Annotated in this window: 51 protein-coding genes (2 of these 51 only partly in view); 38 read left to right on the forward strand and 13 right to left on the reverse strand. The window is 46.4% G+C overall.

Annotated elements, in window-relative coordinates:
• The 14 genes from DN92_RS04585 to DN92_RS04650 all read left to right on the forward strand — a co-directional run.
• Window positions 1-599, forward strand: the 3' portion of a protein-coding gene (locus tag DN92_RS04585; protein ID WP_173960143.1) for an NADH-quinone oxidoreductase subunit C. The gene continues 1 nt to the left of window position 1, outside the view; 599 of the gene's 600 nt are visible here — the last part of the coding sequence; only part of the start codon is in view: it crosses the left edge, with 2 bases visible at window positions 1-2; its stop codon occupies window positions 597-599.
• Window positions 600-602: 3 nt separating this feature from the next.
• Window positions 603-1856: an NADH-quinone oxidoreductase subunit D gene (locus DN92_RS04590; RefSeq protein ID WP_173960144.1), complete on the forward strand. Its 1254-nt coding sequence runs from the start codon at window positions 603-605 to the stop codon at window positions 1854-1856.
• A 24-nt stretch (window positions 1857-1880) separates the two neighbouring features.
• On the forward strand, window positions 1881-2387 hold the full coding sequence (gene nuoE, locus DN92_RS04595) for an NADH-quinone oxidoreductase subunit NuoE (RefSeq protein ID WP_173960145.1): 507 nt from the start codon (window positions 1881-1883) through the stop codon (window positions 2385-2387).
• Entirely contained in the window at window positions 2384-3682 is a 1299-nt protein-coding gene (nuoF, locus tag DN92_RS04600) for an NADH-quinone oxidoreductase subunit NuoF (protein WP_173960146.1), read from the forward strand. The genes nuoE and nuoF overlap by 4 nt, the downstream gene beginning before the upstream one ends.
• 31 nt (window positions 3683-3713) lie before the next feature.
• Window positions 3714-6029, forward strand: coding sequence for an NADH-quinone oxidoreductase subunit NuoG (gene nuoG / locus DN92_RS04605; protein ID WP_173960147.1), 2316 nt, complete (start codon window positions 3714-3716; stop codon window positions 6027-6029).
• A gap of 8 nt (window positions 6030-6037) precedes the next feature.
• Complete coding sequence (gene nuoH / locus DN92_RS04610) at window positions 6038-7111, forward strand: NADH-quinone oxidoreductase subunit NuoH (RefSeq protein ID WP_173960148.1); 1074 nt, start codon at window positions 6038-6040, stop codon at window positions 7109-7111.
• Window positions 7112-7122: 11 nt separating this feature from the next.
• Window positions 7123-7614, forward strand: coding sequence for an NADH-quinone oxidoreductase subunit NuoI (gene nuoI / locus DN92_RS04615; protein ID WP_015420928.1), 492 nt, complete (start codon window positions 7123-7125; stop codon window positions 7612-7614).
• A gap of 21 nt (window positions 7615-7635) precedes the next feature.
• Window positions 7636-8283: an NADH-quinone oxidoreductase subunit J gene (locus tag DN92_RS04620; protein ID WP_173960149.1), complete on the forward strand. Its 648-nt coding sequence runs from the start codon at window positions 7636-7638 to the stop codon at window positions 8281-8283.
• Window positions 8280-8588 carry an NADH-quinone oxidoreductase subunit NuoK gene (gene nuoK / locus DN92_RS04625; protein ID WP_173960150.1) on the forward strand — a complete coding sequence of 103 codons (309 nt, stop codon included), beginning with the start codon at window positions 8280-8282 and terminating at the stop codon, window positions 8586-8588. Before DN92_RS04620 ends, nuoK begins: the two co-directional genes overlap by 4 nt.
• Before the next feature lie 2 nt (window positions 8589-8590).
• Window positions 8591-10651: an NADH-quinone oxidoreductase subunit L gene (gene nuoL / locus DN92_RS04630; protein ID WP_173960151.1), complete on the forward strand. Its 2061-nt coding sequence runs from the start codon at window positions 8591-8593 to the stop codon at window positions 10649-10651.
• A gap of 24 nt (window positions 10652-10675) precedes the next feature.
• Complete coding sequence (locus tag DN92_RS04635; protein ID WP_173960152.1) at window positions 10676-12142, forward strand: NADH-quinone oxidoreductase subunit M; 1467 nt, start codon at window positions 10676-10678, stop codon at window positions 12140-12142.
• Between the two features lie 10 nt (window positions 12143-12152).
• A complete protein-coding gene (nuoN, locus tag DN92_RS04640) occupies window positions 12153-13658 on the forward strand; it encodes an NADH-quinone oxidoreductase subunit NuoN (protein WP_173960153.1) in 1506 nt (501 codons plus the stop codon).
• Window positions 13659-13759: 101 nt separating this feature from the next.
• Window positions 13760-14362: an NUDIX domain-containing protein gene (locus DN92_RS04645; RefSeq protein WP_173960154.1), complete on the forward strand. Its 603-nt coding sequence runs from the start codon at window positions 13760-13762 to the stop codon at window positions 14360-14362.
• Window positions 14363-14423: 61 nt separating this feature from the next.
• Window positions 14424-14963: a DUF1178 family protein gene (locus tag DN92_RS04650; protein ID WP_173960155.1), complete on the forward strand. Its 540-nt coding sequence runs from the start codon at window positions 14424-14426 to the stop codon at window positions 14961-14963.
• Window positions 14964-15077: 114 nt separating this feature from the next.
• On the opposite strand, the gene DN92_RS04655 is transcribed toward DN92_RS04650, so the two are convergent.
• Window positions 15078-16598, reverse strand: a complete 1521-nt coding sequence (locus DN92_RS04655) for a CoA-acylating methylmalonate-semialdehyde dehydrogenase (RefSeq protein WP_173960156.1) — start codon at window positions 16596-16598, stop codon at window positions 15078-15080.
• A 151-nt stretch (window positions 16599-16749) separates the two neighbouring features.
• On the opposite strand from DN92_RS04655, the gene DN92_RS04660 reads away from it, so the two are divergent.
• From DN92_RS04660 to DN92_RS04675, 4 genes are read left to right on the forward strand one after another with little or no spacing between them, the layout of a single operon-like run.
• Window positions 16750-17871, forward strand: a complete 1122-nt coding sequence (locus DN92_RS04660) for an NADH:flavin oxidoreductase/NADH oxidase (protein ID WP_173960157.1) — start codon at window positions 16750-16752, stop codon at window positions 17869-17871.
• Window positions 17872-17928: 57 nt separating this feature from the next.
• Window positions 17929-18588: a SprT family zinc-dependent metalloprotease gene (locus tag DN92_RS04665; RefSeq protein ID WP_173960158.1), complete on the forward strand. Its 660-nt coding sequence runs from the start codon at window positions 17929-17931 to the stop codon at window positions 18586-18588.
• A gap of 44 nt (window positions 18589-18632) precedes the next feature.
• Window positions 18633-19718, forward strand: coding sequence for a tartrate dehydrogenase (locus tag DN92_RS04670; protein WP_173960159.1), 1086 nt, complete (start codon window positions 18633-18635; stop codon window positions 19716-19718).
• Window positions 19719-19732: 14 nt separating this feature from the next.
• Entirely contained in the window at window positions 19733-21799 is a 2067-nt protein-coding gene (locus DN92_RS04675) for an O-linked N-acetylglucosamine transferase, SPINDLY family protein (protein ID WP_173960160.1), read from the forward strand.
• Here the strand turns inward: DN92_RS04675 and dnaQ are convergent.
• The 5 genes from dnaQ to DN92_RS04700 form a co-directional block, all read right to left on the reverse strand.
• Window positions 21796-22500, reverse strand: a complete 705-nt coding sequence (dnaQ, locus tag DN92_RS04680) for a DNA polymerase III subunit epsilon (protein WP_173960161.1) — start codon at window positions 22498-22500, stop codon at window positions 21796-21798. The genes DN92_RS04675 and dnaQ overlap by 4 nt on opposite strands.
• Complete coding sequence (locus DN92_RS04685; protein WP_173960162.1) at window positions 22500-25598, reverse strand: efflux RND transporter permease subunit; 3099 nt, start codon at window positions 25596-25598, stop codon at window positions 22500-22502. The genes dnaQ and DN92_RS04685 overlap by 1 nt, the downstream gene beginning before the upstream one ends.
• Entirely contained in the window at window positions 25595-26989 is a 1395-nt protein-coding gene (locus DN92_RS04690) for an efflux RND transporter periplasmic adaptor subunit (protein WP_173960163.1), read from the reverse strand. The genes DN92_RS04685 and DN92_RS04690 overlap by 4 nt, the downstream gene beginning before the upstream one ends.
• A 115-nt stretch (window positions 26990-27104) precedes the next feature.
• Complete coding sequence (gene rnhA, locus DN92_RS04695) at window positions 27105-27560, reverse strand: ribonuclease HI (protein WP_173960164.1); 456 nt, start codon at window positions 27558-27560, stop codon at window positions 27105-27107.
• A 4-nt stretch (window positions 27561-27564) separates the two neighbouring features.
• Window positions 27565-28380, reverse strand: coding sequence for a class I SAM-dependent methyltransferase (locus tag DN92_RS04700; protein ID WP_173960165.1), 816 nt, complete (start codon window positions 28378-28380; stop codon window positions 27565-27567).
• 6 nt (window positions 28381-28386) lie between these two features.
• On the opposite strand from DN92_RS04700, the gene gloB reads away from it, so the two are divergent.
• The 7 genes from gloB to DN92_RS04735 all read left to right on the forward strand — a co-directional run bounded on the left by gloB (window position 28387) and on the right by DN92_RS04735 (window position 38258).
• The gene (gene gloB, locus DN92_RS04705; protein ID WP_173960166.1) at window positions 28387-29196 is read left to right on the forward strand and encodes a hydroxyacylglutathione hydrolase; all 810 of its coding nucleotides are present in this window, start codon (window positions 28387-28389) and stop codon (window positions 29194-29196) included.
• Entirely contained in the window at window positions 29196-30626 is a 1431-nt protein-coding gene (locus DN92_RS04710; RefSeq protein WP_254598346.1) for a transglycosylase SLT domain-containing protein, read from the forward strand. Before gloB ends, DN92_RS04710 begins: the two co-directional genes overlap by 1 nt.
• Before the next feature lie 36 nt (window positions 30627-30662).
• Window positions 30663-32546, forward strand: a complete 1884-nt coding sequence (locus tag DN92_RS04715) for a propionate--CoA ligase (RefSeq protein ID WP_173960167.1) — start codon at window positions 30663-30665, stop codon at window positions 32544-32546.
• A gap of 243 nt (window positions 32547-32789) precedes the next feature.
• Window positions 32790-33983, forward strand: a complete 1194-nt coding sequence (carA, locus tag DN92_RS04720; protein ID WP_173961255.1) for a glutamine-hydrolyzing carbamoyl-phosphate synthase small subunit — start codon at window positions 32790-32792, stop codon at window positions 33981-33983.
• Complete coding sequence (gene carB / locus DN92_RS04725; protein ID WP_173960168.1) at window positions 33983-37246, forward strand: carbamoyl-phosphate synthase large subunit; 3264 nt, start codon at window positions 33983-33985, stop codon at window positions 37244-37246. Before carA ends, carB begins: the two co-directional genes overlap by 1 nt.
• An 18-nt stretch (window positions 37247-37264) precedes the next feature.
• Complete coding sequence (gene greA / locus DN92_RS04730; protein WP_173960169.1) at window positions 37265-37741, forward strand: transcription elongation factor GreA; 477 nt, start codon at window positions 37265-37267, stop codon at window positions 37739-37741.
• 25 nt (window positions 37742-37766) lie between these two features.
• Window positions 37767-38258 carry a DUF4149 domain-containing protein gene (locus DN92_RS04735; RefSeq protein ID WP_217426053.1) on the forward strand — a complete coding sequence of 164 codons (492 nt, stop codon included), beginning with the start codon at window positions 37767-37769 and terminating at the stop codon, window positions 38256-38258.
• A gap of 93 nt (window positions 38259-38351) precedes the next feature.
• Here the strand turns inward: DN92_RS04735 and DN92_RS04740 are convergent, their stop codons facing one another.
• Window positions 38352-38978 (reverse strand): YhbY family RNA-binding protein, encoded by a 627-nt coding sequence (locus tag DN92_RS04740; protein ID WP_173960170.1) that lies wholly within the window; start codon window positions 38976-38978, stop codon window positions 38352-38354.
• 138 nt (window positions 38979-39116) lie between these two features.
• On the opposite strand from DN92_RS04740, the gene DN92_RS04745 reads away from it, so the two are divergent.
• The 11 genes from DN92_RS04745 to phoR all read left to right on the forward strand — a co-directional run bounded on the left by DN92_RS04745 (window position 39117) and on the right by phoR (window position 50839).
• Window positions 39117-39791: an RlmE family RNA methyltransferase gene (locus DN92_RS04745; RefSeq protein ID WP_173960171.1), complete on the forward strand. Its 675-nt coding sequence runs from the start codon at window positions 39117-39119 to the stop codon at window positions 39789-39791.
• 127 nt (window positions 39792-39918) lie between these two features.
• Window positions 39919-41796, forward strand: coding sequence for an ATP-dependent zinc metalloprotease FtsH (ftsH, locus tag DN92_RS04750; protein ID WP_173960172.1), 1878 nt, complete (start codon window positions 39919-39921; stop codon window positions 41794-41796).
• A 35-nt stretch (window positions 41797-41831) separates the two neighbouring features.
• Window positions 41832-42704, forward strand: coding sequence for a dihydropteroate synthase (gene folP / locus DN92_RS04755; protein WP_173960173.1), 873 nt, complete (start codon window positions 41832-41834; stop codon window positions 42702-42704).
• Between the two features lie 48 nt (window positions 42705-42752).
• A complete protein-coding gene (glmM, locus tag DN92_RS04760) occupies window positions 42753-44096 on the forward strand; it encodes a phosphoglucosamine mutase (protein WP_173960174.1) in 1344 nt (447 codons plus the stop codon).
• A gap of 115 nt (window positions 44097-44211) precedes the next feature.
• On the forward strand, window positions 44212-45234 hold the full coding sequence (gene pstS / locus DN92_RS04765; RefSeq protein ID WP_173960175.1) for a phosphate ABC transporter substrate-binding protein PstS: 1023 nt from the start codon (window positions 44212-44214) through the stop codon (window positions 45232-45234).
• An 87-nt stretch (window positions 45235-45321) separates the two neighbouring features.
• On the forward strand, window positions 45322-46311 hold the full coding sequence (gene pstC, locus DN92_RS04770; protein ID WP_173960176.1) for a phosphate ABC transporter permease subunit PstC: 990 nt from the start codon (window positions 45322-45324) through the stop codon (window positions 46309-46311).
• Window positions 46308-47174 (forward strand): phosphate ABC transporter permease PstA, encoded by an 867-nt coding sequence (gene pstA, locus DN92_RS04775; RefSeq protein WP_173960177.1) that lies wholly within the window; start codon window positions 46308-46310, stop codon window positions 47172-47174. The genes pstC and pstA overlap by 4 nt, the downstream gene beginning before the upstream one ends.
• A 56-nt stretch (window positions 47175-47230) precedes the next feature.
• Entirely contained in the window at window positions 47231-48022 is a 792-nt protein-coding gene (pstB, locus tag DN92_RS04780; protein WP_173961257.1) for a phosphate ABC transporter ATP-binding protein PstB, read from the forward strand.
• A gap of 12 nt (window positions 48023-48034) precedes the next feature.
• Window positions 48035-48742, forward strand: a complete 708-nt coding sequence (phoU, locus tag DN92_RS04785) for a phosphate signaling complex protein PhoU (RefSeq protein ID WP_173960178.1) — start codon at window positions 48035-48037, stop codon at window positions 48740-48742.
• Window positions 48743-48765: 23 nt separating this feature from the next.
• A complete protein-coding gene (gene phoB, locus DN92_RS04790; RefSeq protein ID WP_173960179.1) occupies window positions 48766-49479 on the forward strand; it encodes a phosphate regulon transcriptional regulator PhoB in 714 nt (237 codons plus the stop codon).
• 61 nt (window positions 49480-49540) lie between these two features.
• The gene (phoR, locus tag DN92_RS04795) at window positions 49541-50839 is read left to right on the forward strand and encodes a phosphate regulon sensor histidine kinase PhoR (protein ID WP_173960180.1); all 1299 of its coding nucleotides are present in this window, start codon (window positions 49541-49543) and stop codon (window positions 50837-50839) included.
• A gap of 15 nt (window positions 50840-50854) precedes the next feature.
• On the opposite strand, the gene DN92_RS04800 is transcribed toward phoR, so the two are convergent.
• From DN92_RS04800 to DN92_RS04820, 5 genes are all read right to left on the reverse strand, one after another.
• A complete protein-coding gene (locus tag DN92_RS04800; RefSeq protein WP_173960181.1) occupies window positions 50855-51088 on the reverse strand; it encodes a hypothetical protein in 234 nt (77 codons plus the stop codon).
• Between the two features lie 87 nt (window positions 51089-51175).
• Window positions 51176-51652: an MgtC/SapB family protein gene (locus tag DN92_RS04805; protein ID WP_173960182.1), complete on the reverse strand. Its 477-nt coding sequence runs from the start codon at window positions 51650-51652 to the stop codon at window positions 51176-51178.
• Window positions 51653-51688: 36 nt separating this feature from the next.
• The gene (locus DN92_RS04810) at window positions 51689-52699 is read right to left on the reverse strand and encodes a CorA family divalent cation transporter (RefSeq protein WP_173960183.1); all 1011 of its coding nucleotides are present in this window, start codon (window positions 52697-52699) and stop codon (window positions 51689-51691) included.
• Between the two features lie 291 nt (window positions 52700-52990).
• Window positions 52991-53974, reverse strand: a complete 984-nt coding sequence (locus DN92_RS04815; protein ID WP_173960184.1) for a hypothetical protein — start codon at window positions 53972-53974, stop codon at window positions 52991-52993.
• Window positions 53974-54831 (reverse strand): hypothetical protein, encoded by an 858-nt coding sequence (locus DN92_RS04820; RefSeq protein ID WP_217426054.1) that lies wholly within the window; start codon window positions 54829-54831, stop codon window positions 53974-53976. Before DN92_RS04820 ends, DN92_RS04815 begins: the two co-directional genes overlap by 1 nt.
• A gap of 148 nt (window positions 54832-54979) precedes the next feature.
• Here DN92_RS04820 and DN92_RS04825 point away from each other — a divergent pair, with 148 nt between their 5' ends.
• Together DN92_RS04825 and DN92_RS04830 are read left to right on the forward strand one after the other, a co-directional pair.
• On the forward strand, window positions 54980-55162 hold the full coding sequence (locus DN92_RS04825) for a hypothetical protein (protein WP_173960185.1): 183 nt from the start codon (window positions 54980-54982) through the stop codon (window positions 55160-55162).
• Window positions 55163-55174: 12 nt separating this feature from the next.
• Window positions 55175-55681 (forward strand): arsenate reductase ArsC, encoded by a 507-nt coding sequence (locus DN92_RS04830; protein WP_173960186.1) that lies wholly within the window; start codon window positions 55175-55177, stop codon window positions 55679-55681.
• A gap of 38 nt (window positions 55682-55719) precedes the next feature.
• On the opposite strand, the gene DN92_RS04835 is transcribed toward DN92_RS04830, so the two are convergent.
• A protein-coding gene (locus DN92_RS04835; protein ID WP_173960187.1) for a PhoX family protein crosses the window boundary here: on the reverse strand, window positions 55720-57671 show its 3' portion. Its footprint extends 4 nt past the window's final position; only the last 1952 of its 1956 coding nucleotides appear in the window; its start codon lies off the right edge, out of view — the gene reads right to left on this strand; the stop codon is at window positions 55720-55722.

Genomic DNA, 57671 nt, shown 5'->3' on the forward strand with positions numbered 1-57671 from the left:
TGTCAGATCGTTTAGCGCAGCTCGTCGCCAATTTAGAAAAAGTACTCGGTAAGCGCGCAAACTCTATTCATTCCGCATTAGGTGAGGTTACTGTGGTTTTAAATGCAGATACTTATCTTGAGTCAGCCATGCTCTTGCGCGATGAGCCTTCATTGGCTTTTGAGCAATTGATTGACTTATGCGGCGTGGATTATCAAGATTTCCGAGACGGTGCTTGGACTGGACAGCGCTTTGCTGCTGTTACTCATCTCTTGTCTTTGGCGCATAACTGGCGTTTGCGTGTCCGCGTGTTTGCTCCAGAGGATGCCTATCCAGTTGTTGCTTCACTGACTCCAGTTTGGGCGGCAGCGAATTGGTTTGAGCGTGAAGCATTTGACCTCTACGGTATTTTGTTTGATGGCCACGAAGATTTGCGTCGTATTTTGACTGACTACGGTTTTATTGGTCATCCATTTAGAAAAGATTTCCCCATCACTGGAAACGTAGAAATGCGTTTCGACCCAGAGTTAAAGCGTGTGGTGTATCAGCCCGTGACGATCGAGGCCCGTGAAATCACACCACGCATCGTCCGCGAAGAGCAGTATGGAGGCCCGGTTTAAGTCATGGCACAAATTAAGAACTACACCCTCAATTTTGGTCCTCAGCATCCTGCGGCGCATGGCGTGTTACGTCTGGTGCTGGAGTTGGATGGCGAGGTCATTCAGCGCGCAGATCCCCATATTGGTTTATTGCATCGCGCGACAGAGAAATTAGCAGAGACACGTACTTGGATTCAGAACGTTCCTTATATGGATCGTTTGGACTATGTATCGATGATGGTAAATGAGCATGCTTATGTGATGGCAATTGAAAAATTGCTGCAAGTAGACGTGCCTTTGCGTGCCCAGTACATCCGCGTAATGTACGATGAGTTAACGCGTTTGCTCAACCACCTCTTATGGATCGGTTGTCACGGTCTTGACGTTGGCGCAATGGCTGTGTTTTTGTATGCTTTCCGCGATCGTGAAGATATCTTTGATATGTATGAAGCGGTGTCTGGCGCGCGTATGCATGCAGCCTACTACCGTCCAGGTGGTGTCTATCGCGACCTACCAACGCAAATGGCACAGTACTCTCAGTCGAAGATTCGTAGCACTTCTTCAGTCAAGCGTTTAAATGAGGTCCGTAGCGGTACATTGCTGGATTTCATTGAAGAGTTTTCTGGGCGCTTTGATGGAAACGTCGACGAATATTGCAATCTCTTAACAGATAATCGTATTTGGAAACAGCGCTTAGTGGGTATCGGTGTTGTGACGCCTGAGCGCGCTTTGCAGCTCGGCTTTACTGGCCCCATGTTGCGCGGTTCTGGTATCGAGTGGGACTTGCGTAAGAAGCAGCCATACGAAACTTACGACAAATTGGATTTTGATATTCCAGTCGGCGTCAATGGCGACTCTTACGATCGTTACTTGGTCCGTATGGAGGAGATGCGTCAATCGAATCGCATCATTAAGCAGTGCGTTGCGTGGCTCAAAGCAAATGACGGTCCTGTCATGAGTGATAACCATAAAGTGTCCCCACCAAATCGGGTAGACATGAAGACCAATATGGAAGAGTTGATTCACCACTTCAAACTCTTTACTGAGGGTATACACGTTCCTGATGGTGAGGCTTATTCGGCTGTTGAGCATCCAAAAGGGGAGTTCGGTGTTTACTTAATCTCGGATGGCGCCAACAAGCCATACCGCATGAAGATTCGTGCAGCAGGATTTGTGCACCTTTCTGCTATGGATGAGATGTCACGCGGCCATATGTTGGCTGATGCGGTAACGATTATTGGTACCCAAGATATTGTGTTCGGGGAGATTGACCGCTAATACAGCGCGCCAAGGGATAAATTCATGACAACAACGTTACAACTATCTGACAACACGCTCGCAGACATTGCGCGCAATGTCGCGAAATACCCTCCAGAGCAAAAACAGTCTGCTGTGATGGCTGCTCTTATTGCCGCTCAAACCGAAGTAGGTTGGGTTTCACCAGAAGTGATTGCCACGGTTGCTCAAATTTTAGAAATGCCGACGATTGCTGTTGATGAAGTAGCGACTTTTTACAATATGTACGACACCAAGCCAATTGGTAAATACAAGTTAGTAATTTGTACAAATTTACCTTGCCAGCTCAATCATGGTGAAACTGCTGCAAGTCATTTAAAAGCAACGCTAGGCATTGGTTATAACGAGACAACCCCTTGCGGCACATTCACCTTAAAAGAGGGTGAGTGCATGGGTGCTTGCGGAGATTCTCCCGTGTTGCTGGTCAATAACAAGCGTATGTGCAGCTTCATGAGCAATGAAAAAATTGATGCTCTATTGAATGAGCTACGTGCAGAAGGGAAAGCAGCATGACCAGTTTGCACGATAGACATATTAAGCCCCTCATTCTTGCCGGATTGAATGGTGAGAACTGGCGCTTAAAAGATTACGAAAGCCGTGGCGGTTATCAACAGTTGCGTCGCATTATCAATGACAACATTGCACCAGATGCCATCATTGCTGAATTAAAAGCATCATCTTTGCGGGGCCGCGGAGGCGCAGGCTTCCCAACCGGATTGAAGTGGAGCTTCATGCCCCGCCAATTCCCGGGTCAAAAGTATTTAATTTGTAATAGCGATGAAGGTGAGCCTGGTACTTTTAAAGATCGCGACATCATGCGCTATAACCCGCATGCCTTGATTGAGGGCATGATCATTGGTGCCTACACTATGGGCATTAGCGTGGGTTACAACTATATTCACGGCGAAATTTGGGATGTCTATTCCCGTTTCGAGGAGGCGCTTGAAGAGGCTCGTGCTGTTGGATACCTTGGCGACAAGATTTTGGGCAGCGAGTTCAATTTCCAATTGCATGCCTCTCCAGGTTGGGGTGCTTATATTTGCGGTGAAGAAACTGCGCTCTTGGAATCCCTTGAAGGTAAGAAGGGTCAGCCTCGCTTTAAGCCACCATTCCCAGCGAGTTTCGGTTTGTATGGCAAGCCAACCACGATTAACAATACCGAAACCTTTGCAGCTGTGCCATTCATTATGGCTATCGGTGGCCCGGCATATTTAGAGTTGGGCAAGCCTAACAATGGTGGTACAAAGATTTTCTCCGTCTCTGGCGATGTGAACTATCCGGGTAACTATGAAATTCCATTGGGCACACCTTTTGCAGAGTTGCTAAAGCTGGCCGGTGGTATGCGTGATGGTATTTCCCTGAAGGCCGTGATTCCTGGTGGATCTTCAGCCCCAGTGATTCCCGGTGCTGAAATGATGACTCTGACAATGGATTACGACAGTATTGCAAAAGCAGGCTCGATGTTGGGATCTGGCGCAGTGATCGTGATGAATGAAACGCGTTGCATGGTGCGTGCATTAGAGCGCCTGTCTTATTTCTATCATGAAGAGTCATGTGGACAGTGCACGCCGTGTCGCGAAGGAACTGGCTGGTTGTGGCGCATCGTTAGCCGCATTGAGCGCGGCGAGGGGCGTCCAGAAGATTTAGATTTATTGAACGACGTTGCAGTGAATATCCAAGGCCGCACCATTTGCGCTTTAGGTGATGCTGCTGCACTACCAGTTCGTGGCATGTTGAAGCATTACATGGATGAATTTGTGTATCACGTAGAACATAAGCGCTGCTTAGATTCTGCTAAACCTTTATAAGACATTGAGCACGGGACATCTTAAAGTGAGCATGGTTGAAATCGAATTAGATGGCAAGGCAGTAGAAGTTCCGCAAGGTTCGATGGTGATGCACGCCGCGACCAAGTTGGGCACTTACATCCCGCACTTCTGCTATCACAAGAAATTATCTATTGCTGCCAACTGCCGCATGTGTTTAGTAGAAGTGGAGAAGGCACCGAAACCATTGCCAGCTTGTGCAACGCCAGTAACGCAAGGCATGAAGGTGTTCACGCATTCCGCTAAAGCAGTGGAAGCACAGCGTTCCGTGATGGAGTTTCTTCTGATCAACCATCCTTTGGATTGCCCAATTTGCGATCAAGGTGGTGAGTGCCAGTTACAAGATTTAGCGGTAGGTTATGGAAAATCGAATTCTCGCTATGAAGAAGATAAGCGGGTGGTTTTCCATAAGAATGTAGGCCCATTGATCTCTATGCAAGAGATGAGCCGTTGTATTCACTGTACCCGTTGTGTTCGCTTTGGCCAAGAAGTGGCTGGCGTCATGGAATTGGGTATGGTTAACCGCGGTGAGCATTCTGAGATCACGACATTTACTGGTCAAACGATTGATTCCGAGTTGTCTGGAAATATGATTGACTTATGTCCAGTGGGCGCTTTGACTAGTAAGCCATTTCGCTATGCTGCGCGTACTTGGGAGTTAGGGCGTAAGCGTTCAGTAAGTCCGCACGATAGCTTGGGTGCTAATGCCACTGTTCAAACTAAAGCAAACAAAGTCATGCGTGTCGTTGCCTTGGATAACGAGGAAATTAATGAGTGTTGGATCAGTGATCGTGATCGCTTTTCCTATGAAGGCTTGAATAGTACCGATCGTGTCACCACGCCAATGGTCAAGCAGGGTGGTCAGTGGCTTGAGACTGATTGGGAGTCAGCCATGAATTATGTGGCCCACTCATTAAAGACAATCTCTGCTGAAAATGGCCCGGAAGCCATCGGAGCATTAGCGCATCCAATCTCCAGTACTGAAGAATTACATCTACTGCAAAAGCTAGTTCGTGGTTTAGGCTCCAATCAAGTTGAAACCCGTTTACGTCAAACCGATGTAACAGGCTCCGCATCTGCTCCTTGGCTAGGCATGCCGATTGCTCAAGTGAGTGGGTTAGATCGTGCATTGGTAATCGGAAGTTTCTTGCGCAAGGATCAGCCTCTCATAGCTCTGCGTATGCGTGCAGCAGCTAAACGTAATCTACAAGTTCTTCGTATTGATGCAGGTGGTGATGACTGGTTGATGCCTAGTGTGGGTATTGCAGCTTCTCCAGGTGCATGGCTTAACGCATTAAGCGAAGTTGCCCAAGCTGTAGCCAAAGCAAAATCCACTTCTGTGCCATCAGGCACTATTAGTTTGCCGGTGACAGCTTCTGCGCAAAAGATTGCAGATAGCTTGCTTTCGGGTACAACTTCATCCGTATTACTTGGCTCTGCTACAGTCGCGCATCCCCATGCATCTGATTTGCATGTACTAGCTCAATTTATTGCAGAGCAAACTGGTGCTACCTTAGGCTTCTTGCCAGTCGGCGGCAATGCAGTTGGCGCTAGTTTGGTCAATGCCAATGGTGCGGGCGTTAATTCCATTCTCTCCGGCGATCGTCGTGCTGTGCTCTTGATGAATATCGAGCCTGATGCTGATTTGCCGAATGCGCTACAAGCACGCGCTGCATTGGCTAAGGCTAATACAGTGATCGCTTTAAGTGCTTTTAAGAGCCCTGATCTCTTGGAAGTGGCGGATGTCATTTTGCCGATTTCTACCTATACCGAAACCGTATCTACATTTGTAAACGCGGAAGGTCGCACTCAGACGATTCAGCCGGCCGTGAAACCCTTGGGTGATTCTCGTCCAGCATGGAAGGTTCTTCGTGTTCTTGGTGGTTTACTGAATTTAGATGGTTTCTTATTTAACTCACCAGAAGAAGTATTAGGTGAGGCACTTTCAGAAAATGATCTTAACAAGTTGAGCAATCAATCTACTGCTGCTGGATTAGGAAATACCAACTTATCTCCAGCGAAGGGTTTAGAGCGCATTTCGGATGTCGGTATTTATGCTGGCGATCCAATCGTGCGTCGCTCATCAGCATTACAGCTAACACGTGATGCCAAGCGCAGTAATCAACTTGGTTTAGGTCAAGCACTCTTTAATGAGCTTGGCTTAAAAGAGGGCGATGCTGTGCGAGTCACCCAAGACGGTCACTCCATCGATTTACCAGCAACATTGGAGTCATACCTGGCTGCCGGGACTGTCAGAATTTCTGCGGGCACACATGCTAATGCTCAATTGGGACCAATGTTCGGCTCTGTAACTGTGAGTAAGGCATAAGGGACAAGATGGATAATTTCTTGAACGCCATTACTACTCAGGGTGAGGCCATCTTTGGATCGTTATGGCCACTCGTTTGGGCTCTAGTACGTATTGTAATTATCGTATTGCCGATGTTTGCTGCGGTTGCCTATATGACGCTCTGGGAGCGTAAGTTGATTGGCTGGATGCATATGCGCCTCGGCCCGAATCGTGTTGGCCCATTGGGTTTATTGCAACCGATTGCTGATGCTTTGAAGTTGCTGATGAAGGAGATCATTGCTCCCACTCAAGCTAGTAAGGTTCTATATTTCATTGCGCCGGTCATGGTGATCATGCCCGCATTTGCTGCTTGGGCTGTGATTCCTTTTCAGGCAAAAATGGTCTTAGCTGATGTCAATGCCGGATTGCTGTATGTAATGGCAATATCCTCCATTGGCGTCTATGGCGTGATCTTGGCTGGCTGGTCTTCTAACTCCAAGTACCCATTCCTAGGCGCTATGCGCGCCTCAGCCCAGATGATTTCTTACGAGATCGCAATGGGTTTTGCATTAGTCACGGTGTTGTTGACATCAGGCTCTTTGAATTTGAGCGCGATTGTTAGCTCCCAAGAGCAGGGCTACTTTGCCAGCATGGGTTTGAACTTCCTTTCATGGAACTGGCTGCCATTGCTCCCCATGTTCATCATCTACTTTATCTCTGGCGTAGCTGAAACCAATCGTCATCCTTTTGACGTGGTTGAGGGTGAATCCGAGATTGTTGCTGGCCACATGGTTGAATACTCGGGCATGGCATTTGCGATGTTCTTCTTGGCTGAATACGCCAATATGATTTTGATCGCAGCTTTGGCCTCCACATTGTTTTTGGGTGGTTGGTTGCCTATCGTTGATTTGCCCATCTTGCGCGATATCCCAGGTTTCTTCTGGTTGTTTGCTAAAACCTTCTTCCTTTTATCTTGCGTTATTTGGTTGCGCGCTACCTTACCCCGTTATCGATATGACCAAATTATGCGTCTAGGCTGGAAAATCTTTATTCCGATCTCCGTATTCTGGGTTGTTGTCGTTGGCGCATGGGTTATATCCCCATTGAATATTTGGAAATAAGTTGATCAATCATGTTTAAGAAAATTTCCCAATTCCTTGATAGCTTGATGCTCAAAGATATTTTGGTCGGTATGTCCATTACCGGCCGCTATCTCTTCAAGCCAAAAATTACTGTTCAATATCCTGAAGAAAAGACTCCGCAGTCCGTTCGCTTCCGTGGTCTACACGCTCTGCGCCGTTATGAAAACGGGGAAGAGCGCTGTATTGGTTGCAAGTTGTGTGAAGCAGTTTGTCCAGCATATGCGATCACCATTGAAACAGCCGAGCGGGATGACGGTACACGTCGCACTAGCCGCTATGACATCGACTTAACAAAGTGTATTTTTTGCGGCTTTTGCGAAGAGGCCTGCCCAGTAGACGCTATTGTTGAAACAAATATTTTTGAGTATTTCGGTGACAAGCGTGGTGATTTGTATTTCACCAAAGAAATGCTTTTGGCTGTGGGCGACAAGTATGAAAAAGATATTGCCGCTAACCGCGCAGCTGATGCGCCTTATCGTTAATCGAATCGAGCACAACGACATATGACATTCGATACTTCTACACTCTTTGCGGCATTTTTCTATGCTTTTGCTGGCCTATTAGTGCTATCTGCATTGCGCGTGGTGACTGCGCGCAATCCGGTGCATGCCGCACTGTTCCTGGTTTTGGCTTTCTTCTGCGCCTCTGGCTTGTGGATGCTGCTGAAAGCGGAGTTCTTAAGTTTGGCTTTGATTCTGGTTTATGTTGGCGCTGTGATGGTGCTTTTCTTGTTTGTAGTGATGATGCTAGATCTTGATATTGAGCATTTACGCCGAGATTTTAAGAAATACCTGCCGGTAGCGCTGTTAATGGGTGCAGTCATCGTATTGGAGTTGTCGATTGTATTGATCCGTAGCTTTATTGGTACCAGTACTCCAGTTCAGCCGATGCTCGAAGAAATGACTGCAAGTAACACCAAAGCATTGGGTATGTTGATCTTTGTTGACTATGTTTATGCTTTCGAAGTTGCGGGCGTCATTCTGCTGGTTGCCATTATTGCTGCCGTTGCGTTGACTTTGCGTAATCGCAAAGACTCCAAGTCACAAAATATTCATGAGCAAGTCAATGTCAATTCTGCTGATCGTATGCGCATCGTGAAGATGGGCTCTGATATGGCTGCCAAGCAAGATTCTCGCGGGGAGAAGAAATGACTATTACCCTGGCTCACTACTTAGTCCTTGGCGCAATTCTGTTTGCGACCAGTGTGATTGGTATTTTCTTGAACCGTAAGAACATCATTGTGCTGTTAATGGCTATTGAACTAATGCTCCTTTCGGTGAACATGAACTTTATCGCTTTCTCTCATTATTTGGGGGATATGGCTGGTCAAGTATTTGTATTCTTTATTTTGACTGTGGCTGCTGCTGAGGCGGCAATCGGTCTGGCTATTTTGGTTGTTCTCTTCCGTAAGGTGGACACCATCAATGCTGAAGACCTTGACCACCTAAAAGGCTAGTCATGCAATTGACCTTAACTCTTCCTGTTCTCTGCGCAATTCCGTTGGCGCCTTTATTTGGCTCAGTCATTGCGGGATTCTTTGGAACTAAATTGGGTGGTAATCGAATTGGTAATGGCGCTTCCCAGTTTGTGACCATTCTTGGTGTCATGATTGCCTTCGTTTTGTCTTGCTTTGTATTAGTTCAGGTAATGGATGGTTTCTATTTCAACGGTACCGTATACCGCTGGATGCAGTTGGGTGAACTGAATCTGGATATTGGTTTTTTAATCGATCCGTTGACAGCCACCATGATGTGTGTGGTGACCTTTGTTTCTTTGATGGTGCACATCTATACCATTGGCTATATGAAGGGTGAAGAAGGTTATAACCGTTTCTTCTCCTACATCTCACTCTTTACCTTTGCCATGTTGATGTTGGTGATGAGTAATAACCTCTTGCAGCTCTTCTTCGGCTGGGAAGCAGTGGGTGTGGTTTCTTATTTGCTCATTGGCTTCTACTATGAGCGTCAGTCAGCTGTATTTGCCAATATGAAGGCTTTTTTAGTTAATCGTGTTGGTGACTTTGGCTTCATTCTAGGTATTGGGCTATTGTTAGCTGGCACTGGCTCCATGAACTACGATGTTATCTTTTCCCAGAACACTGCCTTAGCTGCGCAAACATTACCTGGCACTAATTGGAATTTAGTCACTGTTGCTTGTATCTGCCTATTTATTGGTGCGATGGGTAAATCAGCTCAATTTCCTCTACATGTGTGGTTGCCCGATTCGATGGAGGGCCCAACCCCAATTTCTGCGTTGATTCATGCGGCGACGATGGTAACTGCTGGTATTTTCATGGTGTCGCGCATGTCACCTCTATTTGAGTTGTCTGATGTGGCATTGAGCTTCATCTTGGTAATTGGTTCAATTACGGCACTCTTTATGGGTTTCTTAGGCGTAGTCCAAACCGACATCAAACGGGTGATCGCTTACTCAACATTGTCACAGTTGGGTTATATGACGATTGCCTTGGGTGTTTCTGCTTATCCAATCGCCATCTTCCACCTCATGACACACGCATTCTTCAAGGCCCTCCTATTCCTTGCTGCAGGTAGCGTGATCTTGGGTATGCACCACGAGCAAGATATGCGCAAGATGGGTGGACTTTGGAAGTACATGCCAATTACCTGTCTCATGATGTTGTTGGGTAATTTGGCGTTAGTCGGTACCCCATTCTTCTCCGGCTTTTATTCAAAAGACTCGATCATCGAAGCGGTAGCCGCTAGCCATATTCCTGGTTCTGGTTTTGCCTACTTTGCCGTGATGGCTAGTGTTTTTGTAACGGCCTTGTATTCCTTCCGTTTGTATTTCTATGTGTTCCACGGTAAAGCCCGTTGGGGTCATGCAGATGCTCATGCGCATGATCACCATCATGATCACGCAGAGCAGGGTGATGATCATGCGCATCATGGTTTAGCTCCTGGGCAAAAACCACATGAGTCTCCATTTGTTGTGACTTTGCCTTTGATTCTGCTGGCAATTCCATCGGTGATCATTGGTTACTATACGATTACACCGTTGTTGTTTGGCACCTACTTTGGCGATTCTATTTTTATTGATTTAGCTCGCCATCCAGTAATGAAAGAGCTAGAGGATGAATTCCATGGTCCTATTGCCATGGCGATGCATTCCTTGACATCACCTGTATTGCTGTTGGTAGTTCTGGGTGTCTTAACTGCTGCAATTGGCTACCTCTGGGCGCCGAAGTTGCCCGGAGTTGTTGCGCAGGCCTTTGCGCCTATCAAAAAGTTGCTTGATAACAAATACTATCTCGATGATTTAAACCAAGTGGTATTCGGCAAAGGCTTGTTGTGGATCGGCGGAGTCTTGTGGCATCGCGGTGATCAACAGGCTATTGACGGTTTCTTGGTTAACGGAAGTGCGCGTGCGGTAGGGCGTTTCTCCGCAGTTATTCGCCATTTGCAATCCGGCTATCTTTATCACTATGCATTTGCGATGATCGCAGGCTTAGCGTTGTTGTTAGCTTGGGTTTTGTACGCTTACCTGCCTTTTGTTCGCTAGGCCTTTGTTACTTAAGTAGCCATTATGATTCTTTCCTTCTCCATCTGGATTCCCATTCTCTTTGGACTCATTATTTTGTTTTATGGGTCTGAAAAGCCTACCGCTGGTGTCCGCTGGTTGGCTCTCGTGGGCTCGGTACTTGGCTTCATTGCCACCTTGCCATTGGTAATTGAGTTTGATATTGCCAATCCTGGTATGCAGTTTGTAGAGAAGATGAGCTGGATTCCTCGTTACGATATCAACTACCACTTAGGTGTCGATGGCATCTCGGTTTGGTTCATCGTCTTGACAGCATTCATTAATGTTTTGGTGGTGGTTGCAGCTTGGGAAGTCATTGATAAGAAGGTCTCCCAGTACATGGCGTCTTTTCTAATCCTTTCTGGATTAATGATCGGCGTATTTGCAGCTCTAGATGCTTTGCTGTTTTATGTGTTCTTTGAAGCGACCCTGATTCCTATGTACATCATCATCGGTGTATGGGGTGGTCATAACCGGATTTATGCTGCATTCAAGTTCTTTTTGTATACCTTGCTCGGTTCCTTATTAACCTTGATTGCCATGCTGTACCTGTACAACGTGACAAATACCTTCGACATTTTGGCTTGGCACAACGCACGCCTAGACATCGTTGAGCAAGTTCTATTGTTCTTTGCCTTCTTTATGGCATTTGCTGTCAAGGTGCCCATGTGGCCTTTACATACTTGGTTGCCAGACGTTCACGTTGAAGCGCCAACGGGTGGATCGATAGTTCTTGCTGCCATCATGTTGAAGTTGGGTGCTTATGGTTTCTTACGCTTTTCATTGCCTATAGCTCCTGATGCAAGTCAGTTTCTAGGCCCATTTATTATTTTCCTGTCCTTGGTTGCCGTGATTTATGTTGGCGCAGTTGCTTTGGTTCAGAAAGATATGAAGAAGCTGGTAGCCTATTCATCTGTTGCGCATATGGGTTTTGTCACCCTAGGCTTCTTCCTCTTTAGCCCATTGGGTATTGAGGGCGGTATTGTGCAGATGATTTCTCATGGCTTTGTAGCTGGCGCTATGTTCTTGTCAATTGGTGTGCTGTATGACCGCATGCATACTCGTCAAATCGCAGACTACGGCGGTGTTGTTCACCGTATGCCTGCCTTTACTGCTTTTGCCGTCTTGATGGCGATGGCCAACTGTGGCCTGCCTGCTACCTCCGGTTTTGTGGGTGAGTTCATGGTTATTTTGGCTGCTGTCGATTATGACTTTGTGATTGGTATCTTAGCGGCCACCGCTTTGATTTTGAGTGCTGCTTACTCCTTATGGATGGTCAAGCGTGTGTTCTTTGGCGCTATCACTAATGCGCATGTTGAAGAGTTAAAAGACCTCAATGCACGTGAGTATTTCATGATGGCGGTTCTGTCCATCTGCGTAATCGGTATGGGTGTTTATCCAAAACCTGTTACCGACATCATTCATCCTGCCGTGATTAATCTGTTGCAGCATGTTGCTGTCAGCAAACTCTGAGTAAAAGCTAATGCAAGCATTTGACCTATACGCCATCCTGCCAGAACTCGTTTTACTCGTAGTCGCCTGCCTATTATTGGTGGCTAGCGTCTATGTTCCTGAGCGTCAGCCTGCCACCCCTGGGGTAGAGCAGGATATTTTCCATACACCGCGTGGCGTTGGCTTTGTTTACTTCTTCACTATCATTTTGTTGGTTTATTTGATCCTGGCATTTGTTGCTCGCATGGATGATGTTTCTGTTGTCGCCATGAATGGTTTATTTCAGTCTGATCCGCTCTCCAATCTATTAAAGGCGTGCTCCTGCGGCGCAGTTTTGATTAGCCTTATTTACTCTAAGCAGTACTTGATGGATCGTGCGATTTTCCGCCCAGACTTTATTGTTTTGGCTTTGCTAGCCCTGTTGGGTCAATTTGTATTGATTTCTGGCGCCAACCTCTTAACGCTGTATTTGGGTCTTGAGCTAATGGCTTTGCCAACTTACGCTTTGGTAGCCATGCGTCACAATAACGAGAAGAGTGTTGAGGCAGCGATTAAGTACTTCATTCTTGGTGCTTTGGCATCTGGCTTCTTGCTTTATGGCATGTCTATGTTGTATGGCGTTACTGGATCGCTTGATCTCATCGAAATCTTTAGAACCGTCGCTGACCCGCGAGTGAATCATTTAGTCATGGCATTTGGTCTGGTATTTATTGTTTCTGGCTTAGCGTTTAAGCTGGGCGTTGTGCCATTTCATATGTGGGTTCCTGATGTATATCAAGGTGCACCAACAGCGGTTACTTTAATGATCGCTGCGGCGCCGAAACTAGCGGCCTTTGCTTTGTTATTCCGCCTATTAGTGAATACTCTGTTGCCACTGATGGGCGATTGGCAGCCGATGCTGTTGATTCTTGCTGTGCTGTCTTTGGTGATCGGAAATATCACTGCTATTGCGCAAACCAATATCAAGCGTATGTTGGCATACTCAGCTATCGCACAAATGGGCTTTGTGTTGCTGGGCATGTTATCGGTATTCGACGACCACGCTTATAGCGCATCTACTTTTTACGTTATTACCTATGTCTTGACGACCTTGGGTAGCTTTGGACTTTTAATGATGCTATCTCGCAAAGGACATGACTGCGAAACGATTGACGATCTCAAAGGCTTAAATAAGCGTCATCCTTGGTTTGCTTTTATTGGTCTTGTAATGATGTTCTCTTTAGCGGGTATTCCGCCAACAGTAGGTTTTGCTGCAAAACTTGGCATACTTGAAGCCTTGGTAGATGGTGAGCATACTTTCTTGGCTGTAGTTGCAGTCATTGCCTCGTTAATTGGCGCCTTCTATTATTTGAGGGTTGTTAAGGTCATGTACTTTGATGAGCCAAAGGCAGAGCATGCCGCAGAGATTTCTGGATCTGGTTTTGCTCGCGGCTTGCTGAGTCTGAATGCTATTTTGGTGCTCGCATTGGGAATCTTCCCTGCGGGTCTAATGGCCGTTTGTCTAGATGCCATGCGACGTACTTTGTTAGGCTCCTAAGTGGGTATGCAGTTGATGACGATGGGCTCCGAATAGGGGCCTTTCTTTTTGGTGTCATCCTAGTTTTGTAAGATGGTTATTCAATATACGAAAGAGGCATGATGACTGAAAAATCGTTTCAAGACCTTCCGATTGGCGATGTGCATTTAAGGGAAGAGCGCTTATCTGGTGAAGATATCTATGGTGGCATTTTTCTGAATATGAAGCGAGATCAAGTGAGCCTGCCCGATGGAAATCAAGCTGTACGTGAATACCTTACTCATCCTGGTGCAGTAGCTATTCTCGCAATCTTGGATGACGGTAGAGTGCTTATGGAACGTCAGTATCGCTATCCAATTGCAAAAGCTTGTATTGAGATCCCAGCCGGAAAGCTAGACCCTAAAGAAGGTCACCTCGTATGCGCACAGCGAGAACTGGCAGAGGAGACCGGTTACACGGCGACTAAATGGAGCTTCATTCGTCGCATTCATCCGGTAATTTCCTACTCGACTGAATTTATTGATATCTACTTGGCTGAAGGCTTGGTTTCGGGTAAAAGCCACTTAGATGAAGAAGAGTTTTTGGATGTATTCGCCTCACCGCTTGAGCAGCTGCTGGAGTGGGTTGAGCAGGGTGAGATTACGGATGTGAAGACCACAATAGCAACTTACTGGCTAGATCGTTACCGACGCGGTCTAGTAAGTCCTAAGCTCATCCAAGGATGATTTAAGAATCCTATTAAAATAGGGCTATTGAATTTTGTACTTTTGCCCCGATATAGGTCTTATGAAAGTTTACAACCTTGCTTGCCCACTAGATCATCGCTTTGAGGGATGGTTTGCCTCTGAAGAGGATTGCCTTGCTCAGCAAGACAAGGGAATGCTCGCATGCCCCGTTTGTGAAAGTACTGACATTACTCGCATGCCATCTGCGCCGCATATTGGCAGATCTAGCTCTAGCAAAGAGGCCTCTAGTTCAACTGAGCTTACCACCATCAATCCTGCTGTATCTGATAATAACGGTGTCAGTGACACTATGAACGGCACCATTAGCGGAGATGTTGTTGCTCTCACCGGTAGCGATCATTCTCAATTGGAGGCTCAAGTACAGGCAGCTTTCTTAAAGGGTATGCGTGAGTTAATGGGGCGATCCGAGGATGTTGGCAACTCTTTTGCTGAAGAGGCTCGCAAAATTCACTACAAGGAATCTCCTGAACGGAGTATTCGTGGGCAAACCACTCTAGATGAAGCCGAAGCTTTGCGCGAAGAGGGGATTGAAGTGATGGCGATGCCCATGATGCCTGCCTTCAAAAATACCTTGCAATAGTTAACACTCCAGAATTGAAGCCACTTTAGCCTTCACCTCCATCTGACCAGAGTAAAAAAATAGCGACCCACAGGCCGCTATTTTTATTTGCAGATCTTCTCTGCTGCATACTGATTACTTCGAAGTCGGCATCACAAATTCTGCACCTTTGGCAATGCTTTCTGGCCAACGCTGCATGACACTCTTTTGCCTAGTGTAGAAGCGAACACCTTCTTTGCCATAGGCATGCATATCTCCAAAGAGGGACTTCTTCCAGCCACCAAAGCCATGCCAAGCCATAGGTACGGGGATAGGTACATTAATGCCAACCATGCCAACCTGAACACGACGTGCAAACTCGCGGGCAATGTTGCCATCACTCGTAAAGCAGGCAACACCATTGCCGTATTCACAGGAGTTCACTAAATTTAATGCCTCTGTAAAATTCGCAACGCGCACACAAGCTAGTACTGGCCCAAAGATTTCCTCAAGATAGATCTTCATATCTGGCGTGACACCATCAAAGAGGGTGCCACCAATAAAGAAACCATTCTCATGCCCTGGTACTTTTAAACCACGACCATCCACTAGTAACTTTGCACCTGAAGCAACGCCACTCTCAATGTAGCCAGTGATACGCTCTAAAGCTGCTTTAGTAACAATCGGACCCATCTCAGCATCGAGCTCCATGCCATTCTTTACCTTAAGCGTCTTAGTGCGCTCAATCAGTTTTGGCATGATTTTTTCAGCAACATCACCTACCAATACTGCAACTGAGATCGCCATGCAGCGTTCACCAGCAGAGCCGTAGGCTGCACCAATCAAGGCATCAATAGTTTTATCGATATCGGCATCGGGCATGACCACCATGTGGTTCTTTGCACCACCCAAGGCTTGGGAACGTTTACCAAAGTGAGCACAGCGCTCATAGAGGTAGTTCGCAATTGGTGTTGAACCCACAAAACTGACTGCTTTCACATCTGGGTTTTCGATCAAGGCATCTACCGCCTCTTTATCACCTTGAACAACGTTAAATACGCCGTCTGGTAAACCAGCTTCTTTCAGAAGCTTGGCCATCAACAATGAGGCAGATGGATCTGTTGGGCTAGGTTTGAGAATGAAAGTATTACCGCAGGCAATTGCTACCGGGAACATCCACATCGGAACCATGACCGGGAAGTTAAAAGGCGTTATGCCAGCGACCACACCTAAGGGCTGTCGCATAACCCAGTTATCGATATCAGTGGAAACCTGCTCGGTGTAGTCACCTTTTAAGAGCTCGGGTATTCCAGTTGCAAACTCCACAATATCGATACCGCGGGTCACTTCGCCTTGGGCATCGGTAAACACCTTGCCGTGCTCAGCGGTAATGATTGCAGCCAATTCATCCTTGTGGGCATTCAATAGTTCAAGATACTTGAACATGATGCGCGCACGGCGAAGTGGGGAGGTCTGACCCCAAGTCTGAAAGGCAGCTTGAGCAACAGCAACAACATCATCAACTTCTTTACGGCTAGCTAAAGCTACTCGTCTAGCAACCGCTCCTGTTGAAGGGTTGAATACGTCAGAAAAGCGGCCATCCTTAGGATTGACTAGCTTACCGCCAACAAAGTGGCCAATATCTTCTTTTGATTCAAAGGCTTGTGGTGCGCTCATAGTATTTTACTTTATGTTTTTTTGACGGATTTTAGGTTTAATAAAAGTGGCTTTAACTATATTCTATAAAACTGCTAGCCTCGTTTATCCTACGGGTTCTATTTTATCCCTTTCACCACTGACACGTTTTTTTAGCACCCCTGGACCTTATATGAGCCTTCTGTTTTCTAGCTTCGAATTGAACTCGCCTAAGGGGGTATTAGAGCTCCCGAACCGCATCGTGGTGGCGCCAATGTGCCAGTACTCGGCAATAAACGGCGAGGCCCAAGACTGGCATCTGATGCACTGGGGCAATCTGCTGAATAGTGGCGCAGGACTTTTCATTATTGAAGCTACGGGCGTTACGCCCGAAGGGCGTATTACCCCTGCTTGCCTGGGCTTGTGGGATGACCGAACGGAGTCAGCCCTCAAAGATAAGCTTAATAGAGCCCGTCAATTAGCCCCAGCTACGCCAGTATTTATCCAACTGGCCCATGCTGGTCGTAAAGCCTCCAGTTCCACTCCATGGGCTGGGGGTCAATTGCTCTCCAAAGAGCAGGGCGGCTGGGATATGGTTGCTCCATCAGCCATCCCACAGTTAAAAGATGAGCGTTTGCCACATGAACTCTCTCAAGCGGAGTTGACAGAGCTCATTACCGCTTTTGTTATTGCAGCGCAGCGTGCAGAACGCGTCGGGGTTGATGGTATTGAGCTGCATGGGGCTCATGGCTATCTCTTGCATCAATTTCTGTCACCCATCGCCAATCAGCGTACCGATGAATACGGCGGCTCCTATGAAAATCGCATTCGCTTTGTTCTGGAATTATTTAAAGCGGCGAGAGCAGCCTATCAAGGCGTATTGGGCATTCGTATTTCTGCTAGCGATTGGATCGAGGGTGGCTGGACTCCTGAAGAGACCGCCGACTTTGCCGCTCGCCTAAAACCACTGGGATGTAATTTTGTTCATATCTCTTCTGGTGGAATTTCTCCATTACAAAAGATTGCGATTGGGCCAAAATATCAAGTGCCGTTTGCCAAGATTGTGAAAGACCGGTCTGGTATCCCTACGATGACTGTCGGCCTTATTACAGAGCCAAAGCAGGCTGAGGAAATTTTGCAAGCAGGTGATGCAGATTTGATTGCTTTGGCGCGTGCATTTTTATACAAGCCAAGATGGGCTTGGGAGGCCGCTACAGCTTTAGGTGGCACTGTTCCGTCTAATGAGCGTTATTGGCGCTGTCTACCGCGTGAGGCTCAAGCCATTTTTGGTGATGTCAAAGTAGGGCAGCGATAATAAGAAGCTACCCAGTCTTGAATTGATCCACCGAACAAAACCCGAAATGACTTACCTATGAAGCAACACTCTCTACGAGAATCTTGGCTGGAAGACGCCGTTAGATATTTAGAGCCAGTCTTTTCGAAGGCGGGGTATGCCATTCCGCCGGTAAGAGTCTCTTGTGGTTTTCCAGCCTCCAGTAGTCCAAGAACAACCTTGGGTCAATGCTGGCCACGTGAGCGCTCTGGCGGCGGTGTCAATGAGATCTTTATCTCTCCGAAGTTAGATGACCCTGTTCAGCTCCTAGACACGCTTGTACACGAACTTTGTCATGCTGTGGATGATTGCTTTAGCGGTCATGGTGAAGACTTTAAGGGAATTGCACAAACTGTTGGTTTGGAGGGACCAGCCAGAATGGCCCATGCTACTGAAGAGCTCATGGTGCGCTTAATGATGATTAGTCAAGAGCTTGGCCCTTATCCACACCAAGCAATTGTTTTTCCGCCACCCAGGCCCAGTAATGCTATCCGTAATAAGGCTAAGTGTGGGCAGTGTGGCTATGAAGTCACCTTACTCAAGAAGTGGGCCACTTATGGCGCCCCTATTTGTCCTAAAGACAATATTCGAATGCAAGAAGCTGTTCTAGAAACAATTGAAAATACGACTGATCACGATACGGAATCTGTTGCGGGCTCAAAGCCGAAGACGGATGAGATACGTCGTGCGATTAGTTAAATCGATATCCCATTAAGACCAACAAGACCATGAGACCTTAAACAATGAACACAAAGAAACCTGTTAAAAATCCGAAAATTGCAGTGATTGCTGGCGACGGTATTGGAAAAGAAGTGATGCCAGAGGGTGTGCGTGCGCTGCAGGTAGCCAATCAAAAATTTAATATTGGCATGCAGTTCGATCACTTTGACTTTGCTAGCTGTGACTATTATCTCGAGCATGGCAAGATGATGCCGGATGATTGGTTTGAAACTCTGATGCAGTATGACGCCATTTTCTTTGGCGCAGTAGGCATGCCGAATATCCTTCCTGACCATGTTTCATTGTGGGGTAGCTTGATTCAATTCCGCCGCTCTTTTGATCAGTATGTGAACTTGCGGCCGGTCCGATTATTGCCGGGCGTCCCATGCCCTCTCGCCAATCGCAAGCCGGGTGATATTGACTTCTTTGTAGTTCGTGAAAATACTGAGGGTGAGTACTCTAGCGTCGGTGGGAAAATGTTCCCCGATACAGATCGAGAATTTGTTGTTCAAGAATCCGTCTTTACACGTCATGGTGTCGATCGCATCCTCAAGTACGCCTATGAATTGGCTCAGAGTCGCCCGAAAAAACATTTAACTTCTGCCACTAAATCGAATGGCATCGCAATCACTATGCCTTATTGGGATGAGCGAGTTGAGGCAATGTCAAAACAGTTTTCAGAGGTGAGAACGGATAAGTACCATATTGATATTTTGACGGCACAATTTGTAATGAACCCTGATCGTTTTGATGTTGTTGTTGCAAGTAATTTGTTTGGCGATATTTTGTCTGACTTGGGTCCAGCCTGTACTGGCACAATTGCTGTAGCTCCATCTGGCAGCATTAATCCAGAGGGTAAGTTCCCATCACTATTTGAGCCGGTTCATGGTTCTGCGCCCGATATCTTTGGCAAGATGATTGCTAATCCGATTGGTCAAATTTGGAGTGGGTCGATGATGCTAGATCACTTGGGTTACCCAGAAGCCGGATTAGCTATTTTTAATGCAATCGAGAAGGTCTTGGTTGCGGGTGGGGCACCTCTCACGCCAGATTTAGGCGGCACCGGAAAAACGGATGACTTGGGTAAGGCTATTGCTGCAGCAATTTGATGAATAGTTAGTTTATGAATGCCCATCACCAAAAACTGTATGAGCAGATGTTGCAAGCATTTCAGGGGCAAAATTTAGAGACAGCTGAAAGGCTGGCAAAAATGCTACTGAAGGTTAACTCAACTAATCTAGTGGCACTTCAGGTTTATGGACTTTCTCTTGCAATGCAGGGGAGATCTATTGAATCTGTAGTTCCGCTTTATAAGGCATCTCAACAGGATCAAAAAAATTCTGAACTGTTAATGAATCTTGCGAAAGCTCAGCACGATGCTTGCATGCATACTGAAGCTATCGCAACCTATAAAAAATTAGATCGATTAATTCCAGGTAATAAACAAATTTTGACCGATTTGGGGACTGCGTTTGCCAAAGTAAAGAATTTCCAGGATGCGCAGTTTTGTTTTGAAAAAGCGATGCAAGTTGACCCTAACTATTTTCTAACATGGTCCAATCGTGGAAATCTCTTGGCTGAGACTGGATCTACAGCAGAAGCAATAGTTTCTTATGAAAAAGCGCTAGAGCTAAATCCGAACTATGCTGAGTCATGGACTAATTATGGTAATGCATTATTTGACCTCAGTCGTTACCAGGAGGCGAGATTAGCTCATGAGCGGGCGCTTGAGCTGAATCCGAACTATGCTGAGGCATGGTCGAATTACGGCAATACCTTATTAGAACTAAAGGATTCTGGTGATTATGAAGCGTATCAAAAAGCATACTCATTAAAGCCTGATCACCCATTTCTGATTGGGCAATTATTCAGCGCAGCCACCAGTCGATGCGATTGGAATATTTCTCAAGCTTTAGCATCAAAAATAACCTCAGATGCTGAGCTTGGTAAAAAAGTTGCACACCCCTTTATTCTTCTTCAAACAGATGCCTCGTTAGAGCTTCAAAAATTAGCCGCAGAAATATTTATTAATGATCGAGTGTCATTTTTAAATACGGACCCTCCTGTGGCGCCTATGCGTGATGATAGGAATAAAATTCGAATAGGATACTTCTCATCAGACTTTAAGGCTCACCCTGTCGGAATATTGATGGAGAATTTACTCAAATATCATAATCGAGAGCAATTTGAGCTCTACGGATTTTTTTTAAACGTTACGACTGGAGATGTCACTGAAGGTCGGTTAGTTAATGCATTTGACAAAACCTTTTATCTTCATGGTGTGAGTGATTCTGAAGCTTCGAATTTAGCCATTGGGTGTGCACTAGATATAGCAATTGATCTGAATGGACATACGAGCGGAGCAAGAACTTCATTGTTTGGTAGAAAACTTGCACCTATTCAGATTAATTATTTGGGCTATGCAGGTACATCTGGGGCTAACTTTTATGATGTCTTAATTGCGGATGAGATTGCAGTTCCACCTGAGCACCAAATTCATTTCTCTGAACAGATCCTTTATTTACCTAATTCATTTTTCCCGGTGGATACGAGTATTCCAGTCGAGGATTTTGGTGACCTTCCTTCAAGGCTCAGCCAGGGGTTACCTGAGACTGGTTTTGTATTTGCTTGCTTCAATAACTCGTACAAGATTACGCCACCTATTTTTGATCTCTGGATGAGGCTTCTTCAGGATGTTCCTGGAAGTGTTCTATGGCTCTCAAAGCCAGCTCCTGAGGCTCTTGAAAATCTTAAACAAGAGGCGGAAAGCAGGGGGATTGACTCGAGCAGATTAATTTTTGCAAGTCGAATGCCGGAGCGATCAGAACACCTTGGCAGGTTGCGGTTAGCGGATTTATTTCTAGATACGCCCAATTACAATGCGCATGCGACTGCTGCTGATGCCTTGTGGGCCGGGTTGCCAGTACTGACGCTGATTGGCAGTACTTTTGCTGGAAGGGTTGCCGCAAGTCAGATTAACGCATTAGGTTTGAATGAGCTAATTGCCCATTCAGAGGCTGAGTATGTTGCTAAGGCGCTAGAATTTTCAACCCACCCAGGTGCTCTAAAGTCGATACGTCAACAGTTAGAAGCAAATCGAGATGAATCACCCCTATTTAATACAAGACAATATGTGCAGGATCTAGAGTCTCTGTATATTGGTTTGGTGAGTAAAACGAAATCACATTAAATCTCAGCCGTGCTCCAAACAGAATTTCTTTTACTTGCTTTTGCAATCTCGTCCAATATCTTTTCATGTAACTGGCAATCTTCTTGACTGGCTATCACTAGCTTGAGATTGTTTGGTAGAGCTTTCATTTGCCCAGAAGCATCAGTACCTACCGTGTAATCAACCAGATCAATAGAGAGATCCTCTTGACCCCGTGTCATTGCCACATAGACCTCGGCTAATAGCTGGGCATCCAATAGAGCGCCGTGCAAGGTTCGATGTTGATTGCTAATTGAAAATCGCTCACAGAGTGCATCCAGTGAGTTGCGCTTGCCTGGGAACATTTGACGGGCATCTAAGAGCGTGTCGGTAATTTTTGAAGCAAGACCTCTAAAAGTAGGGCGCTTGAGTAAAGTAAATTCATTATCCAAAAAGCCCAAGTCAAATGCGGCGTTATGAATTACCACTTCGGCGCCATCAACAAATTCAATCAGTTCTTCAACGATATTGGCAAAGACCGGCTTATCTGACAGGAATTCACGTGAAAGCCCGTGAACGGCAAATGCGCCAGGATCAATATCACGTTCAGGATTAATGTAGTAATGGAAAGTACGATCGGTTAATCGACGCCCTACCATTTCAACGCAACCGATTTCAATAATACGGTCGCCTGTAGCGGGGTTGAGTCCAGTGGTTTCAGTATCGAGAATAACTTGACGCATTAGGTGCCTTCCAACACGGATTGAGGGATTTCCATAGGACCCTTACCGGCATATTTATCTAAATATAGATAGATCACGGGGGTAATGATGAGGGTGACGAACTGCGAGAAGATTAATCCACCCGCTACGCTAATGCCTAAAGGTTGACGCAACTCTGCTCCAGCACCTAAGCCTAATGCAATCGGCAGTGCGCCCATGAGCGCAGCAATCGTTGTCATCATGATTGGCCTAAAACGCAAGATACAGGCTTCACGAATAGCCATTTCCGGAGTCATTCCTCGATTACGTTGGGCATCGAGGGCAAAGTCAATCATCAAGATTGCATTCTTTTTGACAATACCAATTAGCAATAAGATGCCAATCGAGGCGATGATGGTGAGCTCAAAGCCAAAAATACGCAGAGCTAGAATCGCGCCAATCGCCGCTGATGGGAGGCCGGCCAGAATGGTGAGGGGATGAATGTAGCTCTCATAGAGAACGCCCAACAAAATATAGATAACACCAAGGGCTGCCAAAATCAAAATCACTTGACCGGTTTGATTGTCTTTAAATACTGCAGCATCACCACCATAGCTCGTAATGATGGAAGGGGGAAGCCCTATCTCTTTTTCATACCCATCAATAGCCTTGGTTGCATCACCCAAGAAAACGTCTGGTGCAAGGTTAAATGAAATCGTTACCGCTGGAATTTGGCCTTGATGGTTTACGGCCGTGGGTCCGACGGTACGAACAAAACTAGCCAGGCTAGATAGAGGAATAAGCTTATCCGTTGCGCGACCCCTGACGTAGACCTTATTTAAATCCGTTTCAAACTGTCGATCATTTTCTGCAGTTTCCAGAATGACATAATACGTATTGACTGGGGTATAGATGGTGGATACCTGGCGCTCTCCAAACGAGTTGTACAGTGCGCTACGAATGTCAGCAATAGTCACACCAGCAATAGCAGCTTGTTCGCGATTGATCTCAATTTTGACATTAAGACCTTTCATTTTGGAATCGCTTGTCACATCTCTAAAGATAGGATTAGCGCGTATCTTATCCATCATCTTGTCAGCCCACTCATTGACGCCTTCAAAGCCTACGCTTTGCAGTGTAAATTGATAGCGACTCTTACTGCTTCTACCGCCTAGTTGTAAGTTTTGAACCGGGCGCATGTATACCTGTAGGCCTGGAATATCTTTGAACTTATTTCTTAGACCTTCAATGACCTTACTCATTTTTTCTCGATCACCCTTGGGTTTCAGAATGATGAAGAAGCGCCCTGTGTTGCGGCCAGAACTTTGGCCACCACCTAGAATAGAAATCGAGTTGGCTACGTTGGGATCGTTATTCACAATCTCAGCAGCGCGATCTTGAAGCGCCAGCATCGTTTTAAAGGATGTATCTTCAGCAGCCTCTGTAGTAGCTGTAATTTGCCCGAGGTCTTCTTCTGGAAAGAACCCTTTAGGACTATTTGAAAACAAGTAAATAGTGATGAAAAGGCTAGCTACCGCCCCCCACAATACTTTTTTTCGATTGTCTAAGGCTAGATCTAGGTAGTGAATATAGGTCTTGAGGGACCAGTCAAACAGTCGATCAAATTTTTTCGTGATGGCATATTCTTTTGGATGGTCACCAGGCTTGGGTAGGAAGCGGCTACAGAGCATTGGCACGATAGTCAGTGAGACCAAGGCTGAGACCAGAATGGACAGGGAGACTACTACCGCGAATTCTCTAAAGAGAAGTCCAATTGGACCCGCCATAAAAAATAGCGGTATGAATACTGCAACCAAAGAGATAGAAATCGAGATGATGGTGAAGCCGACCTCTTTACTGCCTTTCAAGGAGGCCTTCAGTGGATCCATACCTTGCTCTATGTAGCGCATGATATTTTCTAGCACCACAATTGCATCGTCTACAACCAAGCCAACTGCAAGAGTGATACCCAGTAACGAGATGTTATCTAGGCTGTATCCCATGATGTAGAGCAGAAAAAATGCGCCGATGAGCGAGATGGGCAAGCTAATAGAGGGTATTAAAGTCGCTGAGATCCGCTTGAGAAATAAGAAGATCACTAAAACTACCAACAGGATAGTAAATACCAATGTAATGTTGACATCATGAATCGCTTCAATAATGGAGAGCGAGCGATCGTTAATTAACGTTAAATTAATTGAGGCGGGCATTTGCTCTTTAAATGTAGGCAGTAGTTTTTTAACAGCTGCAACTACGTCCACTGTATTCGCATTGGGTTGGCGCAGGATGGCAACGGCAATAGAGCGTTCGCCGCCAGAAGTAGCAAAGGTTCTCACATCCTCAAAGCTTTCCTGCACATCTGCAACATCACGTAAATAGACTGGTAGACCATTGCGTTGTGCAATGACGAGGCCGGCAAATTCTTCCGCTTTGACAAGTTGGGGATTGGCATAAATCGTAATTAGTTGGCGTGGGCCATCCAAGGTACCTACTGGACTATTAGTATTGGCCTTATTGATTGCGGTAGCCAACTCTTCCATGGTGATATTGCGATTACCCAATGCATCTGGACGCACGCTGACCCGCACCGCATAGCGTTTTGCGCCATAAACGACTACCTGAGATACGCCGCTAATAGTGGCGATATTCGGAGCCAATAGATTTTCTGCGTAATCATTGATCTCTGACAGGCTCATTGACGGTGAGCTCATCCGAACGACAAGTACTGCTGTATCCGCAGGATTGATTTTGCGATATGACGGAGGAACCGTCATTTCAATTGGGAGTCTGCGCTGCGCTCGGAGCAAGGCTGCCTGAACATCTACTGCAGCTTTATCAATATCTCGTTCATTCGTAAACTCTAAGGTGATGCTAGTAGAGCCGAGCGTATTTGTTGAACTAATGACTTTGATGCCATCAATAGTGGCGAATTCTTTTTCAAGCGGTAGTGCCACTGAAGACGCCATATTTTCTGGTGCTGCGCCGGGAAGACTCGCGCTAACCGAAATAATGGGCGTATTGAAGCTTGGAAGGGCTGCAACAGGAATGTTGAAATAGGCGACGGTACCTGCAATCACTGTTGAGATAGACAGCAGCACCGTCATCACGGGGCGTCTAATACATAATTCAGAGAGCGTCATTTTTTCTCAGTAGAAGAGGGGCTGGCAACAGTTGGAGCAGCCGGAGCAACCGGAGCACCCGGACTAGCAGGAGTGGCTGGGGTGGCAGCAGCAGCAGGAGTTTCGGTTGGTTTGGAGCCTGGCTTAGCAGCAACTTTTTTGGCCTCACGAACCTTGCCGCCAGGACGCAGATTTTGCTTGCCCTCAATCACAACGCTATCGCCTGCCTGAATACCGGAGATGACTGAACTGCCTTGGTATTCATAAACAACCTTAATGGGTTTGGCTACCACCTTGTCGTCTTTATCCACCAGATAAACAACTCTACCTTTAGGGCTGATCACGATCGCCTCAGTAGGAACTGCAATTGCATCTTTTAGGGTATTGGCATTGAGCTGAACTCGCGCAAATTGTCCGGGCAATAGAGACATCTTGTCATTGGGGATTTGAGCGCGAACACGCACGGCTGCGATGCTCGGATCAACCTGGTTATCAATGACCAGCACTTCACCCTCATAAACAGATTTTGAATCATTGCCAACGCTGACTTTGACCTTAAGTGGCGCATCGGATTGTTTACCATCCATTAGCAATGGAATATCTTTTTCGGGCACTACAAACTGAACATTAATGGGGTTCAATTTGGTAATGGTCACCATAGATCCAACGCTAGAGGTTGCTGTTGAGCTGGTCGCTGTTGTGACGATGTTGCTAGCTTGCACCAGTGATCCTGGAAATACATTCACAATGCCTGCGCGCCCAGCGATTGGTGAGCGAATAGATCCATAAGAGAGTTGGACTTCAGCTGATCGGGCAGCGGCTTGGGCAGATTTTGCATTCGCAAGGGAGGTCTCTAAACCTGCTTTGGAGATGAAATTTTTAGTAACTAATTCCTTGGCACGCAGATACTGCTGCTGCGCATCGTCAGCTAGTGCTTTTAATCTTTCATAGTTGGCTCTATCGTTCCGATCATCCAAGGTAAACAGGAGCTCACCTTCTTTCACCTCTTGCCCATCCTTCACGTGAATGGTCTTCACCATGCTGGTAATCATTGGACGAATATCCACAATACTGCTAGAAATGATTGTTCCCGTGGCTTCGATGATGAGGGGAATATCCTTTTTTTCTACTATGACACTGGTAATGGTTTGCGCGCCACCAGCCGGTTTGCCGCTGGCTGGAAAAAAGTAGTCGTAGGCTTTCAATCCAGCATACAAAATGATCAACACCAACAGAATGCGCCATTTGTATTTAAGGGTAAATGCTTTGACCGTGGAGTAGTCTAATTTTTTGAGCTGAGCAAATATCGGGGAGGCTTTTTTCCAGAGAGCGCATAGGTGACCCATGACCCAGTTTTTCAGCATTGGGAGCTTGGCGATTGCCTTATCGAGTGCAGATTCAATTGTTGACACGGTTTCGGCGTTTTTCTTGGTTTTATAGGGTTTTAGCGGTGAATTTTCCTCCGCTCAGAATATTTTCATTCTCTCATAAGCCCGTTACGAACGGGCGGCAGTACTTTGACCTGCCTTACGGCAGAAATTCCTCTACGCCTTTGTTTGCCAGCAGATCAGCAAGCTCATTTCCGGGGTGACCGTTGTGTCCCCGGACCCAGTGCCAAGAAATCTGGTGGTCAGGGATTAAGGCATCTAATTCTTGCCATAAATCGGCATTTTTGACGGGATCCTTGCTCGCGGTCTTCCAACCCCTTTTTTTCCACCCCTCAAGCCACTCAGTAACCCCTTTTTGGACATATTGCGAGTCAGTCCAAAGCTCTACTGAGCTAGTCTGCTTGAGGGCTCTTAGGGCATGAATGACGGCACTAATTTCCATGCGGTTATTGGTGGTGTGTTCGGCACCTCCGTGAAGATGCTTTTCATGGTCGCCGGAGCGAAGAACGGCTCCCCAGCCACCAGGGCCTGGATTGCCTTTGCAGGCACCATCGGTGTAAATAATGATGTGAGGGCGTGTTTTGGTGTCTGACATAGCGTTAATTTACTGGGTCTTGGCTATTGACCGCATTCTGACGGCTTTCAGTGGCTGGACTCAGCTGCGTCATAGCTGGGATGCGTAAGCCTTGAACTTGGCCAATCAAGCGAATGCCTTGTTGGCGTTTGATGGCGGAAACGACGAAAACAGCTCCAAAAATAGGCCACCAGCGGTTGCCTGCTGGTTCTAGGAAATCCATTCTGGCCATACCCGATTCCCCATTGAGCGGGAGTTTATAGCAGCCAAAGTGCCCACGATCCAGAGAAAAGTTTAGAAGTTGGAGCCAGTCTTTGATTCGTAAAAGCCCAATAAATTGACCATCCCTTGGCAAATAAGGGCTACCAATCAACCTACTGAGATATTGGCGCATACCCCAAAGACTAGCCGGATTAAATCCCGAAATGATTAAGCGACCTTCGGGGCGAAGCACACGCTCTGCCTCGCGCAGAACTTGATGGGGATCGGCGGCAAATTCCAAGACGTGTGGCAATACCAATAAATCAATGGTTTCGGAGGCAAAGGGCAGTTCATTGGCATTCCCTTCAATCTGATGCCAGTGAAAGCCCTTTACTTCCTTTTGACGATCATTGGCATCCACCAGTAGAGCTTGCAGTGGCATGCGGTTTTCTGTGAGGGTATTCATTTGTGGCAAGCCAACTTGGACGGCATAAAAACCAAAGACATCAGCCACAATTTGATTGAAGCATTTTTGCTCCCAGGCAAGAACATATTGACCAGGAGGGGACTGGAGCCACTTTTCCCAAGAACTCCAGGGTGGGGCAGGCATCTGAGATGGGGAGGGGATGGTTGGTATCATGAGTCTATGGTGAAGAATACTTTATTGCAGGTTTGGCCGATACCGGCTTTTGACGACAATTACATCTGGTGCATTCACGATGGTCAATCGGCGTTGATTGTGGATCCAGGTGATGCCACGCCCGTAATCAGATATCTTGAGCAAAACAAACTCACTCTGACGGGTATTTTAATTACCCATCACCACGCCGACCATACTGGCGGCATCCTATCCTTAATGCAGGCTGCAGGGTCCCATGTGCCGGTGTATGGTCCAGCCACGATCGATATTCCGGGTCGTACTCATGCTCTGCTCGAGGGGGATAAGATTGGCCTAGTCGCGCCACGCATCAGCTTTGAGGTCTACGAGGTACCAGGACACACCTTAAGTCATATTGCTTACTTCGCGAATATGCAGGCCAATGTAGTTGAGCCAATGCTGTTTTGTGGTGACACCTTATTTGCCTCTGGATGTGGTCGTTTATTCGAAGGCACCCCAACGCAGATGACTCAGTCTCTAGCGAAGTTCATTGCCTTGCCAAAAAATACTCTGGTGTATTGCACTCATGAGTACACCTTATCTAACATTCGTTTTGCTCTTGCAGTGGAGCCCAATAATGCGAACCTGATAACTTGGGCACAAACTGCTCAAGCATTACGTGAACAAAATTTACCTACCTTACCCACAACGATTGGACAAGAGTTGCAAGTTAACCCCTTTATGCGCTGTGATCAAAAAGAGGTGATTGACGCAGCATTACAAGTTTCTGGCGAGCAATTGCTTCCAACAAGTGCACATGTCTTAGCAGTCATTCGAGCTTGGAAAGACCGCTTCTGATGGCGTGGCGTTCGATGTGGCCTTACATGGCTGTATTGCTGATTGCCTTGCTCTCAGGATGTGCGAGCACGGGGGACTGGTCTTCCGATACGCCGACACGTCAAGATCCGCGCGCAGCTAAAGCAAAGCGGGTCAACTTACAAAATCAATCGGTCAGCGATATTTATGCGCCATCAAGCAATCTATGGATCCGCATTCGGGATGGCTTTGAGATGGAGCCGATGAACACCCCCCTAGAGATCGCGCAAGTGCGCTGGTTGAGTGCTCGACCCGATTACGTGCATCGCTCGATGGCTCGTTCTTCCCGCTATCTGTTCTATATCGTGCAAGAGGTAAATGCACGTAAGATGCCAACCGAAATTGCCTTGCTTCCTTTTGTGGAGAGTGCCTTTGTAATGCCTGCCAAATCGAGTGCAAAAGCGATGGGTTTGTGGCAGTTTATGCCCGCTACCGGTAAAGATTTTCGGTTGACGCAAAATGTTTTTAGGGATGAGCGTAGAGATGTGCTGCAATCTACGGATGCGGCGCTAGATTATCTACAGCGTCTACATAAACAGTTTGGAAGCTGGGATTTAGCCCTAGCTGCTTACAACTGGGGTGAGGGCAATGTCTCTAAAGCGCAGAAACGCAATCTTGCTGCAGGACTTCCAACGGACTATCTGAGTCTCAAAATGCCCAATGAGACTCGGAACTATGTGCCCAAGTTAATGGCTTATCGACAGATTGTGTTGGATCCACAGGCCTACGGTATTGTTTTGCCCGAACTGGAAAATCACCCTTACTTTGTGGCGGTAGATGTTGGGTCTGATATTGATGTTGATTTGGTGGTGAAGTTAAGCGAGATTCCGGATGCAGAGTTTCATAGTCTGAATCCCTCTTTTAATAAGCCAGTCATTTTGAGTAATGCCAATCAACAGATTTTGTTGCCATTCGGACATGCAGAAATCTTTCAAGAAAACCTTCGCAAGTACACCAAACCGCTGTCCTCATGGACTGCAGTTCAAGTCAGCAAGACAGAAAGCGTAGACCAGGCTGCCAAGACGCTGGGTGTTGATGTTGATACTTTGCGTGCAATTAATGACATCCCCAAAGGCATGCGTATTCGTTCGGGGTCGACTGTAATAGTGCCTAAAACTAGCCTTCGCCCAGGAGATATTTCGTCGGTGATGGCTGAGAATGGCAGTCTGAGCCTGGTCAAGCCAGCACCTCCGCCAGCTCCAGCCCCTCAAAAATGTGCAAAAGGGGCCAAATGCCCGGTTGTGAAATCTGCAAAAGGGGCAACTAAGGGTAATTCCTCTGCAAATAATGCTGCATCTCAGCATAAATCCGCATCGACAGGGCTTGCAAAATCTGCGAAAAATAGCACTACGACAGCAGCTAGCCCTTTAGTGAAGACAACGAACGCCAAAGGGGCTAGCAAGATTCAGTAATTTCAGAACTTTTTTACTTACTTGTTTAGGTTGACCATGTCCTATAAATCAGAACACGAACGCTCCATTAAAGACCCAGAAGGCTTCTGGGGAGAGCAGGCAATGCTCATTCATTGGGAAAAACCATTTAACAAGGTTCTGAATTATGCAAACCCGCCGTTTGCCAAATGGTTTGAAGGGGGTCTCACCAATCTTTGCTACAACGCAGTCGACCGTCACCTTAAAGATCGCCCCAATCAAATTGCTCTAGTTGCCGTTTCAACGGAAACGAATTTAGAAAAAGCTTATACATTCCAAGAGCTCTACGAAGAGGTGAATCGCATAGCTGCTATTTACAAAGCCAATGGAGTGCAAAAAGGCGATCGTGTATTGATTTATATGCCGATGATTGCTGAAGCTTGTTTTGCAATGCTTGCCTGTGCACGTATTGGTGCAATTCACTCGGTAGTGTTTGGTGGATTTGCCTCGCATAGTTTGGCGTCCCGCATCGATGATGCAAAACCCATAATGATTGTGACTGCCGAGGCTGGATCCCGTGGCGGTAAGGCAGTACCTTATAAGCCATTATTGGATGAAGCAATTACTCTAGCTCACTACAAACCCGAAAAAGTCTTGATCGTTAATCGCGGTCTTGCTGAGTTCACCATGGTGGCTGGGCGTGATCTGGATTACGCCACTGAGCGCCAAAAACACCTCAACGATCTAGTGCCAATTGAATGGGTTGACGCGACTCATACATCTTATATTTTGTATACCTCGGGTACTACTGGTAAGCCGAAGGGTGTGCAGCGGGACACAGGTGGTTACGCAGTTGCGCTGGCTTCAACTATGAAGCATATTTTTTGTGGTAATCCTGGTGAGACGATGTTCTGTACATCCGATATTGGCTGGGTCGTAGGTCATAGCTACATTATTTATGCACCGCTTATTAATGGTATGGCAACCATCCTGTATGAGGGTACGCCACTGCGTCCTGATGCGGGTATCTGGTGGGAATTGGTTGAGAAATACAAAGTATCTGTGATGTTCTCTGCTCCAACAGCGGTACGCGTTCTCAAGAAGCAGGATCCTGCATTTCTTACAAAATATGATCTTTCCAGCTTGAAAGCCCTGTTCCTGGCGGGTGAGCCTTTGGATGAGCCAACGGCGACATGGATTCATGATGCGATTAAGAAACCGATTGTCGATAACTACTGGCAAACTGAAACTGGTTGGCCTATGTTGGCAATTCAGCGTGGTGTAGAGGTGATGCCGCATAAGTTTGGCTCCCCTGGTGTCCCATCATTTGGCTACAACATGAAGTTGTTGGATGACGCTACATCAGAAGAATTGGGCCCAGATCGCAAGGGTGTGATTGCGATTGAAGGTCCATTGCCCCCCGGTTGTATGCAAACTGTTTGGGGGGATGACAAGCGTTTCGTTAGCACCTATTGGGAGACTATTCCCGGCAAAACAATTTACTCTACTTTTGACTGGGGTATTAAGGATGCGGATGGCTACTTCTTTATTTTGGGCCGAACCGATGATGTTATTAACGTTGCTGGACACCGCTTAGGTACCCGTGAGATCGAAGAGAGTATCTCTGGTCATCCCAATATTTCTGAGGTAGCGGTGGTAGGTATTGAAGACAAACTGAAAGGTCAGGCGGCCATTGCTTTTGTCATTCCAAAAGACGCTTCAAATACTGCCAACTTGGAGGCGGAGTGTATGAAGACGGTAGACAAGACATTGGGTGCGATTGCTCGTCCAGGTCGGGTATATATTGTGACCGCATTACCCAAGACCCGATCTGGCAAGATTGTTCGTCGGGCACTGCAGGCTATTGCTGAAGGGCGCGATCCTGGTGATATCAGTACGATGGAAGATCAGTCCGTTTTGGCTCAAATTAAGACCATTATTGAGCAGGGCGCCCAGCCTTAAGCTGGTTCGCTCTAAGCAAAATAAGCCTCTCAGTCCTGTGGCTCAGGGGCTTATTACCCTCTCAGCCTAAGTGGCTAGGAATCTAAGGGTTTATAGGTAAAACTGGTATCATTGTCATGTTCAAAACTTAATAAATTACCCTAGCGCTTAAAGACACTCACCTCCCGCACAAACAGTCCTGGGTTGGTCTTTTTGGGGTGTTGAGCGTCGGATGGAGCAGGGACTGGAGATGGTTTGTCACCCTTGCTTCCTTCTTTTCCCCCCGCCGTATTGGCTTTAGCCGACGGCACACTTTTTCCCGGTCTGAGTATTGGCGCCCCTGGCGAAACTACCGGCGAAGTGGTTTTTAATACCGCACTGACTGGTTATCAAGAGATCATTACCGATCCTAGTTACTCGCGCCAAATTGTGACCTTAACGTATCCCCATATTGGAAACGTTGGAGTAAATCATCAGGATGCAGAGTCAGATCGAATCCATGCTGCTGGTCTGGTTGTAAAAGATCTCTCTAGGCGAGTTTCGAACTTCCGCTCTGAAGAAAGTCTTGACAGTTATTTGACCAAAGCGGGCGTAGTAGGGATATCCGGTATCGATACCCGTAAGCTCACCCGTATCCTCCGTGATACAGGTGCTCAGTCTGGTGCAATTGTTGCTGGCAAGATGGGTGACGACATAGAAACCCTCGCCAAGAAAGCCTTGGAATTGGCGAAGGCCTTTCCTGGTATGTCCGGCTTAGACCTGGCTAAAGTCGTAACGACTACAACGCCTTATCAATGGCGCGAAGCCGAGTGGGAGCTGCATGGTCCCGAGGATAGGCCAATATATAAAACCTTGGATACCAATAAGCCAATCAAAAAAGTGGTTGCTTATGATTTTGGCGTCAAGCGTAATATTTTGCGCATGCTGACCGAGCGAGGTTGTGAGCTAACCGTAGTGCCTGCGCAGACTACCGCCGCTGAGGTATTTGCTATGAATCCCGATGGCGTGTTCTTCTCAAATGGTCCTGGAGACCCCGGTCCTTGCGATTACGCGATTACTGCCGCTAAGGAAATCATTGAGAAGGGTATTCCTACTTTTGGCATCTGCTTGGGACATCAAATCATGGGCTTAGCTGCTGGTGCTAAAACACTGAAGATGAAGTTTGGTCACCACGGTGCAAACCATCCTGTTAAAGATTTGGATACCGGGCGCGTGGCGATTACTTCCCAGAATCATGGTTTTGCTGTTGATGCCAATTCTTTGCCTGACAACGTTCGTGTCACGCATGTTTCTTTATTTGACGGATCCTTGCAAGGTCTTGCTTGGAAAGATAAACCTGCTTTGTGTTTCCAGGGCCATCCTGAGGCCTCACCAGGTCCTCATGACATTGCCTATTTATTTGATCGTTTTGTGGAGCTAATGAATGCTGCCGCTGTTGGTAATAAGGGGGGCAAATAATGCCTAAGCGTAGCGACATTCAGAGTATCTTGATTATTGGTGCTGGTCCAATTGTGATTGGACAGGCTTGTGAATTTGACTATTCCGGTGCGCAGGCTTGCAAAGCCTTGCGTGATGAAGGCTACAAAGTCATTTTGGTCAACAGTAATCCTGCGACCATCATGACTGACCCAGAAATGGCGGATGTGACTTACATTGAGCCAATTACTTGGGAAGTGGTAGAGCGCATTATTGCCACAGAAAAACCCGATGCGATTTTGCCAACGATGGGTGGTCAAACTGCCTTGAACTGCGCGCTCGATTTGCATCGCCATGGTGTTCTCGAAAAATACGGTTGCGAATTGATTGGCGCTTCACCTGAGGCGATTGATAAAGCAGAAGACCGTCAGAAGTTTAAAGATGCTATGACCAAAATTGGTCTAGGCTCTGCGAAGTCTGGTATTGCGCACTCCATGGATGAGGCGCATGAAGTACAGCAGCGCATTCAGAAGGAAACGGGTAGCTTAGGTTTTCCAGTTGTTATTCGTCCTTCATTCACGATGGGTGGATCTGGTGGTGGTATTGCCTATAACCGTGAAGAGTTTGAAGAGATCTGTAAACGTGGTTTAGATTTGTCGCCCACCCGTGAACTGTTGATTGAAGAGTCTCTGTTGGGTTGGAAAGAGTTTGAAATGGAAGTCGTGCGTGACCGCGCCGATAACTGCATCATCGTTTGCTCAATTGAAAACTTGGACCCAATGGGCGTGCATACCGGTGACTCGATTACGGTTGCTCCAGCGCAAACTTTGACTGATAAAGAGTATCAAATTCTGCGGAATGCTTCAGTTGCGGTATTGCGTGAGATCGGCGTGGATACTGGCGGCTCGAATGTCCAGTTTTCGATCAATCCAGTTGACGGTCGTATGATCGTCATCGAGATGAACCCACGCGTTTCACGTTCATCTGCTTTGGCCTCTAAAGCGACTGGTTTCCCGATTGCCAAGATTGCTGCCAAGCTGGCAGTAGGCTATACGCTGGATGAGTTGAAAAATGACATCACTGGGGGCGCTACTCCAGCATCCTTTGAGCCTTCAATCGATTACGTTGTGACTAAGATTCCGCGCTTTGCGTTTGAGAAATTCCCCCAGGCTGATTCTCGTTTAACTACGCAGATGAAATCCGTAGGTGAGGTGATGGCGATCGGTCGCACCTTCCAAGAGTCTTTCCAGAAAGCGCTTCGAGGCCTCGAGGTTGGTGTTGATGGTCTCGATGAAGTTTCTACAGACCTCGATGACATCATTCAAGAGATCGGCGAGCCAGGCCCAGATCGTATTTGGTATTTGGCTGATGCTTTCCGTATGGGTATGGGTCTCGATGAGGTTTACAACGAGACTAAAATAGATCCTTGGTTCTTGGAGCAGATCGAAGAGCTCATCACGATGGAAACTGAGCTAAAGCAGCGCAAGATCGATAGCTTGTCTGCTCCTGAGTTGCGCTTCATCAAGCAAAAAGGTTTTTCGGATCGCCGCTTAGCGAAATTATTGGGGGTGGATGCTTCCTCAGTACGTGCAGCCCGTCATCGTCTCAAAGTATTGCCTGTATATAAGCGGGTAGACACCTGTGCGGCTGAATTTTCAACTAACACTGCATACTTGTATTCCACCTATGAAGCAGAGCATGGCGAGTGTGAATCCAATCCAAGTACTAAAGACAAAATTATGGTCTTAGGTGGTGGTCCAAACCGTATTGGCCAAGGTATTGAGTTCGACTATTGCTGCGTCCACGCGGCTCTTGCCATGCGTGAAGATGGCTACGAAACCATTATGGTGAACTGCAACCCAGAAACCGTTTCTACTGACTACGATACTTCGGATCGTTTGTACTTTGAACCATTGACCCTCGAAGATGTTTTAGAAATCGTTGCGATTGAAAAACCCAAAGGTGTGATCGTGCAGTATGGTGGTCAGACTCCTTTGAAGTTGGCACTGGATCTTGAGGCTAATGGCGTTCCTATTATTGGCACATCACCAGACATGATTGATGCTGCAGAAGATCGTGAGCGCTTTCAGAAGTTGTTGCATGAGCTGAACTTGCGTCAGCCGCCTAATCGTACTGCGCGTGCTGAAGACGAGGCTCTTAAACTCGCAGAAGAAATTGGTTATCCACTCGTTGTTCGTCCTTCCTATGTACTGGGTGGTCGCGCCATGGAAATTGTTCATGACGGCCGCGATCTCGAGCGTTACATGCGTGAAGCAGTAAAGGTCTCCCATGACTCACCCGTTTTATTGGATCGTTTTTTAAACGATGCCATTGAGTGTGATGTCGATTGCATCAGCGATGGTCAACAAGTGTTTATCGGTGGCGTAATGGAGCATATTGAGCAAGCTGGAGTTCACTCTGGTGACTCCGCCTGTTCATTGCCACCTTATTCTTTGTCTGATGAGACCATTGCAGAAATCAAGCGCCAAACTGCCGCGATGGCCAAGGGTCTTAATGTTGTTGGTTTAATGAACGTACAGTTTGCAATCCAGAATGTTGACGGTAAAGATGTCATTTACGTGCTTGAGGTAAACCCGCGTGCCTCCCGTACCGTACCATTTGTATCTAAGGCGACGGGTTTGCAATTAGCTAAGATTGCCGCTCGTTGTATGGTTGGTCAAACCTTGGAGCAGCAGGGTATCCTGAATGAAATCAAGCCCCCTTACTTTTCTGTAAAAGAAGCTGTGTTTCCATTTAATAAATTCCCAGGCATTGATCCAATCCTGGGGCCAGAGATGCGCTCTACCGGCGAGGTCATGGGTGTGGGCAAAACATTTGGTGAGGCACTCTTTAAGTCTCAGTTAGGCGCCGGTGTTAAGTTGCCGAAAAGCGGAACAGTATTGCTAACAGTAAAAGACAGTGATAAGCCCAAGGCAGTTGAGGTCGCAAAACTCTTGCATCAGCTGGGATTCCCAATGGTGGCCACGAAAGGGACTGCTGCTGCAATTGAAGCAGCTGGTTTACCGGTTCGAGTCGTGAATAAGGTAAAAGACGGTCGCCCACATATCGTTGACTTAATCAAGAATGGTGAGATCTCACTCGTGTTTACCACTGTTGATGAAACTCGTACTGCGATTGCGGATTCACGTTCGATTCGTACTAGTGCGCAAGCGAATAATGTGACTTATTACACCACTATTAGCGCCGCACGTGCGGTCATGGATGGATTGATGACATCACAGAATGGCAATAAAGGGTCTCTTGAAGTATATTCATTGCAGAATCTGCATCAGACTCTTAATTAATTCAAGTTAGGTAGAAGCATGAGCACAATTCCTATTACCAAGCATGGCGCAGCCCTTCTCAAGGAAGAGCTGCATCGTTTAAAGCATATTGAGCGTCCATCGGTGATCATTGCGATCTCTGAAGCACGTGCTCAAGGCGATCTTTCAGAGAATGCTGAGTACGACGCTGCTAAAGAGAAGCAAGGCTTTATCGAAGGTCGTATTCAGGAACTCGAAGGCAAGCTTTCTGCAGCGCAGATTATTGACCCAGCCAGTCTTGATGTAAACGGACGCATCGTATTTGGAGCGACAGTTGATCTTGAGGATTTGGAAGATGGCACTAAGCTCACCTACCAAATTGTTGGTGATGATGAGGCTGATATTGCAGTAAGCAAGATCTCCATTAGCTCACCAATTGCACGCGCTTTAATTGGCAAAGAAGAGGGTGATGTCGTCGCAGTTCAGGCGCCAGGTGGTAATCGCGAAGTAGAGATTCTCGCGGTTCGTTACATCTAATAGCGGCATCCTTCAGAAAGCTAAGATGCGGAATCTAGATGCCTCAAATTACATCGGGGCTCAGAGATTATTTATTCTGATTGCAGGCTTGTGGGTAGGCAGCTTACTCGCCGTAGGTTATCTCGTTGCTCCAGCTATCTTTAGCACTATGACCGATCGCCAGGCTGCCGGTATGGTTGCTGGTAGCATTTTTAGGATAGAGGCCTATCTCAGTTTGATCGTATGTATCGGCTTAATGGTGCTTGCCAACCTATTGGTCAATCGCGGCCTGCATCAATTCAGAATCATTCGTTGGATTTTATTAGCAATGTTGCTTTGTTCAATTGCGGCTGCGTTCATCTTCATCCCTTGGATGAATTCCTTAAGAGATGATGCTCTGCTTCAAGGTATGCCGGTGATGCTTTCTCCCTCGGCGACGCTGTTTGGACGATTACATGGCGCTTCTAGCATTTTCTTTATGCTGCAGAGTATTTTGGGAATTTATTTGGTCTGGCGTTTAAGCGATAGACAGCAATAACCAGCAACAAACAGCAACAAACAGCAACAACAAAAAACGCCGACTAGCGGCGTTTCTTATTTGGTAGAGTTACATTCTTCAATGCGCTTGATATCAAGAGCCGAGTGATTTCTTCTTAGTGCTGCTCATGCGTTCTTTGCGCCTCTTAATTGGGGCAGGAGCCGCCGCTGCCTTGCGGTAGCCTGGTGATGACCAGCCAATCTTGGACTCCGCAGCGTCCGCACGCAGAACGCGTTTCTTCGGCGTAGCGCTTTTCACAGCAGCAGCTCTTTCGAAGGGGGACTTGTTTGAGGCAGAGCGTCGGTCCGATCTCTCCGAGGTGCTGGTACGAATACCTGTCTTGGTAACTACGCGATTTGGCTGACGCTTAGTGCGAGGCGCTTGCAATGATTTTTTGGTTTGCTTGCTTGATCTGCCTAAGTTGGCAAAAGCTTCATCCACCACATCTTTTGGCTTCCAGAGGACGAGTAGTTTTCCAATATGCTGAACAGGTGCTGCATCCAGTTTGTCACAGAGCTCTTCATAGATGGCAACACGCGCTTCGCGCTCGTCGCCAAAAACGCGAACTTTGATTAAGCCGTGATGAGAAATGGCCAATTTAGCCTCTTTAATCACGCCAGGAGTCAGGCCATCGCCGCCAATCATGATCACGGGACTCAGGTCATGAGCGTCAGCTTTAAGGGATTTGCGTTGTGCGGGGGTAATAGTAAGTGCAGTCATGGCCTCGATGATAGAGCATTAGGGCTTGTAAAACGGGGCTTTCACCACCATATAGTCATGAATTTAGGCGTTTTACGTCGATTCCTTTTGCCTTAGCTGGCATAAACAAGGAAAATAGAAGTCGAAAGTGGGTAAGTTGTGGCAAAGAATAAATTTAATAAAAGTTGGTTACAAGATCACCTCAATGATCCTTACGTCAAAATGGCCCAAAAAGAGGGTTATCGTGCACGCGCCGTCTATAAGCTAAGCGAAATAGATGAGCAAGACCGACTTATCAAAGCAGGCATGACCATTGTGGATCTTGGGAGCGCTCCTGGGAGCTGGTCGCAGTACGCCCGCAATCGATTGACCGAACTTGGCAAACACAATCCGAATATTGAATCTGGCAAGCCTGATGGAATCATTATTGCGATCGATATTCTGCCGATGGAAGATATTGCGGATGTTTCCTTTATTCAAGGAGATTTCCGAGAGGATGAGGGTTTGCAGGCCTTAGAGGCACTTTTGCCGGCTGATGCGGGCGGCAAAGTGGACCTTGTGTTGTCCGATATGGCGCCCAACCTATCCGGTGTAGGTGTTGCTGATGCCGCTCGGATGGCCTTTTTGGCTGAAATCGCCTTGGATTTTTCTCTTCAGCACCTGAAGCCAGAAGGGGCCTTATTAATTAAGTGCTTCAATGGCAGTGGTTACAGTCAAATCGTAGAATCTTTCAAAAAGGTCTTTAAAACGGTCGCCTCCAGAAAACCTAAAGCTTCTCGGGCGAAGTCCTCGGAAATCTTTTTATTGGGCCGTGACCTCAAACAAGCTAAATAACCCCCTAAAAACAGGGGTTTATCAAATAAAGTCGCTCCCAACCCTTGAAAAAGCCTAGTAGTAGAATCAAATACTCAGATATAGCAATCCGCTTTAACTCCCGGATTAATCCGGCAAAGGTCTCCTGTTGAATAACAATATGCTGCAAAAAATTGGTGTATGGCTCATTGTGGGCCTGGTGCTCTTTACTGTTTTCAAACAGTTTGACAAGCCAAGAGATCAGACTCAGGTCACTTATTCTCAATTCATGGATGATGCCAAAGCTGGCAAAGTGAAGCGAGTAGATGTACAGGGCCGCACACTTCAAGTCACCCCAAATGACGGTACCAAATACTCCATCATCTCTCCAGGAGATATTTGGATGGTTGGCGATCTCATGAAGTACGGCGTTCAAGTTACCGGCAAAGCAGACGATGAGCCAAATATGTTGGTTTCTGCTTTGTATTACCTCGGACCTACTTTATTGATCATTGGTTTTTGGTTCTTCATGATGCGTCAAATGCAGGGCGGCGGGAAAGGCGGAGCATTTTCTTTCGGCAAATCCAAAGCACGTCTGGTTGATGAGAACAGCAACACCGTTACCTTCGCAGATGTTGCAGGTTGCGATGAGGCAAAAGAAGAAGTCTTTGAGATTGTGGATTTCTTGAAGGATCCACAGAAGTTTCAAAAGCTGGGTGGCCACATTCCGCATGGCGTATTGTTGGTTGGCCCTCCAGGAACAGGTAAGACTTTGTTGGCACGCGCAATTGCGGGTGAAGCCAAGGTACCGTTCTTTGCAATTTCTGGCTCAGACTTTGTTGAGATGTTTGTTGGTGTTGGTGCATCTCGTGTGCGAGATATGTTTGATAATGCCAAGAAAAACTCTCCTTGCATCATCTTCATCGACGAGATCGATGCTGTCGGTCGTCATCGTGGCTCCGGTATGGGTGGCGGTAATGATGAGCGTGAGCAAACGCTCAACCAGATGCTCGTTGAGATGGATGGTTTTGAAAGCAATAGCGGTGTGATCGTCGTTGCTGCTACCAACCGTTCCGACGTGTTGGATAAGGCTTTATTGCGTCCAGGACGTTTCGATCGCCAAGTACACGTAGGCTTACCGGACATTCGTGGTCGTGAGCAAATTTTGCAAGTACATATGCGTAAAGTGCCGATAGATCCGGATGTCAATGCTGCTGTACTAGCGCGTGGCACGCCTGGTTTCTCCGGCGCAGATTTGGCAAACTTAGTTAATGAGTCAGCATTATTTGCAGCACGTCGTAATAAGCGTGCGGTAGATATGATAGACTTTGAGGATGCCAAAGATAAGATCTACATGGGTCCTGAGCGTAAATCGGCTGTCATGCGTGAAGAAGAGCGTCGTAACACGGCCTATCATGAGTCGGGTCACGCAGTGGTAGCCAAGGTATTGCCTAAGGCAGATCCAGTTCATAAAGTTACTATCATGCCGCGCGGTATGGCCTTGGGCGTGACTTGGCAGTTGCCTGAATTTGATCGCGTGAACTTGTATAAAGATCGCATGATGGAAGACTTGGCCATTTTGTTTGGTGGTCGTGCTGCTGAAGAGGTGTTTTTAAATTCTTCAAGCACTGGCGCTTCAAATGACTTTGAGCGTGCTACCAAAATGGCTCGTGATATGGTGACCCGTTATGGAATGAGCGATAGCTTAGGTACGATGGTCTACGTAGATACTGAGTCTGAGAGTATTTTCGGACGCAATAGCACGAAGACCGTTTCTGAGTTAACTCAGCAAAAGGTGGATGCAGAAATTCGTGCATTGGTGGATAGTCAGTATGCCTTGGCAAGATCGATTCTTGAGCAAAATCGCGACAAGGTTGAAGCAATGGTAGCTGCATTGCTTGAATGGGAAACCATTGACGCTGAGCAGATTACCGACATCATGGAAGGTCGTCCACCGCGCAGTCCTAAGGCGCCGCCAGCAACTCAGTTTGGGAACTCTGCTGGTACGCCGGGTCCTGCTGCGGGCGCTGCTCCAGCGACTGCTTAGTTATTTCTAAGTTACTCCTTATTAAGCGCTAGGTGATGAAGCACACTCTGCCCGCAACGTGGTGTTGCGGGCGTTTTCTTTTTGACTTTAGCAAACGTCAACGCCCACTCGTCATGGGTATTCTGAATACCACGCCAGATTCTTTTTCTGATGGGGGGCAGTTTCGTACAGCAAGCGATGCTATTGCCCAGGCTGAGCGCATGATTGCCAGTGGCGTAGACATGATTGATATTGGTGGAGAATCTACTCGCCCTGGCGCTGAGCCAGTTTCTCTGCAGGAAGAGTTAGATCGTATCCTGCCGGTAATTGAGGTCTTGAAGGATTGCGGAGTAGCGCTATCGATTGATACCTATAAAGCAGAGACAATGCGTCAAGCTCTTAAGGCTGGCGTGGACTGTGTGAATGACATCTGGGCATTGCGACAAGAGGGTGCGTTAGAGGCTGTACTCGAGAGCGGAGCAAGCAATCCAGAGAGACTCTGCGGAATTGTCTTAATGCATATGCAACGTGATCCTCAAACGATGCAGTTTAATCCTGAGTATCAAGATGTCATTGCTGAAGTAAAGCTATTCCTGCAAGAGCGTTTAGCTTTACTTGAGGCACGGGGCATTGCACAAAATCGTATTGCCATTGATCCAGGGTTTGGTTTTGGCAAAAGCCTGGTACACAACCTCAATATGCTCACCAACTTCGATCACTTCTCCCAACTGGGCTATCCAGTGCTGGCGGGGATTTCTCGTAAATCGATGTTGGGTAAGTTAACAGGTCGTGATACCAACGAGCGAGTAGCGTCCAGCATTGCGGCGGCCATTCTGGCAGCAGATCGGGGTGCCCGCATTATCCGGGTCCACGATGTTCAGGAGACGGTAGATGCGCTCAAGATCTGGGAAGCGGTTCAGACTTCATAAGCCAGCGTTAATTTAGCTTGGATACTGACAAGTTTTATAATCAAACACATGAAAAAACAATACTTTGGTACGGATGGCATTCGCGGTGAAGTAGGGCAATTTCCGATTGTTCCGGAATTCATTACGCGTCTTGGCTATGCTGCAGGCAAAGTATTGAGTGGTCAGGTAAAGCCAGGTGAGCGTTGCAAGGTTCTGATCGGCAAAGACACGCGTGTCTCAGGTTACCTATTAGAAGCTGCCTTAGAAGCAGGCTTTGCTGCTGCTGGCGTTGATGTAATGCTGTGCGGCCCCATGCCTACTCCTGGAGTGGCTTATCTCACTAAAGCCCTCCGTTTGTCAGCGGGTGTGGTGATCTCAGCATCACACAATCCGTATCAAGATAACGGCATTAAGTTTTTTTCTGCTGAAGGGGGCAAGTTAACGGATGAGTTTGAGCTCGCTATTGAAGCTGAACTTGAAAAACCCATGGGCTGCGTTAGTTCAAAAGAGTTAGGCAAGGCCTTCCGTATCGATGATGCCGCTGGCCGCTATATTGAGTTTTGCAAATCTACCTTTCCAGGTGAGCTTAATCTCAAAGGTTTGAAGTTGGTAGTGGACTGCGCCAATGGTGCTGCGTACCATATAGCTCCTCATGTCTTTCATGAACTGGGTGCTGAAGTAATTCCGATTGGCGTGCATCCTAATGGCCGCAATATTAATGATGGTTGTGGTGCGACAGCGCCTGCAGCATTAATTGCCAAGGTCAAAGAAGTAGGTGCTGATTTAGGTATCGCGCTAGATGGTGATGCAGATCGACTGCAAATGGTCGACGCCTCTGGTCGCTTATTTAATGGCGATGAGCTCCTCTATGTTTTGGCAAAAGATCGTATCGATCGTGGTGAAGCTATTGGTGGAGTAGTAGGCACCTTAATGACGAACCTTGCTGTAGAAAATGCTATCAAAGGCTTAGGTATTGGATTTGAGCGCGCTAATGTGGGTGATCGTTACGTTTTAGAGTTGCTTAAACAAAAAGGATGGATCATTGGTGGCGAGGGTTCGGGTCATTTACTTTGCTTGGATCAGCATTCAACAGGCGATGGCACGATTGCCGCTTTGCAGGTGCTGGCAGCAATGAGCCAATCCAATAAGGGTCTAGATCAACTGCTGGATTCTGTAAAAATCTTCCCTCAGGTGCTTTTAAACATCAAGTTCAAAGCTGGGTATGACTGGAAGTCCGATAGCGCCCTTAAAGCGAAGATCAGCCAGGTGGAAAGTGATCTTCAGGGCACGGGTAGAGTGCTAATTCGTGCTTCAGGCACAGAGCCTGTCTTGCGGGTTATGGTTGAGGCTCAAGATGGCAATATCGCTATGAACTCGGCTAAGGGAATTACCGATTTAGTACCAACCAGCTAACTCACTGTTTTCATTGAGTTAGTTTAAGTTAAAACGTTTGTCATCAAATAGTCATAATCACATCGTATCGTCCTGTTATCGCAATATTGCGTAACTTATCTGAGGAACGATCTACATGAACTCATTTTTGAAAAAAGCGTTAGTTGTTAGCGCAATTTCATTTGCACCAGTTGCATTTGCGGCCGACATGACCGGTGCTGGCGCAACATTCCCATACCCAATCTACGCTAAATGGGCCGAAGCCTATAAAGCAAAAACGGGTTCTAACTTGAACTACCAATCTATTGGTTCTTCAGGTGGTATCAAGCAAATCAAAGCCAAGACTGTTGATTTCGGTGCAACCGACAATCCAGTGAAATTTGAAGATCTAGAAAAAGACGGCATGGTTCAGTTTCCTGCCATTATTGGTGGTGTTGTACCAGTAATGAACGTGGATGGCATCAAGCCAGGCGAACTCAAATTAGATGGCCCAACATTGGCTGACATTTTCCAAGGTGTGATTTCTGATTGGGGTGACAAGCGTATTGCTTTGATGAACCCAGGCGTAAAGATTCCTTCAGGCCCGATTACTATTGTTCACCGTGCTGATGGATCCGGAACAACAGCTATTTTTACTGACTACTTAGCAAAAACCAGCTCACTCTGGAAAGATGCTGTAGGTGCAGGCGCTTCTGTTAAGTGGCCAGCTGCCTCATCTGTTGGTGGTAAAGGTAATGAGGGTGTTGCAGCAAACGTTTCTCGCGTTAAGAACTCAGTTGGTTACGTTGAGTACGCTTATGCCAAGAAAAACAAAATGACTCACATCGCTTTGAAGAACAAAGAAGGTAACTTTGTACAGCCTGATGACTTGACCTTCGCAGCAGCTGCTGCTGGTACTGATTGGGCAAAGATTCCAGGTATGGGTACTTTTATTACCGATGCTGCTGGTGCTAAGTCATGGCCAATCACTGGTGCATCTTTCATCCTCTTGTACAAGAACCCAGATAACAAGGCAAATGCTGCTGAAGTAATGAAGTTCTTTGACTTTGGATTTAAAGAAGGTAAGAACATGGCTTTAGAGTTGGATTACGTGCCAATGCCTGACGCAACAACAGATTTCATTCGTAAGAATGTATTCACAAAAGTTGTTACTAAGTAAGGTTGGTTGATTAAGTTTTCTTAATCACTACTGAATAACAGCCTCACTTTATGTGAGGCTGTTTCAATATTTAAATAAGCATAATTTATGATTGAATCAACCCAGTCACACTCGGCACCAACGCCGCAAGCCTTGCGTATTGCCAAGGTTCAGCGTATTCAGGACTTTCTCTTTCATGGAATTACGCAATTCTTTGCTTTGACAGTCTTAATTGCCTTGCTTGGCATTATTATTTCGCTAATATCTAACGCTTGGCCCGCTTTGAGCACCTTTGGCATCGGCTTTTTCTTTAGTCAAGAATGGGATGTCATCAAGGGTCAGTTTGGCGGTCTCATTGCGATCTATGGCACCTTAGCCACTTCTATCATTGCTTTATTGATCGCCGTTCCTCTGAGCTTTGGTATTGCGGTCTTTCTTACTGAATTATGCCCAAGCTCTCTGCGTCGACCTTTAGGAACTGCGGTAGAGTTGCTCGCAGCTGTTCCATCTATTATTTACGGTATGTTCGGCCTGTTCATTTTTGCACCCTTATTCGCGGAGTATGTTCAGCCAGCTTTAGCCGGAACCCTGGGTCAGATCCCTGGTTTAGGAATATTGTTTTCAGGTGCCTTTAACGGTATTGGTATCCTCTGTGCCGGTTTGATCCTGGCAATGATGATTTTGCCTTTCATTGCCTCTGTGATGCGCGATGTTTTCGAGATTGTTCCACCTGTACTCAAAGAGTCTGCCTATGGTATCGGTTGCACTACTTGGGAAGTAGTTAAAAATGTAGTCCTGCCTTACACCAAAGCAGGTGTGATCGGCGGCGTGATGTTAGGACTAGGCAGGGCGCTTGGTGAAACTATGGCCGTAACTTTCGTGATCGGTAATGCACACCGTTTATCGCCATCCTTATTTGCACCAGGTACTTCCATTGCCTCCACACTCGCTAATGAGTTTGGCGAGGCTGAAGCGGGCAACCATTTATCCTCCTTATTCGCCTTAGGTTTGGCGCTTTTCATCATCACCTTTATTGTGTTGGCATTGGCTAAGTGGATGCTCAACAGTATGGAGAAGAGGCAGGGCTTAAAAACATGAGTAATTTTTCCAATATTGATCTCTCCCTTTTTGCGAAACGTAAGCGTGCCAATAAGATCGGACTAACCCTTTCTATGGGTGCCATGACTATTGGCATGATCTTTTTATTCTGGATTTTGGGTGTGTTGTTGTTTAAGGGTTTTGCTGCCCTTGATATTTCGCTATTTACGCAAAGTACTCCAGCGCCAGGTTCTGAAGGTGGTGGTCTAGCCAATGCGATTCTCGGAAGCCTCATGATTGTTGCCAGTTGTACATTTATCAGTACACCAATAGGTGTGCTGGCTGGCTTATATCTTTCCGAATACGGGGATAGAAGTAAGGTAGCTGGGATAACCCGTTTTGTTACTGACATCATGTTGTCTGCCCCATCAATTGTGATCGGCTTGTTTGTGTATGCCCTCGTCGTTGCCCAAGTGCGCCACTTCTCTGGCTGGGCCGGTACGCTTGCTTTGACTTTAATTGCTGTTCCAGTTGTTGTTCGTACTACGGAGAATATGCTGCGCTTAGTCCCTGGCAGCTTGCGTGAAGCAGCTTATGCTTTAGGTACGCCGAAATGGAAAGTGGCTTTTAAGATTTCTTTAAGAGCAGCGCAAAGTGGTGTGATGACTGGCATTTTGTTGGCCTTGGCTCGAGTCAGTGGTGAAACAGCGCCTTTATTGTTCACTGCTCTGAATAATCAGTTCTTCTCCACCAATATGAACGCACCTATGGCGAATTTGCCGGTAGTGATCTTCCAGTTTGCAATGAGTCCCTACGACAACTGGGTGGATCTTGCTTGGGGTGGTGCACTATTAATTACGTTTGCTGTATTGGGCTTCAATATCTTGGCTCGAGTGTTATTTCGAGACAAGGTCCAAGGATAATGAGTAATATGAAAACAATGTTTGACTTAAACAAGATCGATGGTCAAGGAGCAGTAATGAACGATACGACAAGCCAAAACGCACCAGCTGCGGTTAAGAATGCAATCGAAGTGCGTAACTTGAACTTTTTCTACGGCTCCTTTCAGGGTTTGCAGAATATTAACTTGGACATTGAAGAGGGCAAAGTTACTGCCTTTATTGGTCCTTCTGGTTGCGGCAAATCCACATTGCTCAGAACTTTGAATCGTATGTACAGTCTTTATCCAGGTCAACGTGCCGAGGGTGAGATTAATTTCTATGGCCAGAACATTTTGACCCCCGATCAAGATGTGAATCTACTGCGCTCAAGAATCGGCATGGTTTTCCAAAAGCCAACACCATTCCCAATGTCTATTTATGAGAACATCGCCTTTGGTGTGCGTCTATATGAAAAGCTTTCACGCTCTGAAATGGATGAGCGTGTGGAGTGGGCCTTAAATAAGGCTGCTTTGTGGAACGAAGCAAAAGACAAGCTAAACCAAAGTGGTTTATCTCTTTCGGGTGGTCAGCAGCAACGTTTATGTATTGCCCGTGGTGTAGCTGTTAAGCCTTCCGTAATGTTGCTAGATGAGCCAACTTCTGCCTTGGATCCAATCTCAACCGGTAAGATTGAAGAGCTGATTAATGAGCTCAAGCATGAATACACCATCGCGATTGTTACTCACAATATGCAGCAGGCCGCTCGCGTATCAGACTACACTGCCTATATGTACCTAGGAAGCTTAATCGAGTACGGTAAGACTGATGAAATCTTCATTAAGCCTAAGCGTAAAGAAACAGAAGATTACATTACCGGTCGTTTCGGTTAATCGGAGATATATATGGTAGATAAACACCTTTCGTCACAGTTTGACGCTGACTTAAATGCTCTTTCAAGTCGTTTGCTAGAAATGGGCGGTCTTGTTGAATCACAGATTTCAACAGCAATGCGCGCATTTACGCAAATGGATGTTGAGACATGCAATGTTGTCATTCAGAATGAAAAGCTCGTCAACGATCTAGAGATTCAGATTGACTTAGCTTGTACCGAATTGATTGCACGCCGTCAGCCAACAGCAAGAGACCTGCGCTTGGTGATGGCGGTTTCTAAAGCGATTACCAATTTAGAGCGTGCGGGTGACGAGGCGGAGCGCGTTGCCAAGAGAACCAAGCGCTTAATTGAATCTAGTGCTCCACACAATATCAACGTGGCTGAGATTCGTTTATCTGGGCAGATGGCGATCTCATTGCTCCGTCGTAGCTTGGATGCTTTTGCGCGTCTAGATACTGTCGCTGCAGCTGAGGTAGTTGAAGAAGACCGTCAAATTGACGAAGAGTTCAGAGGTTTTGTGCGTAAATTGATTACTTATATGATGGAAGATCCCCATACGATTTCCACGGGCTTAGATATGCTGAGCATTGCTAAGGCGATTGAGCGGATTGGCGATCACGCTAAGAATATTGCTGAGTTCGTAATTTATGTAGCTAAGGGATCCGATGTGCGACATATTCCTCATGAAGATTTGGTTCGCGAGGCTAATAAAGAGTAAGCCGGACCATTACGGAGCTGACTATGACTCACCGCATATTGATTGTCGAGGACGAGCCTTCTATTGCAGAGCTGATTGCAATCAATTTAACTCATGCCGGATATGATGTTGAAAAGGCGATGCAAACGGATATTGCATTGAATATGATGCGCGACCAGCTTCCCAGCCTATTGATTTTAGATTGGATGCTGCCCGGAAAGTCTGGCGTTCAATTTGCTAAAGAGCTAAGGGCAAATGACCGTACCCGTTCTTTGCCGATCCTAATGCTCACCGCTAAAAGTGAAGAGTCGGATAAGGTTTTGGGCTTGGATTCTGGTGCAGATGACTATGTGACTAAACCTTTTTCGCCAAAAGAGTTAGTAGCGCGTGTAAAGGCGCTTTTGCGTCGCCAAAGTCCTGTAGAGGATTCTGGGCCCTTATCTGTTGGCCCCTTAAAGCTTGACCCTTCGTCTCATCGAGTAATGGCTGTTTGGCCCAATACAGAGCCTCAAATTGTCTCCTTAGGGCCTACTGAGTATCGATTACTTCAGTTTTTAATGGCCAACCCAGAGCGAGTCCATTCACGGGCTAATTTGCTGGATAAGGTATGGGGTAATGAGGTCTACATTGAAGAGCGTACTGTGGATGTTCATATTAAAAGGCTCAGAGCTGCTTTAGCTACTTCAGATTGCGATCGCTACATCGAGACTGTGCGTGGCAGCGGCTACCGCATCACCAAGATTCCTACCCAGACCTGATTCTATAGGCCCTCTGATTAGTTTTTCTAATCCGCTGGTCTAGATGCTCTAAGATTGTCGTATGTTATCTGTTATTACCCGTTTTAGTCTCCTCATTTGTCTAGCGTTTCTTGCGGCTTCTATTGCATTAAGCCACTTAGGCCCTTTTCCAGCCATAGCCGCTGGAATATCTATCCTGTCCATCCCTTTAATCTATTCGTATATTAATTTAGCGCGCTTACGAAAATTTACAGGTGAGGATGCCTTGGAGTCTATGCCTTTACCTAGCGGCTACTGGGAGGAGATTTTTTTCCGCATTCAGCGTTTAGTCCGCAATCTCAAGCAACAAATTCGGTCCATTGAAAAGCAGCACAGTCGATTTATTGAGGCTTTTCAGGCCTCTCCCAACGGTATTGTGATGTTGGATGATCAGGATCAGATCGAGTGGTGTAATGCCATTGCAGAGCGCTTCTTTGGTTTAAGCTTCAAGCGCGATGTATTACAAAGAATCAACTTCCTGATTCGTCGTCCCGAGTTTGTGCAATACCTTTATAAGCGTCAATTTGAAGAGCCATTGCTGCTTGAGAGGATGGGTCCTGCCGCCAACTTGAGTCTGATGTTGCAAGCCTTTCCGTTTGGGGATCAGCGCCATCTCTTACTGATTCAAGATGTCACAGATTTGCAGAAAGCCGATGCGATGCGACGTGATTTCGTGGCCAATGTTTCCCATGAGATGAGAACGCCAATTACCGTCTTGATGGGTTTCTTAGAAACGATGCAGTCATTAGATTTGGATAAGACCCAGCAAAATCAGTATTTTGAGATGATGATGTCTCAAGCTCAGCGTATGAAGAGTCTTGTAGAAGATCTTTTAACTTTAGCTAATCTTGAGGCTAATACATTGCCTGCACCTATGCAGGCAATTAGCATTACGACCTTAATGGCCCTTCTGAAAAATGATGCAGAAGCGCTTTCTCAAGGGCGTCATGCATTTAATTTTAATATCTCCAGTCCAAGTCATTTGTTGGGAGAGGAGCGAGAGATCCTCTCTGCGTTTGGTAACTTGGTATCGAATGCAATTCGTTACACGCCAGACGTCGCCTCAATTAGCGCGAATTGGCGCATCAATGAACGCGGGGAGGGTGAGTTTTCTGTGACCGACACTGGCCCCGGCATTGCTTCAGAGCACTTATCTAGATTGACTGAGCGCTTTTATCGAGTGGACAGAAGTCGCTCTAGGGATACTGGTGGAACGGGCTTAGGTTTGGCGATCGTCAAGCATATTGCTAATCGCCATCACGCTCAGCTCCTTATTGAGAGCACTCCTGGGAAGGGTAGTACTTTTATCCTACGCTTTCCCAAGGAGCGGATTGCTGATTAAGGGTGATTCTTTAGCTTAATCCTTCCTGTCTTTCTTATCCTTCCTGTCTTTCTTATCCTTTTTCTCTTTCTTTTTCTTGGATTCCTTAGGAAGCTTCTCTAGACTGCCGTTGGCATATAAGCACCAAACCTTAATCTCTTCCAATAACTCATTTAAATCGTCATAAGAGAGATTCTTAAAGTCTTGCAAGCCAATAGCGCCAGACTCTTGGAGCTGTTGAACAGCGTCTTCATATTTGTAATCGCTCATGGTTTTCCAGGTAAAAAGTAATCAGAACGAACACATCCTAGCAAAGTAATATGACAAAAGTGCTTTTTTTGATCTGAATGGGGGTTTTTAGTCTGGCCCTGAGGAAATCTCCGAGCTGCGCTTGACGCCGGTCAATCTCCCAATTAAGCGTTCTAGTGGCCCACCAATTATTAGGGTTATTAAAATAGCGAGAAATGCTAAGCCTCCCAATGCAAGCTCGCCAGCGCCAAATGCAGCTGCAATGAGGGCGCAAGACCAGATGCTGGCCGAGGTCGTTAGGCCATGCACCCGTTGTGAGCTACGCTCCCTGATGATGACTCCAGCCCCTAAAAACCCTAGTCCTGTGATGAGCCCCTGCAATACGCGACTGAGAGCTTGTACATCAGTAGCTCCAAGGTGGCCAATCGATAGAACCGCAGTAGCTGAACCAATGGCAACAAGGCAGTGGGTACGAATGCCCGCAGATTTATGATGCATCCAGCGGTTTAAGCCTAAAACCGTACCCGCTACGAGTGCTAGAAAAAGCCGTAGCGCCATTTCTCCGTACAGATTCCAGTATTCCATATCGCCCTTTATCTGATTACTTCAATACTTGCAGTATTAAATAATCTTTTTAATCTTCAGCCCTAGGTATACGGCGCTACCCACACATGCCATGAGGACCATGACAATATAGAAGGATTCTTTTAAGCCAGGTAAGTCTTCCATATTCATACCCATGATGCCAGTCAATAGGGTCATCGGCAAGAAGATCACGGTCATCACTGACAGCACCTGTAGGTTGCGAGCGTTAAATTCGGCGACATGCGCTGCTTGCTCATCCTGCAATACCTTAGCTCTATCGTATAAATTGGAAATTTCTTGAACTAAGTAGGAGAGTAGATCTAAATCTTCATTAAGGCTGAATTTATCGTCCTCAGAAAACCAGTAGGGCAAACGTTTTTGCAGTCGATGCAGTGCAATTAACTCTGGAGAAAATTGACGCCTTAAGCGACTGCATTGAATGCGTATGCGACCTAAATACTCATGCTCTGGCAAATCTTGACCTTTGAGTAGGATTTCTTCTAAATCATCCATGGTCTCGGATAGTCGGATCAATAGCGTTCTGAGGTATTCAGCACGCAAATCAATGAGTTCATGAAAAATCTCAATAGCTGAGCGCGGATTTAATAGACCATTTCTTAAATCAAAGCGCAATTTATCAGTAGTTCTTAATGGATTATTTCTCAGGGAGATCATCAGCCGTGGCGTCATAATCGCCCATAAGGTGCCCAAACTAGAGTCACCTTCACCTTCACCAAACTCTTGATGAAAATCATTCATGACCATGAGTAAGCAGTCATCTAGTTTTTCAATACGCTCAAGCCGGCTACGGGTTACACCTTCATCAATCATCTCTACAACTCGCTCGGGCACTAAGTCGGTATTTTTTAGCCAGCGCTGCACTTGAGAGTTAGATAAATTGAGATGAAGCCAAATCGATAGCTCGGGCTTATCCAAAGAATTGGCGATATTAGCAAGTGGAATCTCATGGTTTTCACCTGAGCTAGTCATCGCCCATGCAAAGACAACGCCATTGACTGGAAAGGGGTGGTGTATTAGTTCTGTCACGGATTGGCTTATCTATTGTTATTGGTTAAATAATGACAGCTCATTGCGTATTAATTTGTTGAATATATTTTTTGACATACGCTTGTCTTATTGAGTTTATAAAATTACGAGCAGTAATGGAATTTAATAGTAATAATTTAATTTCGTATCTAACTCAATTAATAGTGAAAGGACTTGTAATTATGAAAAAGCGCATTATTCAACTTCTACTCATGTGGCGTGAAGCTCGCGTGTCGTACCGCAATCGATACATGCGTCATCGCCTCGGTAGCTAAATATTGCTCTATCAGCTTATTTCAATGGGTTTAAGATATTCTGAGGCACGACCAGCGCTCTGAAGCTGAATGGGCTAGATTCACGAGCATTGGCTCGAATTTCTACAGCATGAACCTGTTCAGCTCCCATAACCTCAAGCCTGTATACATTTTCAATCAACTTATTCTTTTGATTGTATAGAGGCTGATCTATCTTGAGCTGATGGCTATCACCATGTATCAACAAAACCGGAATGGGTAGTTTTTCTGCTTGCTCTTTTAATAATGTGATGGTGTCTCTATAGCCACTGCTAGCACTCGTAGCTAACTCGGGCGAATAAAATATATCGGCCTGAAAAGCAATAATCATCCCCGCATACTGCTTATCTTTTGCCACCTGAAATGCCTGACTAATCCAGGCTAAGTTGGCACTATTTCTGGATGCATATTCTTGATTTGATTCCTCATCTCTTCCCAAATTATTGTTTGAGCCGGGAATATGCACATTCACAAATAGAAAGCCAGATTGATGCCACATCGCATTTTCAACATAAGGAGAAAATTGTGGCATGAGGTCAGATTGACGTTGAAGCTTCAGCTTAACCTTTCCAAAACTATTGCTGGTATTGAACTGGGTTGACCGAATGTGATTTAGGCGCTCTAGCGGATCATATCCGCCTGCCAAGACTCGATGGCAATCAGTCCATTCGTTATCTCCAATGCTATAGATCAATGGTGCCTGAAAGGTGTTGAAATAGGCCGTCATTTTCTCAACATGTTGATTGCTACAAGGGGAGCTGCCAGATTTTGTATCGCCCACAAATATTGAGAAATCGGGTTTTTGTTTATTAATGGATGCGATTAGTCGCTCAAAGCGAGGAAAGTCTGCAGGCTGCGAGTAGGGCATATCCCCCAAGGCAATAAACTTGACTGATTGGGCGAGCGCGCTCCCCATGGTCATTAGGCTAAGAGTGACCAACATAATCTGCAAAGCAGGATTTCTTTTAATTTGATTTTTCATTAAAACCTCCAGGTAAAGCCAATCTCAGAGCGTGAAGAACTGATACCATTGTTAGAAAGTACAACTCCCATATTGGCTGCGCTGCGCATATATGACAGACCAATATCGAGTTGATCACTTGCTGAGATGATGGCTGCTAATAAAGCATAGTTTGTAAAGTAGGGCTCGTCGGTTGGTGGGCTAGTGGTAATGCCAGTATCTAGAGCTAACCTAAAGCCTTTGACTACGGTCCATACAGGGGCAGCTGAAAAGAACAGGGTATTGGTTCTGTTGGGCGTGCTGCTCCCACCAATTAGATAATTGGTGTTGTAGGGAGAGTTCGTATAAGAGGCATTGACATGCAGCTCAACAACATCCCAGTATCGAGAGCCGATTAAATTAAAGCCATAGGCTGGCATTGCGAGATCTAGGCCTTGCACCTGTTGTTGCGGTGATCCGGGTAATGTCAGGCTTGGCTTAACTGCTAAAGCCCACTTTCCATCGATATCTTCTGCAAAGCGCCATTTTAGGGCGATGACTTTGTTTGCTACGGGGGAGTAATTTCCCCTAGGACTAGCAAAATAAGTTGCTCCGATGGAGGCTTCAGTATTTTCAGTTATGCCTCGGGTATAAGTGAATGGAAATGCTTTTGCCTTTCCTCCCCCAAAATACTCCTCACCCGGCGTAATGACGTCTACAGTATTTGCTATACCACCACCATGGGATGCTGTAGTAAAAAAATACTGCTCAATTTGATTTTTATTTTTCGCTACCGTTCCGGCATCATCGGTATTTAACGGCTCAAATGCATTACTTGTCAGCGGCATCAATAAAAGTAGGGCGGCGATCAAGCGCATGAATGAAATGACTTGTGTCATCTAAAACCCGTAAATTACCTTGTAAATATGACAGATTCGAGTATTTATGGGCCGTCCGTCACATCACCTTAATCAAATTGAAATATATCGCTTTTAATATGTCAAAAATTGTATTGCAGTGATATTGACTTCAAAGGACATAAACACAATGAATCTGGAAATAAAGACGAATTTGTCTCAAATTTTTCGTCAAGCTGAATCCACTCATCATGTGGATCAGTCTGGGCAAGAGGGCGATACCAAGGTGCCTAAAGCCTATTCTTTACGATCAACATCAACCCCTTTTGTTGTTGATCAGCACTTTGCTTTGCAGTTAGATGAAATCATTTAATGGTGAGCGGCAATGAGTAATCCCCATAATATTTTGTTTCTTTGCAATGGTAATTCTGCGAGATCTATTCTGGCAGAGGCCTTGGCTACCACCCTCAGTCATGGCCGATTTATTGGCTATTCTGCTGGCGCAAAGCCGGTGGGCCAAATTCATCCCATGGCGCTAGAATTGATTAAAACTATGGGCTATCCATTGCAAATGCTGAAAAGCAAGAGTTGGGACCAGTTTGGACGCGAAGGAGCGCCTAGGATGGATCTCATCATTACCCTCTGTGACTCGGCAACTGGGGAGGATTGCCCTTATTGGCCGGGCCACCCCTCAACAGCCCATTGGGGATTCCCCGACCCAACTACCGTCGAGGGTGGTGACGAGGCGATGATGCATGCGTTTAAGCAGGTAGAGATGGGCTTACGCAATCGGATTGAGTTGCTCATGGACCTACCCGTGACGCAGCTAGATCGAGATGAGCTTAACGAGCGCTTGCAAAGCATTCACCATCGAATTCAATTCGACCAGTAAGCACCTTCTTGGCTTGATCTACGGCAGATTCAGTTAGTCTAGGTAATTTTGATCCCGGTCGGTTTGGCAGTGATGTAACCCACCGCAGCACCAAATCGATCCTTGTAATTCTTTTGGATCAAAGGATTGAGGATGGGCATGACCTTGGAGTGCAGCTTTCCTAGCCAATCACCTGCATGCTGAAAGTTGGCAGTGATATAGGTCCAGCCATTAAGGTTATCGACTACGCTGAGGCCAGTTGCTTCTGCGCCCGATGGCATCGAAGCAATCCTACTGAGTGTTTTCGTATCGACGTTGTAAGCCCAAATGAAATTATTTACATGGGTGCTACTATCCTCGCCAATAAACAGCGTTCTGAGTTTTTCAGAAAACTTGAGGTTATCTGGATTGGAGATGGTGTTGGGGTCTGCTAGGTTGCCGAGTTCATCGGGCACAATATCTCGACCAACGAGTAGGGCGGATATTTGACTTGGTACCCAGTTGCTTTGGATGGCATTTCCTAACTGGTCACGTTGATTACCCTCCAGCTTGCTAGTCATAACGGCGCCTGCGATTAAAGGCTTATCGAGCTCAATCATGCTCTGGGCATTCCAGCCCTTGCCAGTTTTGATCATGGAGTCTTGGATGTTCTGCAAGGCAAAGTAGGCAACTTTATCTTGAAGGTTGGCAGTGGTGCCCTCCATCTTGCTAAAACCCATACTGCCGCCCATGAGATAAGCATAGCGATGAGTCTCTAAAAATGCCGCAGCTTTATCCATCCCGGGTTTGAGTTTGACCCAATTAACAACACCGTCATAGAAAATTTTAGTGAAGGTGTCATCATTTGGATCGGCCTTTAACACGGTCATGATGTCAGATGGCTTTAAAGAGGTTGCCATTTTTTTGATTTCATTACTAGTAGCGTGACCGAGCTTGATCCAAGATAATTTTGCGCCTTCGTCCTTTGGATCGATTGAGAATCCTTGACCTAACTTTGCTACATACAGTGTTCCAGCAGACAGGTCAGCCTCTTTATCGGCAATGAATAGAAATAAGCCGCTATTGGTGTAGTCATCACCCATTAGAACCGTTCTTCTGTCGGGCATCACTTCAACTAACTCATGTGAAATGCGGCCGAGACAGTAGTGTTTTTTCAGTGTGCCTGTTCCATCGGGATTGATGGTGACTTCGGGGAGATGGCCATAGTTGTATGGATTGGCGCTGGTTTCACTTCCGTAGAGATTCTTGCTAAATGACTTGAAGCGTGAATTCTCGTGAGCAAAGGGGGCATCAGGCTCATACTCTTCGCTGGATAAATGGGTGTTCCAAGGGGATAAGCTTGCGCCACAAGTAATCCAGAGGCCTTGAGCGCTTGAAGTGTCTACTGGAGAGTATTTAACTAAAGAGAGTCTGCCGTTATGCGGATCTTGATTGAGTGTTAAGACAGCGATTTGTGAGGGTAGGGCTGCATACATCTTCTCACCGCTTTGATTGCTATTGGTGTATTCAAATTGCACGACGGCAAATACCGTATTGCCCTTTACCCCTTTGATCCCCTTCACATCGGTTTTTTCAAGCTTCAATAAAGACATGCCATCTGGGCAATCAGAAAAGAATTGTCTTTCTTTGCCTGGTACAGAAGTATCCATAATCGGTCTATTGTGAATATCGACATATCCGCCCGCTAATGTCTTGCCGTTCTTACCATCGGGGACCATATCTCCAGTAATGAAGAAGGGCTCGTAAGCGAGTGCGTATGTTTTTTTCTTCCCATTCTGTAGAGTGATTTCAAGCATTGATCCCACTGAAGTCGTGGCCATTGCCTCAGGGTTAGCAAGAGTAGGCGCATTCATGGGGATAAATTCTGCAGATTGGAAACTGGAGGCAGGTTCGGCGGCCAGCAATGCGGTGCTATTAAAGAGGGCAGCAATGCCGCCAGACCCAATGGGTAACATTGGCGCACCAACAGCCATTTTGATAAATGAGCGACGCTGATGTGCAGTTGAGTTTG

This window comes from Polynucleobacter arcticus (assembly GCF_013307205.1).
GTDB classification, from domain to species: domain Bacteria; phylum Pseudomonadota; class Gammaproteobacteria; order Burkholderiales; family Burkholderiaceae; genus Polynucleobacter; species Polynucleobacter arcticus.

Coding starts and splice junctions, on each gene's coding strand:
- nuoG (WP_173960147.1), top strand. CDS start 3,714: ATGGTTGAAATCGAATTAGATGGCAAGGCAGTAGAAGTTCCGCAAGGT.
- DN92_RS04700 (WP_173960165.1), bottom strand. CDS start 28,380: ATGATACCAACCATCCCCTCCCCATCTCAGATGCCTGCCCCACCCTGG.
- DN92_RS04815 (WP_173960184.1), bottom strand. CDS start 53,974: ATGAAAAATCAAATTAAAAGAAATCCTGCTTTGCAGATTATGTTGGTC.
- DN92_RS04645 (WP_173960154.1), top strand. CDS start 13,760: ATGACTGAAAAATCGTTTCAAGACCTTCCGATTGGCGATGTGCATTTA.
- glmM (WP_173960174.1), top strand. CDS start 42,753: ATGAAAAAACAATACTTTGGTACGGATGGCATTCGCGGTGAAGTAGGG.
- DN92_RS04715 (WP_173960167.1), top strand. CDS start 30,663: ATGTCCTATAAATCAGAACACGAACGCTCCATTAAAGACCCAGAAGGC.
- rnhA (WP_173960164.1), bottom strand. CDS start 27,560: ATGTCAGACACCAAAACACGCCCTCACATCATTATTTACACCGATGGT.
- nuoI (WP_015420928.1), top strand. CDS start 7,123: ATGTTTAAGAAAATTTCCCAATTCCTTGATAGCTTGATGCTCAAAGAT.
- carB (WP_173960168.1), top strand. CDS start 33,983: ATGCCTAAGCGTAGCGACATTCAGAGTATCTTGATTATTGGTGCTGGT.
- pstS (WP_173960175.1), top strand. CDS start 44,212: ATGAACTCATTTTTGAAAAAAGCGTTAGTTGTTAGCGCAATTTCATTT.
- DN92_RS04650 (WP_173960155.1), top strand. CDS start 14,424: ATGAAAGTTTACAACCTTGCTTGCCCACTAGATCATCGCTTTGAGGGA.
- phoR (WP_173960180.1), top strand. CDS start 49,541: ATGTTATCTGTTATTACCCGTTTTAGTCTCCTCATTTGTCTAGCGTTT.
- phoU (WP_173960178.1), top strand. CDS start 48,035: ATGGTAGATAAACACCTTTCGTCACAGTTTGACGCTGACTTAAATGCT.
- DN92_RS04620 (WP_173960149.1), top strand. CDS start 7,636: ATGACATTCGATACTTCTACACTCTTTGCGGCATTTTTCTATGCTTTT.
- pstC (WP_173960176.1), top strand. CDS start 45,322: ATGATTGAATCAACCCAGTCACACTCGGCACCAACGCCGCAAGCCTTG.
- nuoL (WP_173960151.1), top strand. CDS start 8,591: ATGCAATTGACCTTAACTCTTCCTGTTCTCTGCGCAATTCCGTTGGCG.
- folP (WP_173960173.1), top strand. CDS start 41,832: ATGAAGCACACTCTGCCCGCAACGTGGTGTTGCGGGCGTTTTCTTTTT.
- DN92_RS04740 (WP_173960170.1), bottom strand. CDS start 38,978: ATGACTGCACTTACTATTACCCCCGCACAACGCAAATCCCTTAAAGCT.
- gloB (WP_173960166.1), top strand. CDS start 28,387: ATGGTGAAGAATACTTTATTGCAGGTTTGGCCGATACCGGCTTTTGAC.
- DN92_RS04805 (WP_173960182.1), bottom strand. CDS start 51,652: ATGGAATACTGGAATCTGTACGGAGAAATGGCGCTACGGCTTTTTCTA.
- DN92_RS04665 (WP_173960158.1), top strand. CDS start 17,929: ATGAAGCAACACTCTCTACGAGAATCTTGGCTGGAAGACGCCGTTAGA.
- DN92_RS04735 (WP_217426053.1), top strand. CDS start 37,767: ATGCGGAATCTAGATGCCTCAAATTACATCGGGGCTCAGAGATTATTT.
- nuoF (WP_173960146.1), top strand. CDS start 2,384: ATGACCAGTTTGCACGATAGACATATTAAGCCCCTCATTCTTGCCGGA.
- nuoK (WP_173960150.1), top strand. CDS start 8,280: ATGACTATTACCCTGGCTCACTACTTAGTCCTTGGCGCAATTCTGTTT.
- phoB (WP_173960179.1), top strand. CDS start 48,766: ATGACTCACCGCATATTGATTGTCGAGGACGAGCCTTCTATTGCAGAG.
- dnaQ (WP_173960161.1), bottom strand. CDS start 22,500: ATGCGTCAAGTTATTCTCGATACTGAAACCACTGGACTCAACCCCGCT.
- DN92_RS04820 (WP_217426054.1), bottom strand. CDS start 54,831: ATGACACAAGTCATTTCATTCATGCGCTTGATCGCCGCCCTACTTTTA.
- DN92_RS04685 (WP_173960162.1), bottom strand. CDS start 25,598: ATGACGCTCTCTGAATTATGTATTAGACGCCCCGTGATGACGGTGCTG.
- DN92_RS04825 (WP_173960185.1), top strand. CDS start 54,980: ATGAATCTGGAAATAAAGACGAATTTGTCTCAAATTTTTCGTCAAGCT.
- DN92_RS04590 (WP_173960144.1), top strand. CDS start 603: ATGGCACAAATTAAGAACTACACCCTCAATTTTGGTCCTCAGCATCCT.
- pstB (WP_173961257.1), top strand. CDS start 47,231: ATGAACGATACGACAAGCCAAAACGCACCAGCTGCGGTTAAGAATGCA.
- DN92_RS04710 (WP_254598346.1), top strand. CDS start 29,196: ATGGCGTGGCGTTCGATGTGGCCTTACATGGCTGTATTGCTGATTGCC.
- pstA (WP_173960177.1), top strand. CDS start 46,308: ATGAGTAATTTTTCCAATATTGATCTCTCCCTTTTTGCGAAACGTAAG.
- nuoE (WP_173960145.1), top strand. CDS start 1,881: ATGACAACAACGTTACAACTATCTGACAACACGCTCGCAGACATTGCG.
- DN92_RS04660 (WP_173960157.1), top strand. CDS start 16,750: ATGAGCCTTCTGTTTTCTAGCTTCGAATTGAACTCGCCTAAGGGGGTA.
- DN92_RS04675 (WP_173960160.1), top strand. CDS start 19,733: ATGAATGCCCATCACCAAAAACTGTATGAGCAGATGTTGCAAGCATTT.
- DN92_RS04800 (WP_173960181.1), bottom strand. CDS start 51,088: ATGAGCGATTACAAATATGAAGACGCTGTTCAACAGCTCCAAGAGTCT.
- nuoH (WP_173960148.1), top strand. CDS start 6,038: ATGGATAATTTCTTGAACGCCATTACTACTCAGGGTGAGGCCATCTTT.
- nuoN (WP_173960153.1), top strand. CDS start 12,153: ATGCAAGCATTTGACCTATACGCCATCCTGCCAGAACTCGTTTTACTC.
- DN92_RS04670 (WP_173960159.1), top strand. CDS start 18,633: ATGAACACAAAGAAACCTGTTAAAAATCCGAAAATTGCAGTGATTGCT.
- DN92_RS04635 (WP_173960152.1), top strand. CDS start 10,676: ATGATTCTTTCCTTCTCCATCTGGATTCCCATTCTCTTTGGACTCATT.
- DN92_RS04830 (WP_173960186.1), top strand. CDS start 55,175: ATGAGTAATCCCCATAATATTTTGTTTCTTTGCAATGGTAATTCTGCG.
- DN92_RS04655 (WP_173960156.1), bottom strand. CDS start 16,598: ATGAGCGCACCACAAGCCTTTGAATCAAAAGAAGATATTGGCCACTTT.
- greA (WP_173960169.1), top strand. CDS start 37,265: ATGAGCACAATTCCTATTACCAAGCATGGCGCAGCCCTTCTCAAGGAA.